The 57671-nt window shown below is 42.5% G+C and carries 54 protein-coding genes (2 of these 54 running past the window's edge); 11 read left to right on the top strand and 43 right to left on the bottom strand.

Features of this window, described 5'->3' with window-relative positions:
* On the top strand, positions 1-45 hold the 3' portion of the coding sequence (locus tag MHH89_RS07940) for an MDR family MFS transporter (RefSeq protein ID WP_076126732.1). Its footprint begins 1200 nt before the window's first position; the window shows 45 of its 1245 coding nt (coding positions 1201-1245); its start codon lies off the left edge, out of view; its stop codon occupies positions 43-45.
* A gap of 163 nt (positions 46-208) precedes the next feature.
* On the opposite strand, the gene MHH89_RS07945 is transcribed toward MHH89_RS07940, so the two are convergent.
* Positions 209-1165 carry a helix-turn-helix transcriptional regulator gene (locus tag MHH89_RS07945; RefSeq protein ID WP_341086782.1) on the bottom strand — a complete coding sequence of 319 codons (957 nt, stop codon included), beginning with the start codon at positions 1163-1165 and terminating at the stop codon, positions 209-211.
* Between the two features lie 110 nt (positions 1166-1275).
* Here MHH89_RS07945 and MHH89_RS07950 point away from each other — a divergent pair, with 110 nt between their 5' ends.
* Entirely contained in the window at positions 1276-2211 is a 936-nt protein-coding gene (locus MHH89_RS07950; RefSeq protein WP_341086783.1) for a Gfo/Idh/MocA family protein, read from the top strand.
* Positions 2212-2566: 355 nt separating this feature from the next.
* On the opposite strand, the gene MHH89_RS07955 is transcribed toward MHH89_RS07950, so the two are convergent.
* From MHH89_RS07955 to MHH89_RS07970, 4 genes are all read right to left on the bottom strand, one after another.
* A complete protein-coding gene (locus MHH89_RS07955; protein WP_254848769.1) occupies positions 2567-3037 on the bottom strand; it encodes a DUF3889 domain-containing protein in 471 nt (156 codons plus the stop codon).
* Positions 3038-3234: 197 nt separating this feature from the next.
* Positions 3235-3861, bottom strand: a complete 627-nt coding sequence (locus MHH89_RS07960) for a type 1 glutamine amidotransferase family protein (protein WP_076179951.1) — start codon at positions 3859-3861, stop codon at positions 3235-3237.
* 109 nt (positions 3862-3970) lie between these two features.
* Complete coding sequence (locus MHH89_RS07965; RefSeq protein ID WP_076279339.1) at positions 3971-4933, bottom strand: helix-turn-helix transcriptional regulator; 963 nt, start codon at positions 4931-4933, stop codon at positions 3971-3973.
* Positions 4934-5493: 560 nt separating this feature from the next.
* Positions 5494-6303 carry a hypothetical protein gene (locus tag MHH89_RS07970; protein WP_341086784.1) on the bottom strand — a complete coding sequence of 270 codons (810 nt, stop codon included), beginning with the start codon at positions 6301-6303 and terminating at the stop codon, positions 5494-5496.
* A 539-nt stretch (positions 6304-6842) separates the two neighbouring features.
* Here MHH89_RS07970 and MHH89_RS07975 point away from each other — a divergent pair.
* Both MHH89_RS07975 and map read left to right on the top strand, forming a co-directional pair.
* Positions 6843-7427, top strand: coding sequence for a TetR/AcrR family transcriptional regulator (locus MHH89_RS07975; RefSeq protein WP_076279337.1), 585 nt, complete (start codon positions 6843-6845; stop codon positions 7425-7427).
* A 7-nt stretch (positions 7428-7434) separates the two neighbouring features.
* Positions 7435-8181 carry a type I methionyl aminopeptidase gene (map, locus tag MHH89_RS07980; protein WP_076277026.1) on the top strand — a complete coding sequence of 249 codons (747 nt, stop codon included), beginning with the start codon at positions 7435-7437 and terminating at the stop codon, positions 8179-8181.
* Positions 8182-8452: 271 nt separating this feature from the next.
* On the opposite strand, the gene MHH89_RS07985 is transcribed toward map, so the two are convergent.
* The 11 genes from MHH89_RS07985 to MHH89_RS08035 form a co-directional block, all read right to left on the bottom strand.
* Complete coding sequence (locus MHH89_RS07985; protein ID WP_076220624.1) at positions 8453-9307, bottom strand: GNAT family N-acetyltransferase; 855 nt, start codon at positions 9305-9307, stop codon at positions 8453-8455.
* A gap of 288 nt (positions 9308-9595) precedes the next feature.
* Positions 9596-10336, bottom strand: coding sequence for a class I SAM-dependent DNA methyltransferase (locus MHH89_RS07990; RefSeq protein ID WP_341086786.1), 741 nt, complete (start codon positions 10334-10336; stop codon positions 9596-9598).
* A 178-nt stretch (positions 10337-10514) separates the two neighbouring features.
* Positions 10515-11489: a phosphotransferase enzyme family protein gene (locus MHH89_RS07995; RefSeq protein ID WP_076310596.1), complete on the bottom strand. Its 975-nt coding sequence runs from the start codon at positions 11487-11489 to the stop codon at positions 10515-10517.
* Positions 11490-11716: 227 nt separating this feature from the next.
* On the bottom strand, positions 11717-12589 hold the full coding sequence (locus MHH89_RS08000; protein ID WP_076220205.1) for an AraC family transcriptional regulator: 873 nt from the start codon (positions 12587-12589) through the stop codon (positions 11717-11719).
* A 241-nt stretch (positions 12590-12830) separates the two neighbouring features.
* A complete protein-coding gene (locus MHH89_RS08005; protein ID WP_076220204.1) occupies positions 12831-13310 on the bottom strand; it encodes a flavodoxin domain-containing protein in 480 nt (159 codons plus the stop codon).
* Positions 13311-13343: 33 nt separating this feature from the next.
* On the bottom strand, positions 13344-14195 hold the full coding sequence (locus MHH89_RS08010; RefSeq protein ID WP_341086787.1) for a hypothetical protein: 852 nt from the start codon (positions 14193-14195) through the stop codon (positions 13344-13346).
* Between the two features lie 60 nt (positions 14196-14255).
* Positions 14256-14879 carry a TetR/AcrR family transcriptional regulator gene (locus MHH89_RS08015; RefSeq protein ID WP_076281734.1) on the bottom strand — a complete coding sequence of 208 codons (624 nt, stop codon included), beginning with the start codon at positions 14877-14879 and terminating at the stop codon, positions 14256-14258.
* A gap of 186 nt (positions 14880-15065) precedes the next feature.
* Entirely contained in the window at positions 15066-15167 is a 102-nt protein-coding gene (locus MHH89_RS08020; RefSeq protein ID WP_197069683.1) for a sporulation protein YjcZ, read from the bottom strand.
* A 365-nt stretch (positions 15168-15532) separates the two neighbouring features.
* Positions 15533-16042, bottom strand: coding sequence for a GNAT family N-acetyltransferase (locus MHH89_RS08025; protein ID WP_341086788.1), 510 nt, complete (start codon positions 16040-16042; stop codon positions 15533-15535).
* Between the two features lie 120 nt (positions 16043-16162).
* On the bottom strand, positions 16163-17281 hold the full coding sequence (locus MHH89_RS08030; RefSeq protein WP_076310598.1) for a site-specific integrase: 1119 nt from the start codon (positions 17279-17281) through the stop codon (positions 16163-16165).
* Between the two features lie 770 nt (positions 17282-18051).
* Complete coding sequence (locus MHH89_RS08035) at positions 18052-18627, bottom strand: hypothetical protein (protein ID WP_076190209.1); 576 nt, start codon at positions 18625-18627, stop codon at positions 18052-18054.
* A 1032-nt stretch (positions 18628-19659) separates the two neighbouring features.
* On the opposite strand from MHH89_RS08035, the gene xerS reads away from it, so the two are divergent.
* Positions 19660-20742 carry a tyrosine recombinase XerS gene (gene xerS / locus MHH89_RS08040; RefSeq protein ID WP_076130054.1) on the top strand — a complete coding sequence of 361 codons (1083 nt, stop codon included), beginning with the start codon at positions 19660-19662 and terminating at the stop codon, positions 20740-20742.
* Positions 20743-21411: 669 nt separating this feature from the next.
* Here the strand turns inward: xerS and MHH89_RS08045 are convergent.
* From MHH89_RS08045 to MHH89_RS08080, 8 genes are all read right to left on the bottom strand, one after another.
* Positions 21412-22674 carry a molybdopterin molybdotransferase MoeA gene (locus MHH89_RS08045; protein WP_341086791.1) on the bottom strand — a complete coding sequence of 421 codons (1263 nt, stop codon included), beginning with the start codon at positions 22672-22674 and terminating at the stop codon, positions 21412-21414.
* Between the two features lie 168 nt (positions 22675-22842).
* A complete protein-coding gene (locus MHH89_RS08050) occupies positions 22843-23349 on the bottom strand; it encodes a DUF4178 domain-containing protein (RefSeq protein ID WP_076130052.1) in 507 nt (168 codons plus the stop codon).
* A 14-nt stretch (positions 23350-23363) separates the two neighbouring features.
* The gene (locus tag MHH89_RS08055) at positions 23364-23768 is read right to left on the bottom strand and encodes a DUF350 domain-containing protein (protein ID WP_036687618.1); all 405 of its coding nucleotides are present in this window, start codon (positions 23766-23768) and stop codon (positions 23364-23366) included.
* A 123-nt stretch (positions 23769-23891) separates the two neighbouring features.
* Complete coding sequence (locus tag MHH89_RS08060; protein ID WP_341086794.1) at positions 23892-24560, bottom strand: PspA/IM30 family protein; 669 nt, start codon at positions 24558-24560, stop codon at positions 23892-23894.
* Positions 24561-24630: 70 nt separating this feature from the next.
* Positions 24631-24969 (bottom strand): prenylated flavin chaperone LpdD, encoded by a 339-nt coding sequence (gene lpdD, locus MHH89_RS08065; protein ID WP_076218215.1) that lies wholly within the window; start codon positions 24967-24969, stop codon positions 24631-24633.
* Positions 24970-24993: 24 nt separating this feature from the next.
* Positions 24994-25926, bottom strand: coding sequence for a dihydroorotate dehydrogenase (locus MHH89_RS08070; protein ID WP_341086795.1), 933 nt, complete (start codon positions 25924-25926; stop codon positions 24994-24996).
* The gene (locus MHH89_RS08075; protein WP_312148802.1) at positions 25919-26623 is read right to left on the bottom strand and encodes a dihydroorotate dehydrogenase electron transfer subunit; all 705 of its coding nucleotides are present in this window, start codon (positions 26621-26623) and stop codon (positions 25919-25921) included. Before MHH89_RS08075 ends, MHH89_RS08070 begins: the two co-directional genes overlap by 8 nt.
* Positions 26624-26710: 87 nt before the next feature.
* Complete coding sequence (locus MHH89_RS08080) at positions 26711-27745, bottom strand: NADH:flavin oxidoreductase/NADH oxidase (RefSeq protein WP_341086796.1); 1035 nt, start codon at positions 27743-27745, stop codon at positions 26711-26713.
* Positions 27746-27932: 187 nt separating this feature from the next.
* Between MHH89_RS08080 and MHH89_RS08085 the strand changes: the two genes are divergently transcribed.
* A complete protein-coding gene (locus MHH89_RS08085; protein ID WP_076184412.1) occupies positions 27933-28814 on the top strand; it encodes a polysaccharide deacetylase family protein in 882 nt (293 codons plus the stop codon).
* Between the two features lie 100 nt (positions 28815-28914).
* Here the strand turns inward: MHH89_RS08085 and MHH89_RS08090 are convergent, their stop codons facing one another.
* Positions 28915-29571 (bottom strand): 3D domain-containing protein, encoded by a 657-nt coding sequence (locus MHH89_RS08090; protein ID WP_076130047.1) that lies wholly within the window; start codon positions 29569-29571, stop codon positions 28915-28917.
* 400 nt (positions 29572-29971) lie between these two features.
* Here MHH89_RS08090 and ppk1 point away from each other — a divergent pair, with 400 nt between their 5' ends.
* A complete protein-coding gene (gene ppk1 / locus MHH89_RS08095) occupies positions 29972-32086 on the top strand; it encodes a polyphosphate kinase 1 (protein WP_076130046.1) in 2115 nt (704 codons plus the stop codon).
* On the opposite strand, the gene MHH89_RS08100 is transcribed toward ppk1, so the two are convergent.
* From MHH89_RS08100 to glgB, 6 genes are all read right to left on the bottom strand, one after another.
* Positions 32034-33563, bottom strand: a complete 1530-nt coding sequence (locus tag MHH89_RS08100) for a Ppx/GppA phosphatase family protein (protein ID WP_076130045.1) — start codon at positions 33561-33563, stop codon at positions 32034-32036. The genes ppk1 and MHH89_RS08100 overlap by 53 nt on opposite strands.
* Positions 33564-33725: 162 nt before the next feature.
* A complete protein-coding gene (locus MHH89_RS08105) occupies positions 33726-34448 on the bottom strand; it encodes an amino acid ABC transporter ATP-binding protein (protein WP_076130044.1) in 723 nt (240 codons plus the stop codon).
* On the bottom strand, positions 34435-35100 hold the full coding sequence (locus MHH89_RS31295) for an amino acid ABC transporter permease (protein ID WP_232061382.1): 666 nt from the start codon (positions 35098-35100) through the stop codon (positions 34435-34437). The genes MHH89_RS08105 and MHH89_RS31295 overlap by 14 nt, the downstream gene beginning before the upstream one ends.
* A 105-nt stretch (positions 35101-35205) precedes the next feature.
* Positions 35206-36024: a transporter substrate-binding domain-containing protein gene (locus MHH89_RS31300; protein ID WP_036687634.1), complete on the bottom strand. Its 819-nt coding sequence runs from the start codon at positions 36022-36024 to the stop codon at positions 35206-35208.
* A gap of 326 nt (positions 36025-36350) precedes the next feature.
* The gene (gene glgA / locus MHH89_RS08115) at positions 36351-37775 is read right to left on the bottom strand and encodes a glycogen synthase GlgA (protein ID WP_076130043.1); all 1425 of its coding nucleotides are present in this window, start codon (positions 37773-37775) and stop codon (positions 36351-36353) included.
* Positions 37776-37822: 47 nt separating this feature from the next.
* The gene (glgB, locus tag MHH89_RS08120) at positions 37823-39760 is read right to left on the bottom strand and encodes a 1,4-alpha-glucan branching protein GlgB (protein WP_339187259.1); all 1938 of its coding nucleotides are present in this window, start codon (positions 39758-39760) and stop codon (positions 37823-37825) included.
* 216 nt (positions 39761-39976) lie between these two features.
* Here glgB and MHH89_RS08125 point away from each other — a divergent pair, with 216 nt between their 5' ends.
* Positions 39977-41200 carry a glucose-1-phosphate adenylyltransferase gene (locus tag MHH89_RS08125; RefSeq protein WP_076130041.1) on the top strand — a complete coding sequence of 408 codons (1224 nt, stop codon included), beginning with the start codon at positions 39977-39979 and terminating at the stop codon, positions 41198-41200.
* Positions 41201-41300: 100 nt separating this feature from the next.
* Here MHH89_RS08125 and MHH89_RS08130 read toward each other — a convergent pair whose 3' ends face one another.
* The 6 genes from MHH89_RS08130 to MHH89_RS08155 all read right to left on the bottom strand — a co-directional run bounded on the left by MHH89_RS08130 (position 41301) and on the right by MHH89_RS08155 (position 47805).
* Positions 41301-42359: a GNAT family N-acetyltransferase gene (locus tag MHH89_RS08130; RefSeq protein ID WP_081391829.1), complete on the bottom strand. Its 1059-nt coding sequence runs from the start codon at positions 42357-42359 to the stop codon at positions 41301-41303.
* Positions 42360-42365: 6 nt separating this feature from the next.
* A complete protein-coding gene (locus MHH89_RS08135; RefSeq protein ID WP_175618929.1) occupies positions 42366-43832 on the bottom strand; it encodes a HAMP domain-containing sensor histidine kinase in 1467 nt (488 codons plus the stop codon).
* Positions 43829-44527, bottom strand: coding sequence for a response regulator transcription factor (locus MHH89_RS08140; protein ID WP_036687642.1), 699 nt, complete (start codon positions 44525-44527; stop codon positions 43829-43831). The genes MHH89_RS08135 and MHH89_RS08140 overlap by 4 nt, the downstream gene beginning before the upstream one ends.
* The gene (locus MHH89_RS08145) at positions 44520-45800 is read right to left on the bottom strand and encodes a hypothetical protein (RefSeq protein WP_254847685.1); all 1281 of its coding nucleotides are present in this window, start codon (positions 45798-45800) and stop codon (positions 44520-44522) included. The genes MHH89_RS08140 and MHH89_RS08145 overlap by 8 nt, the downstream gene beginning before the upstream one ends.
* A 34-nt stretch (positions 45801-45834) precedes the next feature.
* Positions 45835-46560 (bottom strand): phosphonate ABC transporter ATP-binding protein, encoded by a 726-nt coding sequence (locus tag MHH89_RS08150; RefSeq protein WP_036687647.1) that lies wholly within the window; start codon positions 46558-46560, stop codon positions 45835-45837.
* Positions 46561-46650: 90 nt separating this feature from the next.
* Positions 46651-47805, bottom strand: coding sequence for an MFS transporter (locus MHH89_RS08155; RefSeq protein ID WP_341088799.1), 1155 nt, complete (start codon positions 47803-47805; stop codon positions 46651-46653).
* 159 nt (positions 47806-47964) lie between these two features.
* Between MHH89_RS08155 and MHH89_RS08160 the strand changes: the two genes are divergently transcribed.
* The 3 genes from MHH89_RS08160 (at position 47965) to MHH89_RS08170 (ending at position 50481) form a co-directional block, all read left to right on the top strand.
* On the top strand, positions 47965-48882 hold the full coding sequence (locus MHH89_RS08160; RefSeq protein ID WP_036687649.1) for an ArsR/SmtB family transcription factor: 918 nt from the start codon (positions 47965-47967) through the stop codon (positions 48880-48882).
* Positions 48883-48918: 36 nt separating this feature from the next.
* A complete protein-coding gene (locus MHH89_RS08165) occupies positions 48919-49665 on the top strand; it encodes an HAD family hydrolase (RefSeq protein WP_076098782.1) in 747 nt (248 codons plus the stop codon).
* 108 nt (positions 49666-49773) lie between these two features.
* On the top strand, positions 49774-50481 hold the full coding sequence (locus tag MHH89_RS08170) for a DsbA family protein (protein WP_036687653.1): 708 nt from the start codon (positions 49774-49776) through the stop codon (positions 50479-50481).
* Between the two features lie 142 nt (positions 50482-50623).
* On the opposite strand, the gene MHH89_RS08175 is transcribed toward MHH89_RS08170, so the two are convergent.
* The 6 genes from MHH89_RS08175 to MHH89_RS08200 form a co-directional block, all read right to left on the bottom strand.
* Complete coding sequence (locus MHH89_RS08175; protein WP_076130038.1) at positions 50624-51580, bottom strand: ABC transporter ATP-binding protein; 957 nt, start codon at positions 51578-51580, stop codon at positions 50624-50626.
* Positions 51570-52556, bottom strand: a complete 987-nt coding sequence (locus MHH89_RS08180; RefSeq protein WP_076130037.1) for an ABC transporter ATP-binding protein — start codon at positions 52554-52556, stop codon at positions 51570-51572. The genes MHH89_RS08175 and MHH89_RS08180 overlap by 11 nt, the downstream gene beginning before the upstream one ends.
* Before the next feature lies 1 nt (position 52557).
* Entirely contained in the window at positions 52558-53460 is a 903-nt protein-coding gene (locus MHH89_RS08185) for an ABC transporter permease (RefSeq protein WP_081383373.1), read from the bottom strand.
* 36 nt (positions 53461-53496) lie between these two features.
* Complete coding sequence (locus tag MHH89_RS08190; RefSeq protein WP_036687660.1) at positions 53497-54459, bottom strand: ABC transporter permease; 963 nt, start codon at positions 54457-54459, stop codon at positions 53497-53499.
* Positions 54460-54534: 75 nt separating this feature from the next.
* Positions 54535-56676 (bottom strand): peptide ABC transporter substrate-binding protein, encoded by a 2142-nt coding sequence (locus MHH89_RS08195; RefSeq protein ID WP_076130036.1) that lies wholly within the window; start codon positions 56674-56676, stop codon positions 54535-54537.
* Positions 56677-57225: 549 nt separating this feature from the next.
* Positions 57226-57671 carry the 3' portion of an SDR family oxidoreductase gene (locus MHH89_RS08200; protein WP_340033163.1) on the bottom strand. It continues 421 nt past the right edge of the window, so the window shows 446 of its 867 coding nt (coding positions 422-867); its start codon lies beyond the right edge, outside the window — the gene reads right to left on this strand; the stop codon is at positions 57226-57228.

Genomic DNA, 57671 nt, shown 5'->3' on the forward strand with positions numbered 1-57671 from the left:
GAGAAATTAACACTTGGTGTTGAAACTAGAGCAATAAAAGGATAACTTATCCAATTAAATACGTCATTTACTGGATCATACTCATATTAGTTTACATAATCATTATTATGTTAACTAACTATATGAATTAATTCATTTATCAGAAAATCGGGACCGTATCTTTGCAGAATATGCAATAGCTACGGTCTCTTTTACATAGAAAAAACGGTTAATCATATATTCCCTGCAGAAAACTCAACTGGCCTTTCACATATTGCCTTAGCTCTAAGGGCTCAATGATTTCGGAATGTCCTATTATGCTCCAGATATTAGCACATGCACTTTCATAACCAAACATATTCACCTTTAAAATGAATGCATCCCCTTCTTCTCTCATTTCCATGACCTCTAGCTGAGATAAAGAAGACCTTGTTCTCTTATCGGTTCTAATCACAACAGGATAGACCTCTTCCTCTTTACAAGCTTGCTTAAAAACCTGTCCCTGCTGCTTCCAGTGCTCTTCTAATGAAAAATCCATAGGTATAGAGTACTCTTCTTCCACAAGCTGCGTAGAGGCAATTCGCTCACATTTAAATGTGCGGATGTGCTTAGCTTCTTCACAGTAGGCTATAAGATACCATTCCTCTTTTTTCACCACAAGACCATAGGGCTGTAATTTCCTGCATGATATTTCTCCGCTAACCTTTTGGTACGCAATCTGTAGTTTCTGAGATCGCCAAACGGCTGTCCGAATAGATTCCAGACAGGGAATTTCTATTCGTTCTGTCCACCAAGGTGTGTCATCGAAAAAAAAGCGTTTTTGCGCTTTCTGAATGTCAGGTTGGTAGGATGCGGGCAATGTTTTTTGTAATTTCAACAGCGTCGTCTTCAGCTTAAGACCCGATTCAGAATGGCCCCCAGAATAGATGCCCATACCTGTTAAATATAGATTGATTACATCTTCACCATGTAACTGCTTCAGGTTAACTGTGTATCCCTCCATTAAGGAGATGCCACCATTGGGCCCCGACATAGACAACAAAGGAATTCCAGCTTCAGCTAGCACATCAATATCTCTATAGATTGAACGTACAGAGGTCTCCAAGGCTTGAGCTAGTTCATTAGCCTTCATTTTCCCTCTCGATTCCACTAATAATAAAATAGCAATCAAACGATGCAAGCGCATGAGAACCTCCGAGCTTTTCTTTTTTATCTAGTATACTTCAAATTCTTGCCATGATGTTGTCAACAATAACAGGTTATGATTAGTTCATTACATAAAGGGAGCTGAAACATATGAAAATTGCCGTATTAGGAACAGGGTTCGGAGCTTATCATGCAGAATTATTGACGAAAAATGAGCGTGTAGACAAAGTTATTGTTTATGGTAGAAATGAAGCTAAGCTGCAAAATTTAAAACAAACGTTAGGCGTTGAGATTACCACAAATATAGAGGATATCATGCTTGATAACACGATTGATGTGATCGATATCTGTCTGCCCGTGACTTTACATAGACAGTATGCCGTTGAGGCGCTTAAGCATGGAAAACATGTATTCTGTGAAACCCCCGTATGCTTTACCATTGAAGATGCCCTTGCGATGAAGGAAGCAGAACAATTGTATGGCAGACGAATTCTCGTGAACCAATTTATTAAATTTGATCCTGCGTACAAATATTTATACGAAACCACTTCTAATGAGAAATATGGAAAGCTTTTAGCCTTCACCTTAAAAAGAGAAACGTCTCCTCTCTGGGGGGATCTCGGACTTCATTCTATCTCCACAAATCTGATGATTCACGAACTTGATTTTGTAACGTGGCTGCTTGGATCGTTAGAAGAATACTTTGTGTGGGGAACCGATGGTGGACGAAGTGAACAAGCTTTAGTGCGTACCCATTTTCAGAAAACGAATGTCTCCGCAGAGATCGTTGTATCCTCACAAATGCCAACTGGTTATCCTTTTTCCGTAGGGTATGAGGCTTATTTTGAACAAGGAAAGCTAGTCTATCAAGAAAGTGACGACATGAACGGCACGGTTGAAGGATCATTAATTGAATATACCTCTGCAGGTAAACAGCAACTTTTGTTAGAACAAGCTAATCCTTTTGAAAAGAGTATTACGCATGCTCTCCAATGCTTAGAGGAGGGTTCTACATCAATAATCGAGTTAGACTATGCCTTACAAGCTATGGAATTAGCAATAAAAATAGAAAAAAAGCTTGTTTAAACATAAGGGTTGGTGTAGATATCCTTTTTCATGGTTTTTGTTTGTATGGGCGTAGAATTTGTAGAATTAGTGGATAGTAGCTAGGGAGAGGAATAGGTTTTGAGTTTTCTATTGTGAATTTTTCATATGTTGAAATTGTAGAATAAAGTAGTAAATTCAGTCCTTTTTGGTACGCTATGCTTAGTTTTTGTTCATAAAAAGCTGTTATTTCACAGCATTTTGGAGGGATTTCATCATTGGGATTAAGATAGTTCAATTAGAGGATAAGTTAGCTGAACAGGCTGCCTATGATCTCGGCAGCCTGTTGTCATTGTGCTATCGTGCCCCATTAGCGTAATCGCGAGATTTATTAAATCTAACGATTAGTTTCGGAAAACTGAATCGATTGGATTGTATCAGTTAGCGGGTCAAATTGGATCGATACAAAAACTCCAAACTCGTTACCTGCTTTGCTTCTAATCCATAGTTTGAATTTCTCTTCAGACTTTTTAGGTGTTAGTTCAGTACGACCAATGTGCTTATAATCAATTATGACTGCATTGTATCGTTTTTGTGTTTCCTCTACTGCAATTTTGCCCCATTTTGCGTATTCAGGCGCAGCCTCTACTGTAACAGTGGAAAAAATAAGTATCGCCAAAAATGATATCAGTATTTTTTTCATAATAACCGCCCATCTGGAGAAGTTTTCAGTAATATCTCCCACTTTATCCAAATGTATTCTTAGACAACTTAACGCCAGCGTGCAGTCTACAACTTTATTTTTAAATTTATCAAGATCTAGATTTAGGAAAGTCAGATATAATAAAGGGTTCCACATATTAGTCATGACTAATATGTGGAACCCTTTATGCTTAACTATCGTACTCCGTTAGGATTTCTGTGGAACGAATATTTCAAATCGCATTGTTACTCATACGGCATCTTGTCCTTACCCATATATAACACACTGTTATATATGGGGTAATAGATGTAAAGTCGTTGGGTGTTCCATTCTTGTATATTTACCTGACACTCCCATATCTTTTATTGTATTGAATTCATCAACTCATAGTAATATTTAGAATCACTAGTCTTATAAAGGCTATACCAAGCGTCTAATGTTTTTGGAGAAAACACATCCAAAGCTTTCAAGATGTGTGCAGAAAATTCCAACGGAGCTATTCCAGATGCGGTGATCAGTTTTCCATCAGTTACAGCAGACTCCATTTTATAATGCTTTTCTCCTGTATAAGTGGGACAGATCATTTTAAGGTATTCCAGATCATTGCTTGTATGCCCACGTGAATTCAGCAATCCTGTCTGGGCAAGTCCCATTGTAGCACCACAAATCGCTGCAACCCATATACCTTCCCTTAAACACCTTTCAGCGATTTTTAAGAGGGGGTGGTGAATGGTTTCTGTCCATGTATCTCCACCGGGTAAAATCAATAGATCGGATCTTTCAATACTGCAATCATCCAATTTGATGTCAGGCAATATTTTCAATCCGCCCATTGTAGTTACTGGAGTCTTATCAATTCCCACGGTAACTATTTTTGATGGGGCCAGCCCCTTTTTATAATATCTTCCCGAGTTCAGTTCGGCAGTTAAGTAACCTATTTCCCAGTCTGCCATTGTGTCAAACACATAAAGATATACCGTATTATTCATTTGCAAGTTCTCCCTATTTTACAATTCATCAAGTGATACCAACCATCGGTAATCAATGATTATCATCATTATAAAATGACTTCACTGACATCCGCTGTCAGTGAAGTTTTTAAAGTTGATAATATTCCATTAACTCCGACACAACACCAACAAGTTTTTCCTTCAATTTCTGTGGTTCGATTACTTGAATGGATTTCCCGTAGGATAAGAGAAAATTAGGAACATAGGTATGAATTGATTTTTCCTCAAGTAAAAAGATTGCTTGATTTGATGTACGCTCTTTCAGATGATGCCCCAAAAACCAATGCAGGCATAAGTCATCCAACGCCTCTGACCTACCTTCGATAATTAAAGCAATTAACCCGTCCTTGCCGACTAAATCAGGTAATAGATTTCGCAAAAAAAATTCCCGAGCCAAAAAATCTTCGGAACGTTTAAATATGTTTTGAGTCCGCTTGATTTGTAAAATCCGTTCTACCCGAAAGCTGCGGATCTCATTTCTCAGGTGGCAAAATGCAACAATATACCATTTATTGTTCCAGTACACCATTCCATAGGGATCTATCACCCTAGTCTTAGGTTGATCATCACGGCGTGTGTGATAATCAATTTCTACAGAGAATTCGTTTGCTACAGCTTGCTCCAATTCCGCCAATACTGGCTGAATAGAAGGGTCTCCCCTACGGTTTATAACTTCAAATCCGGCTAAATGACGGCTGAGAACACTTTCCTGTTCCTGATTCGAATACATTTTCAATTTGGATGTCGCATTACCTAAAGCCTCACTCAAAGGGTATCCGGCTTCTTCTGCAAAAAGAGCAGCATGAAGAAGTGCTTTTTTTTCTTCAATATCAAATAGCAGAGGTGCTCTGATAAAATTATTCAGTAAGCTATACCCGCCATTATGACCAGTGTCGGATATTATAGGCACTCCACTGGCACTTAGCGCATCAATATACCGATAGACTGTCCTTATATTTATTTCTAACTTTTCGGATATTTGTTTTGCGGTCATTTTAACACCCGAATTCAGCATCCATAGGATTGCCAGCATATTATCGTTTTTTGGCATCACATATACCTCATCTTTTATTAGGATCGCTCAAAATTATTTGCTTTGCGAATCGCCTGCATCCCTTTATTCATCAATCTTGCAGCCTTTCAATCCTAACGTAGCATTCAATGTGTGTCGACTCCCGTAACTTAACAACAATCTGCAATTTTTAACATTGCTGCTCTTAGCTCAACTCAACATTCTACTTTACCACAACTTGTGATACAGTTCACCGCGCTGTTTGTAACGGTAAATTTTTGGGCCATCCTTTGCAGAAGAATGCTCTTTCTTTGATCCGCTAGGTTCCAATTGCCCTAACCGCCGTTCAGGGGACTAAAGAATATACACAGCATATACATCACCTGGAAGAATGGATATTTCCAGTTTCAATAAACTTGAGTGATGCGATAGCCTTTACCAAGTAGACAGTTAATAACGCCTTTACACAAAAACAAACTTACCATGCGTCTGCTCATGAGCAGTAACGCACGGTAAGTTCCATCAATAATAACTCTTTATTTGGTAATATGTTGTATTTTTATGAAAATAACTTCCTTCTTCATTTATTTATGCCGTCATCAGTATTTAAGCTCACTATTCTTCCACATGGTATTCCCATCCTTGTCGAAGCCTGTCATCTCGGTAGCGCTCATCAATTCGCCTGTTTTGACATCAAAGAAAGCGCTCATTCTCAAACTGTCATTCTCACGATTAGGAGAATTCGGTGAGATACCCATAACTCTTAGCAGCAGACGTGTTTTGGAGGAGTTAGGATCAGTATTATACCCGCTGATAGTAAAATGATACCCCTTGATCCAGTCATCTGCTATAGCAGGATTTCCTGGTTTCATCCCCAGTCTCTCAACAGCTTGTTTAACTGCATCGGAAGAATCAATTTGAATATCAGATATCGCATACTGTCCTTTTACAAGTAAATTCTTATCGTGCTTTTTCACATCAGTCTTAATGGCCATTCCATTATCGATCTTGATATAAATAAAAACATTCCCTTTCTTGCTGCCAAATTCGAGATTCCAAGCATCTCTTGTTCCATCCGAACCATCGGTTCGTTCCTGGGAAACAGAAGTGTCATCCGTGCTTGTTATGTTAATAAGTAATGGCTCTTCTTCCGTCAGCTTCTTCGCCTCTGAGTACCCAAGGCGCAGTGCCTCCATCGCGGTTACGCTCTTCTTTTCATTGGTTCCCTTATTCGTTATTGTGGCAGCTGGTTTCTCTGTCTCGTTAATCATCTCACGGGTTGTTGTGGCGGCCTGTTCCTCTGATTTGTTAGAAGAGCCGTCGAAAAGAACATTTTTCATACTGTAGAATAGAACGACCATCATCACAATCAATGTAATTGCTATGCTAACATGTTTTCTCTTACGCAAGGCTGCTTCTCCTTAGTTAATGAGTATAAGAAACTTTGGTTACGCCATAATTAACTGCTGAAGTAGTTTCCGTACTGTCCACACAATGACGATTAAATTTTCCAATTTTTAACACACCAAAATCATACAATAATGTTTCCTTAAATGCAATTCTTGTCGCATATTTTAAAATAACGGCTATTATTTACATTAACTCGAAACGAAATTGAAACTAGCTCACTGGTTTCAAAGGTTAAACTTGCCCCTATTTATGATACGGTTCACCGAGTCTGATCTTAAACTAAGCTGCCCGTAAGTGAATAAGTTAACATTCATTCCCTCGAATCCTTTGATAGACATCCGCATAGGAAAACTTAAGTTGTTCTCGCAACTTTTTATTTTCTTTTTCGAGCTTCTTCATCTTTCGTTTTAACGACGCAATGATGGTGTCCTTGTTGTTTTCATCGAACGCCAACAAATAATTGCATTTCTCCGCCTCATGCGTTACACTCTTTACATTGACAAATTTGCAGGTCTATAAAAAGGAGGTTAACGCGCCCATGTGCCCCCGTACCAAAGAACAAAATGAGCTCATACGCATGCAGCGCAGGGAACAAATCCTGGACTTCGCCGCGCGCACCTACTTCCTTACGGGCGGAAGCTTTGATATTCGCGATGTCGCCCGCGAGGCTGGTCTCGGTTATGGCACGGTATACCATTATTACCCCAACCGGCATTTACTAATAGAAGATGTGCTGAGCTGCGGCTTCGAGCAATGTGAGCAAGCCCTGACTCAATGGGCGAACATCAGCCGGGACACCCCTGACGACAGGCAGTTGTTAACGTATTGCAAGACGTTACTCCGGTTGTGGCAGTCAGATGCCCGCGCATATCTCGTCTACAAAATGGCGGCGGAGCATTATACAGGCTTGCCAGAAAAAGATCGGCATCCTGCCAAAAGACGATTCACGGAAAGACTGTATGTTCCACTCCAATCGATCATCCAGCGCGAAGACGACAGCGTCGACCTTATGCTTGCCGTGTTGGTCGGCTGCTGCGGGCTGCACTACTATGCGAACACTTCCGAGTTGGACATCGATCGAATTGCCCAGCTCGCAATGCAAGCCATTACAAAGGAGTCCTAATACAAACATGGTTATCTTAAAAAGCAAGTATGAAATCGAAGCCATCCGCAAGGCATGCCAGGTTGTGGCCGAATGCCATCGCACAATTGCCCCGCTCATCAAACCGGGCATCACAACGAACGAGATTGAGCGCATATTCGAGGATATTATTTTGAAGCATGGCGCCAAACCATACACGAAGGGCTACAATGGCTATCAATATGCGACTTGTGCCTCCGTCAACGACGTAATTGCACATGGCTTCCCTACAAATAAGCCACTTGAGGAAGGCGATATCGTGACGATCGACACGGTAGCGGAGCTCGACGGCTGGCTCGGCGATTCAGCCTGGAGCTATGCGGTCGGGAAGATCTCACCGACGGCTGAGAAGCTGATGCGCGTCACGAAGGAGTGCCTTGACCTCGGCATCGCGCAGGCACAGCCCGGCAATCGGCTCGGAGACGTGACGAGCGCAATCCAGCGGCATGCCGAATCGAACAACTTCGGTGTCGTGCGCGACCTTCTCGCTCATGGCATCGGTCGTGACCTTCACGAGGAGCCGACCTATATGCATGTCGGCAAGCCCGGCAAAGGCCCCCGCATCAAGGAAGGCATGGTATTCACGATCGAGCCCATGATCACTGAAGGCACCTACAACATGACAATTGATCAGGACGGCTGGACCGCCCGGACGCTGGACCGCAAGCTCGCCGCCCAATACGAGCATACGATCGCCATCACCGCTGAAGGACCACAAATCCTGACCGCGCAATAGAACAATTAGAAGCCGACCAACGAGAGGGTCGACTTCTTTTTTATTTATTGAGCAGAACTTCTTTCTTCATCCGATACATGCGTTCATCCCGTTCTTTTATAGAGCTCAGCCGAAACAGGTTCGCCGACAGCGTATCGAGGTTACTCGCCTGGACGCGATCACATATTCATCTCCGTCAAACCATGACAAGATCGGAAAACTCCGACTAACTCCATTAATTCCTTATTTTACCATCATGTACCATTCGCTTAATTCAATCTCATTATGTTTCTCATTTGTCTTTTGAAGTGTTTGAATAATTGAACCTTTTCAAATAATCACTTATTATACTCTGATCCTGATGCCACCATAACATGGAAAAATCAATTTTTTTTGCAAATCCTAGCTTTTTCGCTAACTGTATCGATCGTTCATTGCCAGCGTCACAACTATAATTCGGCAATAGATTGTGGTTCAAACAATGTTCTATAAATGCCGTACCCGTAAGTGTTGCTAACCCTTTATTCTGGTATTCATCCACGGTTACAATATCGATATCCGCATACCCTCGACCTACAAAATAAGAATTACAAACACTTGCAAATTGATCATCCTTCACTAGGCAGTATCCAAACCCTCTATCTATAAAGTTTTGTGCCGAACTCCATAGCGAGTCATAAGAAGCGTCCATTTCATTTTTGTATTTATCGAACAGAATGTCATCCATACGTTTCATTACAAATTGTTCTGGCGATGAGTTAAGGGTTTTTAGATGTTGGAATTGGGATAGCTCGAACGTAAAAGAAGAACGGTACAATAGTACAGTCTTTCCCGCTAGCCTATCGCCAATTTGAAAAAGCAAATCCGGCGTTGAAACATAAAGATCGTAGTAAATTGAATGATTTTGATCATTTAGCAAAAATTCAACCACATCGTTCATGAAGCTTTCATTGTCGCCACTGCCAGTCAAAAGATACTGTCCATATAAATTGATAATTAGACCGCAAGTAGGATTTTCTCTGCGATCAACAAACACCTTTCCAGACTGATTACGCTCAATTACGGAATATGCAAACACAGGTTCATACGCTAGATTTTTCAGCAGTGGCAGAATGTGAGCGTACTCTCCTTTAGATAACTCTATCATTTCATCTCTCCCTTCTATTTAGTTCCTCTACTTTTCACAAAACCTGATGCCTTATTACAACACAAAATATAGGAATAAATAGGATAAATAAAATAACCACTCTAATTTCATTTTCACCTAAGATTATTGCTGGTTTATCCCACCCTTTAGTTAAGCAAAAAAAATGGCTGCAGAAGCAACCACTATCAATTCCCGTTAGTTAAATGTATTCATTGAATTATCCATCCTTTTCAATTAATACAATTGCGTCACCTTAGATTTTTTCTATCGCAATACATTACGTTTCTCCTAACATTTCCTACAAACACTAATGATAGATGAAGATGACGGAGAAAACGGCGTTTTATCCCAGTCAGCATATTGATGTTCGACGCAAAAGCCGTGACGAGTTAATAAAGAATGTAGCGTATTCGGATCCGTGAACCGATAAGCAATTCGGGAAGTCGTTCGCTTATACCCCCAATCACGCATCGTGACCCAATGCATGATATGCTGGCCAGCATCGTAACATTGGGTGCCTGATACCTTGACGTTATTTCCATCCTTATCAATAAATGCTCCCCATTCTGTCTCCTCTTGATCGGATAAATCCGTTCCCTCCGGATTTCGGGTCTCAAATGCAAAGATTCCATGGGCTTGTAAATGTTTGTGAACGGTCGTGAGCAAATCGCTTTGATCTTTATCACTTAAGAATGCCTGAAATGCATTACCAGTCAAATAAATCATCGAAAATCGCTTGTCCGATTCGAAGGTACGGGCATCACCTTCCATAAAAGTAACAGTCAGCCCTTTCGCCTTCAACCGCGCATACGCAATCATCGCTGAAGAGATATCTACACCGGTCATTGTTATACCAGCTTTCGAGAGGGGGATCGTTGTTAAGCCTGTACCACAAGCAAGTTCTAACACTTCCCCAGGACTCGATCTGGCAAGCTCAAGATAGAACTGATATTTGTCCATTTCACCGTCAAATTCAAGATCGTAATTTACCGGATCTTGAAATTCTTCAAGATTGCTATGTTCAATCAACACCATTCCCCCTTTCATTCCTTGTTAGAATATAATCGAAATAAATGCTAATCGACAGCCATCGCGCTTAACAGTATTATTTTACTATTTTTTTGATAACACGTTTGGTGATAAACGGTTATAATCAATTTTCATCAAACATACCAGTCCTCGTTAGTTCAACCCTGAACGTTCCATTTCATATTTTATAAAATATACTTTCACCATTGAGGAAGGGGCGACAATACTCAGCGCATAATTTGGGCATTCTTTCACGCATCCAGTCATGAACATGTACATTCTCTATCTGGAAGACGTAATACCCAATAATAGCGACCAACATTAAACCTTCCAACTGCTGTAGATCTTTCGCTGTATTTTCACACTCTCTGTAATACCCCTTTAGGAAAGTATCTCTTCGATCGGTTGGTAGCATCATAGCTCCCATGGCTACATCAAGTAAAGCATAACCTTTTCCGAAAAAGCCAAAATCGATGAAGCGCACCTTTCCTTCGGTTGTGATGATGATATTACCCATACACAAATCCCCATGAATAAGGTCCGGGCCAGCCTCCCCGCCATGGTCATCTAACCGGAAGTTGATCAATTGCAGCGTTTGTTCAATGACATTAGCCTCAGAAGGCGTAAATAAATTCTTTTTCACACCCGAATGAATCACACGGATCATCCGTTCATTATAAGCTTTGCCTTGACTCGGGCGAATCTCCATACCTGAATGTTCGTACTGCCGAAAAAAAGTATGCAGTTCTGCTATTTGAGATCCCAGTTCTTTTACCAGTTCAAAATTGTTAACATCATTCATATTCATGTCTCTTCCATCCAACCAGGTGAGGACGGAGCAGTTTAGCAGTTCACCTTCGTATTCAATGATCGTAATAAGTTCACCCTCATTGTTTCTTACGGGAGTCTGTATTTCGTTGGTGCTCCAGCTTCCCAGCTTCTCAAGCATTTGCAATTCTCCAAGAATGCCGCTGTATGTATGTTGCAGACCTTTCATGTCCTCTATAAAAGGTTCATGAATGCGGAGTAAATATGATTTTCCCGTTCTGTCATTAACACGATAGGTTCTGTTCTCGTTATGCCTTAAGAAAATAATCTCAGGCTGTTGGATATCGTACCTGCCTAGTAAGTCCAAAAGCTTCTCGTTCGTCATAAGGGACTCCTTTAAAATAGAAGGATTCATTAATTCAATCTTCGTCTGAGTCATAAAAATTGAAATCTACTACATTCTAAAAATCATTCAATTCACCAATTGTACTTCTACAACATTTTCGAAATATCCTGCCTATAGCTTGACGAAGCTACCGGAATGATTTTTCGCGGAAGCTTCGTTGTGAAAGGATATTCAGCGCTCAGTTTCAATAGTCCAACCAAACTCTTTTATTTCTTAGTGATAGGCACCCATATTTCACTTTTAAAATTTGGCGATGTGATATCTTTGTGCTCATTCCATAGAATTTCAGGCCCTTTAATTAGCTCATATCCCGATGACGGAGCCCATTCCGAATATATTCGCCCCCAGATCTCTTGTAGCGCACTCGGAAAAGAGCCGACGACTGTGAATACAGCCCACATAGAGGCCGCCACTTCCAGCTGATCCAAGCCATTCCATGCGTCTTTCGTAGTGGCAACGCCAATATAATGATCGAACTCTCCTTTTTCCTCCATACGTCCTTCAGAGAAATTTGTAGAGGCGCTTATAAATCCTGAGGGCTCAACATCAGAAAATCTCTTCATCTCATCAATCATTTCCGGCGTCAACCCTTCATACATCGATGCAATCTCCGGATTAACCCCTTGGAAAATGATTGGAACCCGTTTTTTTATACCCACGATGCGAAAAGACTCTTTGTTTTCAATCCGGTAATTCATTTCATTTCCTCCTTTGATAGTCAGCTGAAACGACATCCGAGGGAATGCCTTAAGGGAATGTCCATGGACCCGAGCTTCCGAAGGACTAACCCCATGCATGCTATGGAAAGCCCTAGAAAAGGAATCCGGCGAATTATAACCATACTTCAGAGCAGCATCGATAATTTTGATATTACTTTGTGAAAGCTCGAGTGCTGCCAAAGTTAGACGTCGACGCCGGATGTATTCCGACAGAGTAATGCCTGCTAGGAAGGAGAACATACGAGTAAAATGATATTCCGAACAGCAGGCTATTTTCACAACCTCCTGATAATCAATGGGATTTGTTAGGTTCTCCTCAATATAGCTTATTGCTTTGTTCAGTTGTACCAGCGTATCCATGACGTTGCCTCCCCTCGTTAATTATAAGGTTATCAGAGATGGTTTTTATCTTCCCGACTTTATCTGCACGATTCTGTAGGGTTTTTTCATGTTTCGATGAACAGAGACTCAATACGAGGAAGTTACTCTCTTCTCACAAGAAGGACTACTTTTTTTGATTGTCAAAATTATAGTTAACATAATAATAATTATGTTAACTATAATCCGAAGTGCGTTCAGAAGCTCGATCGTCCACTCACTTTCACAACCTTTTCATAGCAAGAGCAAAACGCTCGATCGTCTCTTTTGATAACCCATTTACGTTCTTATTTTTTCCTTTTACCATCCGCAGTACAAACCGATCTAGCAAAGTTAGCTTCTCTTCATAGATCTCATCTCCAAAAACTTCTTTCGTCACCGATTGGTCATATAACACTTCTGGAAACGCAGATTTCAATTCTTGTGAGGCCTGTTCACCTGTTGCTCCTGCACAAACAAACAATCCTACTCGTTTTTTCCCTAGTTCATTTTGATATTTTGTTGTAAAATCAGTCATTTGTTTTTGGATTTTTCCATAATAAATAGATCCTCCCAAGATGACCGTATCATATCGTTCTAGTGTCAGCTCTTTAACATGCATCAAATTAACTACTTCGGTTTCTTCGCCCAGTTGAGATTTTAATAAATAAGCCGCTTTTTCCGCACACCCATATTTCGAGGTATACATAATTATTGTCTTCATTCTAATCACTCCCTGCCGCTTGCTGGTCACTTATTATCTTAAGGGTTCACGTACATGCTTTAACAAAATAACCATACAAGCAGCAATAGCTACAGTCATCGTCGGAAAAATTACACACTCGGCTATAGACACAGCCACACCGCTATAGATCATTGCCACCAGCATTGCCGTAATTGCTAGCAGTAATGTAACTCCTTTAAAAACAACGACAGTTGCCAGTAGGTACCCAAAAGGTTGTCTACGAATGACCATAATCCCCGTTACAATTGCTAATGGGACTAAGATCGCAAGATCCAAAACTTGAATTACCAATGTACTATAGTGCTCTAGTCCTTGTGGCGGTGTTCCCCCCAGTAGTGAATTCAGTATTTTCCCTAACCAGAGCAATAAAATCATAAAAGCAATAACCATTAGGGAAAAGCCGATTCCTTTAGAAGGTAAACTGTTTTTAAAGTAAGTATGTATGGATTCTTTATCAAAGGAAAATAAGGCTAGGATGAATGCGAAAAAACTTAAGGAAAACAACAGCACATAAACTAAAAACAATGAATTGTACATCGTCAGAAAGCTGTAGGATGCGTAAGTATATAAAAAGTACCCCAGAGTGCCCGTAAGGAGCATCCTCCCCTTTATCGAGCCTTTAATTGTTATGATGAGCGAGTTGAGCAGTAAAGGTATGGCAAGAAATAATGTAACTCCATCCTGTGCTTTAGCTTGTGCCGCCGCAGAGACAGAATCATGGCTGTACACTCCTGACCCCTGAAGCTTTACATCCTCGCCCCATTTTGACGTGAAAGTATATTTTGTTCCATCACTTATCCCATCTGAAAACAATCCAACCGCTGTTGCAAACACTGCAATAACCGAAATCAACACCGACAGCACTACGACTTTCCTTATATGTTTTATAACAACCTCCCCCTCCTTCATGAAAATATTTAGATTTCACCTGGAGGCAATAGCAACCATTGAATCCAAATGACATGAAATCAGAGCTTCGACCTGATCATCAGGCAGATCCTTTTCGACAAGCAACCGCATAATTAAACCGAACGCTGCACTCCATATCACCTGAGCTGTGAGTTCTACGAAAGCTTCTTCACGGTTTTTTTGTGCTTCAAATCTGAGCAGGCCCTGGCAGAGCATCCCAATCGCTTTACGTTCCTGTGCAGCTCCTCTAAATAGAACAGCCGTGTAACTAAGAACAGCCGGTGCATCGTTTAGCATGACATTCCGGTATTCTACACCCATAGAAAGAGACATCCTGATGAACTTCTCCAATGATCGTTTTAAAAGTGTATCTGGAGGTAATTCCTGCTGTACCTCTTGTTGCACAGACTGAAGCTCAGAAAGCATATCCGTATATTTTTGTTGCAAATAGTTCTCGATAATCTCTTCTTTGCCTTTAAAATAATGATAAATAATTCCCGGTGAATATTCGATTTTCTCAGCGATTTTTCGGATAGACAGCTTCTCTATTCCCTCTTCGGCAATCAATAAAGCTGCATTTTGCAGGATCAGATTTCTCATTTCTTCACGCTCACGTACTTTTCGTTGTTCTTTAGTCATAAATTCGTCTCCTCATGGATTGAACACCGTTTAATCTTTGAACACTGTTTAATATATGTTTTGGATTAGTATTATGTCAATATTCTTAGTCACATGTATTCCCCTCCTCCAATCTACATATCTGGACATAAAAAATCCGCCAGTCTATATAGACTGACGGAACCTTTAATTTGTGAAGTTAAAGGACTACAGACAGAGGGTTTTAGTAATGATAACCAACAGGATAAACAGAACCAGAATAGCTCCTGTGGAAGTGAAACCACCGTATCCTCCTGCAAATTCGCCCATTGTTGACTCCTCCTTTGTAATTGAGTACATCATAAGATATGCAATATTGCCCTCATTGACTGGGTATTTTGAACACAAAAAATAAACCAACGACCTTTTGTATGGTGAATGGTTTAATAAGTTGACATAATAAATGTTATGTTAACTATAGTGGAGAGCATTAGATGCTCCCTTCTTTACAATTCGTATATGTGCTTAATCGCTAGTCAGTTATATAAAAAATCACAATTCCCTGACCTTCCGTCTTGACGCTCTCTTTGTCATTCTCCACTGTCGAGAGCTCACTTACTTAGCTCCACTTTTTCAATCCATTTGCTGTTAGTAGCAAGCTCCTTAGCTAAAAGAAACCAGCAATATAACGGTTTTTATTTCTTAACCCTATTAATAGTTAATGTGTTGAAGTATTGGCTGGGGTTGCCTTGCTGTGGATTAAAGCGCTCTTGAAACTCTCCATGGGTATAGTCCCCGATCACTTTATGCCAGAAATCACGAGCAGGTATATTCGCACGGACTTGTGAAACCTTCCATTCCCCAGAGTACATATCAAAGAGCTTATGCGCAGCCCATGTACCTACACCACTTCGGCGGTATTTTTGCATCACAAAAAACTCAGTCATATAAAACTGGCCTTCAGGATTACGCAATAACCTGTCCACCAAAGCAAAACCAGCAATATGCCCGTCCACCTTAAACAAATATGCGAATTTATTATTTCCGCTACTCCAATAAGCTTCTAGTCCCGGATAGGCCGGAAATACCCCGTCTTGATTGACATCAAATTCTAAATAACGGGTGAAATCATATAGGTAGAACTGCATTAATCTGCTTATAGTATGCTTACGTTCTTTGGGAACCAGCTCAATTTCAAGTTTCATTATGTGCACCTCTGACATTTATGTTTACTTCACATCATGTTTCAACCAAAAATCCCTTTAGTACCAAGGGTTTTCTCTTCTCCATCAGGTCAAAATCACAAATAGGTCACATTTTTTTTACTAAAGACTCATTACCCTGTCTAACGTGTCTGCAACTTCTTGCTGCATAGATGGGATCACATGACTGTAAGTATCCAACGTTATGCCGACTTTAGAATGTCCCATTCGTTCTGAAAGGATCTTCACATTAATGTTTTCCTTTATCAGAATCGTAGCATGGGTATGACGTAAGCTATGGAACGGGATGTGTGGCATATTGGCTTTTATCAAATCTTTTTTATATGCTGTAGTAAGAGCGTCTGGAAAGATATTCTTCCCATTTTTATAATTAAAAATAATCAAATCCATATCAATGAATCTTGATCCTAGCCGCAACTTAAATTCTAAATACTTTTTTCGCTGTTCCTTTAGGATCTCAATAAGTGCGTTTGGTATAGATACTCTACGGACACCAGACGATGTTTTTGCGCCTTGTTTAATGGTCTTTCCGAAGTTAACCAATGTCTGATTGACTGCAAGCTCTTTTTTCTCAAAGTCGATATCCTGCCATCTTAGTGCACATATTTCACCTTTTCTAAGTCCGCAATATAGAGCTAGTGCATAAGCACAATAAAATCTATAATCTTTTGCTACTTTTAAAAATTCCATAGTTTGTTCAAGAGTCCATATTTTCATTTCGAGTTTCACATACTTGGGAAGTGTTACTTTTCGCATTGGATTGTCTTTGATAATTTTATACATTATGGCTTTGTCTAGTGCCTTCTTTACAACTGTTACGACTCTATCAATTGAATTTCTTGCATAACCCTCTTCATGCATACCTGTAACGAATTTTTGACATTGCATTGGGGTAAGTTTCTGAAGTCTTATGTTACCGAGTTTAGGTTTAATATGATTTTTAAAAGCCAAATAATTATGATAATAAGTTGTCTTCTCATTAACCTGTAGAATTCTATCAGTCTTGAACCAATCCTCAAAGAAATTAGCAACAGTTAATGTGTTTGGAGAAGAGTATTGTCCAGCGTTGACCTCGTTTTTGAGTTCAAGCATTTTTTCATCAGCTTCACGCTTAGACTTAAACCCCTTTCTTCTTATTTGTTTTCTTTCACCAGTTTCATCCTGATAATCAAATATAAATCTCCAAGTCTTGGTTTTTTCATCGTATTTAGGAACTGCCATTTCAACACTCTCCCACTCTAATAGAATAGGAGTCAAAGCATGTGACTATCTTATATTATATCACATGATTTTGACTCCTATATAATGTTAACTATATGTATTATTAATCATATTAATCACTTTCCTTCTCTTAGCCACTTATCAAAAACTTCTTCATGCACTAAGTATCTTCGACCAATTACGAGTAGTATTGAAGTGATATTTGCACCAAATTGTGGAGTTTCTTTATATATAAGGTTTATCCATGATTTAGCCCCGTTTTCCTGATTTCCTACCCCATCCAATTATGAAAGTGTAAGCAATCCATAACGAGCCGTGAAGGTGAATTGCCGTAGGCAAGAGGATGGTGCGGCAGGTCTATTATTTTGACAGTACTGCTTGCCAGTGCTGGAAATATAATAGAGTTGGTATTAGCATCCTGATTTTAACTTGAACTATGAACAATAACTAAAGTGCAAGGTCAAGTACACCGTCATAAAACTTGCACAAGACGCAAGTAGTATTCCGTAGCCATCCAACTGCATTGGCTGTCCTCAAGTTGATTATGGTTATGTTGAGTTTAACTATTCCTCTCACATCAATTCTAAGCTACGATTTGTTTGATTACTCTCATATTTCAGACTTCTATGTGGGTAGTGATCACTTTAGTTGCATGAAGATATGTTAATTGTTACCATCTCCAATCATATTTTAAATTGCAACACAAAAATGCCCTACCAAAATGTTCGACTGGCAGGGCATTAAATATTTATGTTCTATAGATTAAATCTTTAGAATTGTCTTGCACTTACATCAACATTAAGCGCATGTCCAGTGGTACTGTAGATATATACTCCAAAAGTATCAGTTATTCCGCCACCTAACATATCCTTAAATGAGATTGTTTTCTGCTCACCAGCAGCAATCTTAACATCTGTAAACACGCTACCATTCAATTTTATTTGAAATTGAACTGGATTACTGCTCTTATTCTTCATCCAAATATTTAAGTTAACACCATCAGAAGCTGTACAAGTAAATGAATCATTAAAAGCTCCACCTGTATGAGAAACAGGGATTATCTTATACGCCTCTGAGAAAAGTGAAACTAATGGTGGTTCAATCCCATTTCCAACCTGTAACCTCGTACCTGGCCCTTCAATAATATTATTTTCAAAAGTATATTCACCAAAATGAATTACATCAGTATTTTCAGAGAATGGAGATACTGTAGAAACTTCAGACACTGGAGTTACTGTAGATACTGTAGAATTTTGCGTCGTCGTTGAATCTCCAAAACTTGTTGCAGAAGCAGCAGGAGTCAACAGAAGAGATGTTGCTAAGCCTAGTTCTAGTAGTTTAATCAAATAAATCGCCTCCCAGAGATATATTAATTTGGATTACATTGTTATTATACCATTATTACCCTTATTTGTTTATAGTATCTTATTACTATAATTACTAATCTGTTTATAAGTATCATATCTTCTACAATTTTTGTTTTCAATCGACAATTTTTAATATTTTTCCACACATCATTTACCTTATATTGTAATTTACGTGGATATTGTTTTACATTAAAATCCCCTAATTAATTATTTTATTAGTTATTTTGAATCATTTACACTTGTGTAATTGATAGAAAACAACTAGCTAACAGTAACATTATCCTTAATTATACAATTTTACTGTTATAAACATAAAAGAAACACCTGACCAACTTTTGTAGGGAGGATGAAATTTCGTCCCCCTTTGCTGTTACATAAGTTCAATACACCCCATCGTTCAGCAAAATTTTGCGTAATGTTAGTTATTTCGTATCACCATAGCGCTCCGTCAAATTTGACGGACAGGTTAGACAATGTATGTTCAACATCCCCCCTTTACTTGCTTTGGGGTTCCCAAAACGGTAGATGTCTGTCAATTATCGTGAATCCCGACAATCGGAAATTTTCCGGTGGCTACATCCCCTAACGGTTCAAGAGTTCATAAGTATTAATCCTATTTACAGAAAATCCGTGATTTGAACGGTGAATTATATATGAGTTTCTGTTTTCCCTTTTAGGGTAAACATTGTCACATGCTTTGACTCGGTTTAGAAATCACAAATAGGTCACAAAAAGCAGTCAAAACGACTTATTTTCAGTCATTTATCAGTACAAGTCAGTAAATACAATTTCGTCACTAACCCTTTAACAGTAAGCTTTCTCAGTGTTTTCAAGGCTTTTTCAGAAGGCTAAAAATAGCCCATATGATTTTTACTTCACATCATAAAGCTTAGCGGCATCAGGAGCAAGGCTCGGACCTAGTTTCCCCTTCATTCGAAGTCCAATCTGGTACAAAACATGTTAAGATAGAAGGAAGAGATTTTATGCAATCTATGGAAAAAGGTGAATCACATGAGCGTTCAAAAGAACGATGACCGTAAAAAACTTGATCAAAAGCTACCCCTCATGCCCTGGTTCGTTCAGCAGTTTATTGATTATAAACGCCCTGATCTCTCCCCTTCCACACTGCTGGAGTATATCCGGGATTATGAATCTTTTTTCGGCTGGTTGCGGGCAGAGGGCTTATCTCAAGCAGGCTCAAATACCGAGATCACACTTCTAGAATTGGAAACCCTACATATGGACAGTATTGTCGGATACCGGTTGCATCTAACTACCCGCGCCGAGGGAACGAACACTCGAGTTACTGTATCCCGTAAGTTATCTGCATTACGCTCCTTATTTCATTATTTAAGTCAAATCGCCGAGGATGAGAACTTTTATCCATTGCTTAAACGCAACATTATGGCTAAGGTTGAAGTCAAACGAACACATAAGCCAAAGGATACTGCCGCTAAGTTAAAGGGTAAGATTTTGGAAGATGAGGAATTACTGGAGTTTGTGGGGTACATTTATGAAGGTTATGGACGGGATGTGGAAGGTAACAAACAGGCATATTATTCGTTTCAATTAAATCATGAGCGCGACGCCTGTATTGCCAGCTTGATTCTGAACTCTGGCCTGCGTGTATCTGAGGTAGTTAATCTAAATGTAGACGATTTGGATGTTAACAACAAGCTGCTCTATGTCACCCGCAAAGGGAATAATGACGAAACGTTTAAGACACCTGTCTATTTTCGAGAGCAAGCTAAAGATGATCTAGCTCTTTATCTTAGTCTGCGCCAATCTCGCTACAAAACACCCAAGAGAGAAAAAGCCTTGTTTATCTCTCTCCCTAACGGGCGTCAAGAAGGCAAACGTATGACCAAACGTGCGATTCAAGAAATGATTATTAAGTACGCTAAACGCTTTGGTAAACCGTATCTTACGGTTCATAAGCTGCGTCATTCTTTTGCAACAGATTATTATCTGCAAAATGATATTTATAAAACGAAGGAACAGCTCGGGCACGCATCCACCGAAACAACTGAGATCTACGCTCATCTAACGGATAAAACGATGTCCGAGGCGATCGAGCGGCGTGCCGATAATTAATCATCACCAAGGGGAGCTTATACTTCGGATGAGTAGCCGCTCTTCGCTAGTGCAGAGTTGTTATCGGTCTCAGCGGACCTTAAATGCAGGATTATCTCACATTTGGGTGGCTAACGGACCCCAAGGTCGCTTTTGGCCTGAAATACGTAAATATGAGCTCCATTCTATGAAATAGCGACGCTGAGGTCCGAAACCCCGCTTAAAAGGTGATAAATTTGCAAATAAGATCATCTGAGTCCTTAAGCATCCGCGGGGGATTAATCTCGGCAGTGGTGCAGGCTAATAACTCCAACCAGCAGAGCAGCGACTCTTCCGATAGGAGAATTGCTATGATAGTGTCGCCTACCCGGGCATTTCATTCTCGCTTTTTTTCAAATTTGAGTACAACCGGCGGGCACCCCTAACCCTTTTATTGTTGCACTAAAAACCCACTTACGGTACGCAAGTGGGTTTTCTTATTCTAGTTTCTGGGGTAAAATCTCCCTTTAAACCGGTTGTAAGCGACTATTGGGTTAGCACGAAAACTGTTTTTTGTTTGTCTATTGTGAATTTTTCATATGTTGAAATGTTGGAAATAATAACGTTGGCTTAGCAATTATATGGCGATTTCTGTGCGTGCGTGGATATCAAATACCTTTTAATCATCGATGGCCAGAGTACCCTCCACATCTAGCCCCGAATCTCTCCTGGCAGCTTGATCACTGTTACCTTATCTCCGGCAGATAGCCCCTTTTCTTCTGGGGGTACAACTATCAAACAGTCGCTATCCTTGATCGTGACCGTTACGGAAGATTCATCAATGAGTGCCGGATAAGCAAACAGGCTGCCGTCTTTAATTTCTAACCGAGCTCGCACAAATCTAGTAAAATTATTCACTCTTTTATAATCTGTGCCGAGTGTAGCGCTCCATTCCGGTAAAAAAGGCTGAGAAGCACTTTGCATCAGTGAAATCACAGGCCGTGCAAACAGTTGAAACCCAACGAAACAAGCCCCCGGATTCCCGGATAAAGCTAACAGCAGCTTACCCCCTCTAACCGCAGCAGTAGTTACGCTTCCCGGACGCATCGTCACTTTGTTGAACAACATATTACCACTTTGTTCGCGAACCAAGTCGCCCATGATATCATAATCCCCCACAGAAACGCCACCCGTTGTAATCACAAAATCATAAGTTTCCAGCGCCATCTGTACTTTACTTCTAGCCAGCTCCAGATCATCCACAATAGCGCCTAACATTACTGGAACACCCCCTGTTTCTTTGACTAGAGCTTCTAGCATAGGGGAGTTACTATTGCGGATTTTGCCAGGCTCCAGCGGCTCATGCACTTCCAGCAGCTCTGTTCCTGTGGCAAAGATGGCTACCTTGGGACGACGATAGACTTTCACGGTATGTATTCCAAACGCTGCAAGAACAGCTATATCCCCCGCAGAGATTAACCTTCCTGTAGGCAATACAAGATCACCTTGGCTTAATTCGAAACCTTGAGGTGTGATATTGCTGTTTGCTTCTAGTTTTTTTCGAATTCCAACGTAAGTCTTTCCTTCCTCTTCACGTCTCTCCGTGACCTCCAGCATCACCACAGCATCTGCACCAACCGGTACTTGTGCACCCGTCATAATTCTTGCGGCTGTTCCCGGAGTTATATCTACCGCAGGCACTGCGCCACACGGAATATTATCCACAATTTCTAACCATACCACTTGTCCATTAACACAGTTACGGGTATCCCCCGCGATAATCGCATATCCATCCATACTCGAACGATTAAACGCAGGAAATGGGTGTGGAGCAATCACCTTTTCAGCCAAATAACGTCCACAACACTCATCCAGCGATACGTCTTCTGATTCTAGCGGATTGGCATATTTGATTATTTTGGCCTGAGCTTCTTTTACTTGCAGTGCTTCACGCTGAAATTTATTATCCTTCATAAAGACCTCCGCTCTGAAACGTCGATTTTTGCAGTAATAGGTATTATTTTAACATGAGACCTCTTGAAGTAAAATTATAAACACAAAAGGCCACCATCCATGTTTATGGGCAGCAGCCTTTTCTACAATATTTTTTCCGGTATAGTGATCCGTTACTTCTCTACTAGTCTAGGATGCTCTAATTACCTTTACATCCCCAGGGATTATTTTCTCCCCTTCATAAAGCATAAACCGTCCATGTTGCCACTCTACACGCAGTAGACGTGAATCATCTGATTGATATTGCCACACATGCTGCTCTCCACCGTTCATAAATGGCGTCTGACCTGCAACAGCAACAAAACCTTCATATTCTTCCTCCAGGAAAAATGTATAGCCGTCGAGCTCAAGCGTTGCTGGAACCTCAGCAGGATTATCTAACCGCCCATCGATTGGTCTGTACAATCCATATTGCAGCTGTTCCCGCTCTTCTATATGAAGATAAGCTATCTGGCTTCCATCTCTAAGGGTCAGAACAACAGCATTACGGCCCCGATTATGTGTCCGGCCAGTAACTTCATAGGTGACAAGCGATACTTCACAAATGTCTCCGGGAGACAAATTAAGCATACTTTTTTGAACTTCCTGAGGCGCTGGCTTAGAGAAAAGGTTACCTATACGTTTCCACATACTCAACTTGATCGTTCCTCCTACATAAAGGCAGTAATAATTAAAGCACCCGTAATTTGCAGTGAACCTGATAGCAGGCCATATCCGATTTTACCAAGCTGTGTACCATGATCCAGATCCAGCTTCCCCCAATTTGCTAGTAGAAGTCGAACCGTTCTTTCTAAAATTAACAAAAGCAAAAATGATACCAACGAAATCAGCAACGCATCTAACAAACTATTAGAAGCCGCTATCGATGAAGATAAAATGAAGGCCTGAGCTAAAAGCTTCATTACAAACCGTGTAGTCACCGCCATATTTCCAGCCTTTAACTCTTCTATATCGTTATAACGAGTAAAAAGTGAATCTATATACATCAGTACAAACAGCAACACAGCGCCGCTCACCGTCCACACGACCATGGACACCAGAATATGGAGATCCATTCTATAGCCCCCGCTTAATCATTTTGCATGCCTTTCATAAGCATAGATAAAGCGAAGAAGAAACGAATTTCTGTCTCCCCTTCGCCTGTGAACACCAGCCGTGAACCGGCTAAAGATCAAATGTTATTGCTTCTCGTATTGTTTCATCAGAGCCGCCAGTTCATCTTCAACCGCTTGATCTTTGTTCAGCTTCTCGAATTCATCATCCAGAGATTTATTGCCTGAACTCATCTCATTGCTGGCTTCAGCCTGAGCTTCTGCTTGCAGCATTTTATCTTCCATACGTTTGAGTCCTGCAGACGCTGAATCGGAACTAAATCCGCTCATTGCCTTGTTGATCTCGGTTTGAGCTTTGGCAGCATTATAACGTGCAACCAATGTCTCACGTTTGTTCTTCATTTGGGTAAGCTGTTTGCGCATCTCTTCAAGCTTGCCACGAAGGTTATCCGCAGAGGTTTTGTTCTGATCAAAGCTGGCTTTGTATTCTACCAGTTTAGCTTCAGCAGCATTTTTCTCTTCCAGAGCGCGGCGAGCAAGGTCAACATTACCCGCTTGAGCTGCTGCATGAGCCTGTTGGGTACGTTTGTTAACAAGCGCTTCTTGTTCTTCATACAGCTGTTTGAATTTCTTCTCAATGGCGATTTGCGCCGCTACAGCTTTTTCTGCATCTTCTAAATCTTCGGTCATATCACGAATGTATTGATCTGTCATTTTAATCGGGTCTTCTGCTTTGTCAATAATCGCGTTCACATTAGACATGGTTAAATCGCGCAATCTTTTAAATATAGACATGGTTTCATTCCTCCAAAAGATAATTTAATTCCTCACATGCTATCTTTTACGTAGAATTGCCACTACCGTTTCATATTTGTTGCGCTAAATATTGATTTACTTTTAAATTCACAATTTCCACGACTTCCATAATACCTTCTTTCGTGAGATTGTCGTAATGAATCCCCATCACTACTGTGACCGTCTTGTTCAGCGCTTCAGCTACTCTGATCGCAATGGGCTCGCTTATCGTGTGCTCTTTATGATGAGGAACCGCTGAAGTCAGTACTTTAACCTGCTCCCCCTCCAGATAAGCAGTACTCGTCGCACCAATATGCCGAACCCCTCCACTAATTAAGAGCAAGAGATCACGTCCGACAGCCGTCGCCTTCAGCTCAATATCCTCAGGATCAATCTGGTTAGTAGTCAATAGTATTCCCCTCACTACTTCACTTTATATAATGCCCCGTATTTCCTCTAGTGATTGAATATTTTCTTCAACCATAAATTGCTCAAGCTCTGCAACTAGCTGACTACCTGCACGCAAGTTCATGAAATTATAAGTTCCCACTTGGATAACTGCAGCACCTGCCATAATAAACTCGATGATATCCGTTGCTGAAGTGATGCCACCCATTCCGATCACGGGAATCGTTACGTTTTGTGCAACTTGATGCACCATACGCAGAGCGACAGGCTTAATCGCAGGTCCAGACAATCCAGCATATAAGTTATTGAATACACTGCTTCTACGGCGGACATCAATCTTCATTCCTGAGATAGTGTTGATGAGCGAGACAGCGTCTGCACCCTCCTCCTGACACATTTGTGCCATTTCAACGATATTTTCGGCTCCCGGCGACAGCTTTACAGCGAGGGGCAGTTTAGTTGCGCGTCTAACAGCCTGTACTACTTTTTGAGCTTCTGAAGTTTGGATCCCAAACGCAATGCCGCCCTCTTTAACATTTGGACAAGAAATATTCAATTCAATCATGTCTACTGCTGTCTTACCTGCACTCGCACGAGCATCTGCATCCCGCTGAATCATCTCAGCTCCAAGAACATAATCTTCAAGTGTGCCTCCACCCAGGTTGACCAAACGAGCGGTGTCGAGTGTTTCCCAATAAGGGCATTCTTTATCTAAAAATACAGCTACACCCGGATTCTCGAGTCCCACACTATTCAGCATACCAGAAGCTGTCTCGTATACACGAGTGCCGGGATTCCCCGCTTTCGGATTGAGGGTTAACCCCTTGCCAGAGATTCCGCCCAGCAGAGACACATCATACAGCTTGCCATATTCACGGCCAAAACCAAACGTTCCAGAGGCCATTATAATTGGATTTTTAAAATGAACGCCAGCAATTGTTGTGTTCAACTTAGTCATGGAAAAGCACCTCCTCAGAAAGAAACACAGGTCCGTCTGCACAGGCCTTCTTTTGACCATCACGGCAGGATACACTGCAGACCAGACAGGCTCCAATCCCACAAGCCATTCGGTTCTCTAGAGAAAGGTATACTTTCGTTCTACTGCCTGCTTCTTCAGCAGCAATGCCTTTACGTTGAGCAGCTTTAAGCATAGGGTGTGGGCCGCAGACAAAGACATGATCATATTGGCTGAAATCCACACTATCCAAAATTAAACCGCCAACATCGACTACAAGTTCACTTGCAAGTGGGCGAAACGCTTCTGTCCGGTAAGCTTCACGGCTAAAGCCCAAAAAAATATCACTCCCCGGAAGCTGCTTCGCACAATAATAAAGCGGTGCAATTCCGATCCCACCGCCGATGAGTGCAACCTTCCCTTCGACCTGTGGAAATCCATTTCCAAAAGGGCCCTCAAGCGCTACCGAATCACCTGAACCCAGTCGTGAGAATATCTCCGTACCTTCCCCAACTACGTGATACAGAAATTCAACACTATCCTCGTGTACTTCATGTATACTTAAGGGTCTGGATAGGATGGGGTAAGCTCCCCATGCCCGTAACATGTAGAATTGACCCATTGCTCCGCCACTATTCGTCTCTACCTTAAGGTGATACACACCATCTGTCAGCCGTTCGTTACTTAGAACCGTCCCCACGTTATCAAGCTCCTTCAAATTTTATCTTTATTAAGATTGCCTTAGAAGGAGCATAAAATCTGTGACAAACTTCACACCGAAAATGGTCTAGCCTCTTTTCCAAATCCCACGTTCATAAGGTTTAGGTACATCATGTACGCCACCAAGCGCTTCTTCAGCATGTAAAGCCCAATAAGGATCACTTAACATCCCACGGCCAATAGCTACAAGCTCCGCCCTTTTTTCTGCAATGATGGACTGTGCCTCAGAATAGGCTTCAAGCCGTCCTACCGCAATTACTGGCACTTGTAATCCACTGCGAATATATTCTGCCAGATCTGCTTGGTAGGCTGGGCCCGCATTAGGTCCACCATTAGAGCCAATGGGACCTTCACCACCTGAAGACACATGGAACATATCCACTCCAGCATCCTTATATCGGCGGCAAAACGCCAGGGCATAGTCAGCATCATATCCACCATCAACATATTCTTTCGCGGAAACCCTCATGATCAAGGGCATATCTACTGGCACTACTTCTCGGATTGCTGTAACTACTTGTACTCCAAAAAGTGCTGGATCTTGTCCATATTCATCCAATCTGATGTTGGTCAGAGGTGAATGAAACTGGTGAATTAAGTAGCCATGCGCACCATGAATCTCCACAGTATCAAATCCTGCCTCCACAGCTCTACGAGCGGCAGCACGAAAGGCTTCTATCATCTCAAGGATGCCTCCCTTAGAAAGCGCCTGTGGCTGCTTAGAACGAGCATCAAATGGAATTGCAGAAGGGGCAACCGGCGGTTCAGCATCGACTGCTTTACGTCCAGCATGACCTAGTTGAATGGCTATTTTTGCCCCATAGGCATGTACACTATCTGTGAGCTTACGATAAGCCTCTATATGTGTATCACTCCAAATCCCTGTATCCCGGTTCGTTATTCTACCGTCCGGATGGACTCCAGTCATCTCAACAATAATTAGACCAGTACCTCCAATAGCACGGCTTACATAATGAACAAAATGCCAATCATTGGGAATGCCATCCTCTTTATCCACCGAATACTGGCACATAGGCGGCATAACAATACGATTTTTCAGCGTTAAACCCTTCAATTCATAAGGTGCAAACAATTCTGACATCCTTGTCCCCATCCTTCCACCTGTCTATAATTGGCCCGGGAATATCCCGTTCTATTTAGTATACACGCATTAGGGTGTGCAAGAAATCTTTACCAGAGCCCTTGAAGAAACGGCATAAATTCATCCTTCAATGGAGATAACAATGAAGAATATGGTGATGATCAGGTAGTAAAGGAGGCATATGGGGATGTATGATCAACGGAGAGTCCAGAAACTGCTAGTAGTATTAGGATCAATCATTGTCCTGCTATTTCCAACCTCTTCAGCAGAGGTTGCTTCAGCCCCAGCTCAGAGTCAGAAATCCTCACAGGATCAAATTAAAAGCACGCAAACCACTGACGAAGACAAGGCGATATCTGCGGGAACTTCTACTACAAATAATTCAACGAGCAGCAACAATAAGAACACTAAGGGCTTGTCTCTGAGTCAGCTATTACACAAATATCCCGAGACCTTTAAGACCAGCGGTCCTCGGAATAAAGTCATCGCCTTAACTTTTGATGATGTGCCTGACCCAAGGTTTACACCCCAATTGCTAGATGTTCTTAAGAAATATCATGTCAAAGCAACCTTCTTCGTGGTGGGAAGCCGAGCTGAGAAACATCCCGCTCTAGTGAAGAGGATGATTAGAGAAGGACATGCTATTGGAAATCACTCTTATGATCATCCTCAGTTTGTAAAGCTAAAGATGCATGATTTCAGATCACAGATCATTGAGACCGAGAACATTATTCAAACCTTAGCTGGATATAAACCACGCTTGATTCGTCCACCCTATGGAGATATCTCTGAGCAACAGTTGAGATGGGCAAAAAATCATGGTTATAAGCTTGTAAATTGGAATGTGGATTCGTTGGACTGGAAGGGACTTTCCAAAACTCAAGTTAGAAATAACATCTTAGCTAATGCTGGAAAAGGAGCAATTATCCTTCAGCATGGTGGAGGTGGGCCGGGTAGTGATCTTCGCGGAACGATTCAGGCTTTACCTGAGGTAATCACGATTATGCGTAAACGTGGCTATTCTTTTGTTACCGTTCCTCAATTGCTGCAGGTCTCTAAAAATAAATAAACAAGAACCGGAGGCAGCCGCTAAGGACTCCCTCCGTTTCTTGTTTAACCTTTTTAACCCATTTCATATCTCTATAATAAATCTCTATATTTTTATCTAGCTATTTAACAATGTATAATTGTACATATTGATAACCAAAATCGGCTACAAAGCTTTGGCTGCCTGGGATAAAGATATCGATCCGGTTACCTTTAATGGCACTTCCCATATCGGTTGCAGTAGCCAGAAAAGCTTCTTTAGGCAATCCTGCGTGTGAATGTCCGGTAACCAATACTTTTGTTCCGAGAGGAATTACACTTGGATCAACTGCGATGGTTCCTAGCTTGAGTGGGTTCCCGAAATAATCAACGGCACCCCAGCCTCCATTCTCACTAGCCGCTGAGGAATAAGCAGAAGCCTTAACTTGTATCGATTTCTCGTAGTTAAAGGACTTGCCCCATGCTTCAACTGTTTTTGATTCTGGAGTAACATTCAGGCTTGGTGTAAGCACTGGAGTTTCTGTCGTAGCCACAGACTCTGCTTGCATTTTACTTGGGATCGTTATTTTAAGTCCATCGTAAATATTAAGAGCAGCAACGTTTGGATTAGCTTTCATTAAATCATTAACACCGACATTGTATTGCTGAGATAGAGTATAGAAAGTATTGCCTTCCTTTGCAATATGAACGCTGTCTGCAAAAGCAGGAGCGGTGTGCAGCAATGCACTAATTCCCATAACTGCAGCAAGGGTTTTAATGGTTCTGAACTTGTTCTTCATAAATGCCTCCTCTTTAGATGGGCGTAAGCGGTATGACTTCCGTATACGCTCGTGTACATTTCCTGTACTTATGTACATCTTGTGTGATGTCCTGATGTATTGTTGTCATTTGTAAAACTGACAGGACTTAATATATCACAATTTTGTAACCTATGCGTATGTAATTGTTACCATTCTGAAATAACATGTTTAATTATTGTCTTTTGTCCATTAAGAAGTTAACGTAATTTTGATTATGTTAACTAAATAGCGACAATCACATCCTATTATATAAGATAATTAAATAATATTCTTTGAGATTTTACATAGATTTAACATTTCGTGCCTCATCCAATAGTAAAATGATAGAATATGATAAATAGATTTGAGATATAGACATCGAAGCATATTTGGAGGTCCCATGAATACAGAAGAGATTAAAAACAATCAGAGCAGTCCAGCCACTGCTTACCTCAATAGGGATTTGAGCTGGATCGAATTTAACCGCCGCGTACTCAAGGAGGCGCAGGACCCTGATAACCCTTTAATGGAACGTGCCAGATTTCTGGCGATCGTCTCGAGCAATCTGGATGAATTCATAAGCGTTCGTGTGGCAGGAATTCAGGATCAGATCCGGGCGGGCTATACTAAAAAAGATTTCACAGGCTACACCCCTTCCGGGCTGTATAAACGCCTCATCAAACGCGTAACCAAAATCATTGCCGATCAATACCGGACGTTCCGTGATATTTCGCGGAGTTTGCATAAAGAAGGCATCGTATTTGTGGATTATGAGGATCTTACCCATGCCCAAGAGCAGTCCATAGAACAGTATTACCGGGATATCATCTATCCTGTACTTACGCCAATGGCTGTTGATCAGAGCCGGCCGTTTCCACTCGTGCACAGCCAGTTTATCTACCTAGCTGTTGTTCTTACTCGTAAGAATGGTCTTGAAGAGGAGCCTTATTTTGCTATCCTGCAAATTCCTTCGAATCTGCCAAGATGTATCCCTCTTCCCCACCGCTCTAATAGTAAGAAAAGACAATTTGTATTTATTGAAGATGTGATCCGCCATCACATTCAAACCTTATTCAGCGGTTACGAACCTGTTGCGGTTAGTGAGTTTCGTTTGACTCGTAACTCAGATCTTACGATCGATGAGGAAGGTGCAGAGGATCTGCTGGAAGAGATCGAAAAAGAGCTGCGCAAGCGTCGTCGCGGGGTGCCAGCCCGTCTGGAAGTACAAAAAGGTATCCATCCCTATGCTCTTGAGCAGCTGCAAGCGGAATTTGAGCTGGAGGACTTCGTATTTGAAATTGAAGGTCCGCTCGATCTAGGCTTTCTTCGTAATTTTGCCGGAAGCTTAAAAGGTTTTGGTTACATGAACTATCCACCTATTGAGCCGGTTTATCCTGCTGAATTTCAAGAAAATGAGGATTTCTTCGAGGTGCTGCGTGAACGGGATGTATTAGTCTACCACCCTTACGAGTCTTTTGATGCAATGACAGACTTTATCATTCAAGCTTCAGAGGATGAGCAAGTGATGGCGATTAAAATGACCTTATACCGTGTCAGTGGAAATTCTCCACTTATTACTGCACTAGCCAATGCTGCGGAGTCTGGTAAGCAAGTTACAGTGGTTGTAGAGTTAAAAGCTCGATTTGATGAGGAACGGAACATCGCTTGGGCACGCCAGCTTGAAAAATCAGGCTGTCATGTCGTTTATGGTCTGATCGGACTCAAAACGCATGCCAAAGTGACCTTGATTGTCCGCCAGGAAGGCCCTGAACTGCGCCGTTACGTGCATGTAGGCACAGGAAACTATAATGACAGTACAGCCAAGGCCTACACGGATCTCAGTCTATTCACCGCCCAAAGCGATATCGGACTGGACGCTTCTGAGCTGTTTAATCAAATGACTGGATATTCGGCTAATTTTGACTGGCATTCCTTCATTGTTGCACCGACGAATATGAGCTTATCCTTGCAAAAGCTAATGATGCGTGAAGCTGAACATGCACGGGCAGGCAGACCCGCTCGCATAATCGCCAAGATGAACTCGCTCTCTAATCAGCAAGTGATAGACGATTTATATAGCGCAGCCCAAGCCGGTGTCTCCATTGACTTAATCGTGCGAGGGGTTTGCTGCCTACGTCCGGGAATAGAGGGCTTAAGCGAAAACATTACCGTACGCAGTATTGTAGACCGTTTTCTGGAGCACTCCCGGATCTATTATTTCGAAAATGGCGGCAAACCTGAGGTGTATTTATCCAGTGCTGACTGGATGACTAGAAACCTAACCCGCCGGATTGAGCTGATGTGTCCTGTCAGAGACAGCGGCATCCGTAAACAGATCGTCAAAATTCTAGAGTTGTCTCTAAAAGATAATGTTAAAGCCAGCTTCTTGCAGGCTAATGGATATTACGAACAACCAGACGACAAAAAGGCCCCTTTCCGGAGCCAGTTTGCTGCGATGGATGTTACACGTTGGAAGGGAAGCCGAGTTTTACCTTCACCGCCCAAGCATTCTTAAATGCTTTTATCGCGTTCTCAATGTCCTCTAGGCCAATTAGCAGTGACGATGCGCCCTCTAAGTCCAGATGAAGCGTATTGCCGTGCAGATTGGCCTTCAGGCCGCTTACAATTCCAATCTCCGTGCTGTCCAACGCAATGCTAAGCTGGACAAGCGACCCGAGCTTATGAATCCACTCTTCGTCGGATGGCAGCAAAATGTCCTTATGTTGTTGGGACAATTTCTGCTTCCGGCTTTTTGTGCTGTATGAGGCAATCATAGCGCAAAGAATAAGCTGACGGTGGGTAAGTCCACGAATCGGTGAATTCATCAACCAATACAAAGTATGTCTTTTGGATTGGTAATAGTTAATATTCGTTCCCGTACGATGCAGCATGATGGACACGTAAATTAACATCTCGTGCTCTGCTCTATTCGATTCATCTTTAAATGCGTCAAACAGGCTGAGTGCCAGCTTGTTGATATGATCTAAATACCGTTTAGAAGTATGAATATCAAAGCGAATGATCGTGTTTAAGCTATATTCCAATGCACTATCACGCACTGGCTGCTCCGGCTCCAGCAGATCATGCAGCAAGCCTTCTCTGAGCCCTTCCCCGCTGATTACCGCCTCACTCGCCCCAATATACTGATACACCGTATGGAAAATAATCAACCCGGATACAATGATATCCGCCCGACTCTTAGATAATCCATCTAAATCCTTACGTTTTTCGTAAGGCATTGAAGGTAGGGTGTTCATAAAGTGCTCGATCGTCTCACTGGTCATCGTATAGCCATGGGAGTTAGGCAATGAGTATGCTCGTGTCTTCTGATCCAGCTTCCCTAAGGAACGAACCGTCCCTCCTAAACCGAATAAAGGAAGCCCAGCTTTGGCATTTAGCCAATCATGCTCAACCAGTCTGCCGAGAACAAAAGTCTGCAGCTTGTGAATCTGCTCATCGCTCCAATTCCCACCTTGGCCAAACATTAGGTTGGTATTTACTGCCCCGAACGGGAAAGAAATGCTGTGTTGATAACGCCGCTCACAAAAAAGAGTGATTTCAGTACTCCCGCCACCAATATCAATGACATAACCATCCTCTACATTAAAGGCATTAATAACACCCAAGAAGCCATAATATGCCTCCTGGTGGCCACTGATCACCTCAATCGGAATGGAAGAGGATTGTGACAAAAAGCTTATTATTTCACTTGAGTTAGCCGCATTACGAATGGCTGCCGTTGCACCCGCCCGAATGGTTTCCACTGCAAAAGCGTTGCAGATTTCCTTAAACTGCCGCAAGACCGGAACAATCGTTTCCATGTCCTTTTGTTCCAGTCTATTCTCCTTCGTAATCTTCTCACTAAGGCGAGCGGAGTACTTACACTCCTTGATGATCTTATAGCCTCCTTCGCGCGTTGTATCATAAATTACAAGACGAATGGAGTTCGAACCAATATCAATAATGCCTATCCGGCGTAGATCATCTCTCATTATGTATGTACTCCTTTTCCTGTTGATTGACTGACCATCTATTATACATGGTTTACATAAATAAATGAACTCAGCCCCCAGCGATATATTCCCACATTACCCTCAGGACCCTATAACAAAACGGCCACTGGATACTTGTCCAGGGCCGTTTTGACGAATTCTTTATAATACTTTACTTAAAAAATCCTTAGTCCGAGCATGTGTAGGATTACCAAATACTTGTTCAGGAGTACCCTGTTCAACGATGAACCCGCCATCCATAAACAGAATGCGGTCACCCACTTCACGGGCAAAGCCCATCTCATGTGTAACAATAACCATTGTCATTCCGTCTTCGGCAAGCTTTTTCATAACCTCAAGTACCTCTCCTACCATTTCCGGATCAAGCGCTGAGGTAGGCTCATCAAAAAGCATCACATGGGGCTGCATGGCTAATGCACGAGCAATCGCGATCCGCTGCTTTTGTCCACCGGACAATTGAGCTGGATAAACATCCTTTTTATCTTCAAGCCCTACAGTCTTGAGGAGCTCCATTGCGAATTTATCGGCCACAGCCTGCTGCTGTTTTCTTACTTTAATCGGTGCGAGCGTAATGTTTTGCAGAACGGTTTTGTGCGGAAAAAGGTTGAACTGCTGAAAAACCATTCCCATCTTCTCACGCGTTGCATTGATATCATGCTTCTTTGAGGTGATCGATTCCCCTTCAAAAGTGATCTCGCCACCTGTAGGCTGCTCCAATAAATTCAAGCAGCGCAGAAAGGTACTTTTTCCCGAACCACTGGGCCCGATTACAACGACAACCTCACCCTTTTTAATCTCCAAATCGATTCCTTTGAGAATCTCCAGCTTTCCGTAATGCTTCTGCAGGTTCTTAACGGCGATCATCGGTATTCAGCCTCCTTTCGAGTCTACCTAGGATCTTGGAAAGCGTAAATGTTAGAACAAAATACATAAATGCAGCAATCACGAGTGGTGTCATGCCATCATACGAAATCGTTGTAACTGTACGAGCTTGAAACATCAAATCCGTTACTCCGATAAATGAAATAATCGATGATTCCTTGATAATGGTAATGAACTCATTACCGATTGCCGGAAGAACACTTTTAAGTGCCTGAGGAAGTACAATATGACGCATGGTCATCCCTTGTTTCATTCCAAGTGAACGTGCGGCCTCCGTTTGTCCACGATCGACACCCTGAATCCCGGCACGAAAAATTTCTGCCAGATAAGCAGAACTGTTAATGGAGAGTGTAATCGCCCCGGACTGAATCGGAGTAAACTCAATCCCAAATGTCGCCAGCCCGTAATGGATGAGAAACAATTGCACAAGCATTGGAGTGCCCCGCAAAAATTCAACCCAAGCTGTGGCTAAGAAACGTAACACTCTCCATTTTGACATGCGTAGTAGAGAGACGATAATCCCAAGGATGAAGCCAAATAATACACCAAGAACAGCAAGTAGCAAGGTATATTGTAGTCCAGTCAAGAAAAGATCACGATAATCATAAGCCATTCTAAATAAAGTAATATCCAATATCTTATCCTCCTATCTCCAAAAAAATAGAAAATAGCAAAGTTCCGCTATTTTCTGTAATACACATACAATTTACTTCAGCAGACCTAAAACAATATACATTCCTTACTTCGTGCTTTCAGCAAGCTCGCTGGCAGCCGCTACATATTCATCAATCTTACCTTCTGATTCTAGACGTTTAAGTGTAGCATTTACTTTATCCAGAAGCTCTGTATTGCCTTTTTTAATCCCAATTGCGTATCCATCATCTTCTACTTCAGGCTTAGCATCGGTGATTACAAGACCCGCTAAATTCTTAACAAAAGATTTGGCTACAGGTCCTTCAATAATTGCTGTATCGATACGGTTAGATTGCAATTGCAGAACGATCTCGGAGATTTTACCAAGAGAGGTGATCTTTGCGCCTTCAATCTCTTTGGCGATTTCTTCTTGAATAGAGCCTGTCTGTACACCAATTTTGGTACCCTTCACCGCGTCCATAGTAGCGTATTTATCTTTATCTGCTTCGCGTACTACAATAGCTTGTTCTGCTTTGTAATAAATATCTGAAAGTTCAACCGCTTTTTTGCGTTCTTCAGTCGGGCTAAGACCGGAAATCACCATATCTACGCGTCCACTGGACAATTCGTTAAGCAGTGAATCAAAAGGCAGATCCTTAACTTCAAGCTCAGCGCCCATGTCGGCAGCAATTTCCTTAGCGATGTCGATATCAAAACCTACGATGGTATCTTTTCCGTCCACTACTTTATGGAATTCGTACGGAGGAAAATCTGCACTTGTTCCCATAATCAGCTTTTTAGTAACTGCACCGGAATTTGCATTACCACTAGCAGCGGTATCATTATCATTTTTATTTTGACCGCAGCCTGAAAGCAGACCTACCGCTAATACCATTCCTAAACTAAGTTTACCCCATTTGTTCATTTCTATATCTCCCCTATTCATATGAAAAAATCTAAGTTGACCCAATGACTGACTTATTATAAATCAGAACGCATGAATATGCAAAGGCATAATTGTGACAATAACTTCCTTTTAATGGATTTCTATGAGGGGAATTCTATAATACGCAGCTAAAAAATCACTTTTATTCACGTTGAAGCTAAATTTATACATTTTTACTATCCCCTATACTGGCTAAATCATTCGACTGTTTATTCCTAATTTCATAAAAAAAGGACTGCTCCCAGAGTATTTACCATACTCCCAGGTGCAATCCCTTATTAACCCATTACAGAATTCGTTAAACTTTATCTGGTTATATCATCGTAGATATCCATGTACTGCTGAGCGGATACATTCCAGCTATAATCTCCCGCGAAAGCATTTTTTGTGATCTTTTTCCAATGTTCAGGCTGCTTGTAAAAAGAAAGCGCCCGGCGTAGCGTAAACATCATATCGTGTGCATTATAATTGCTGAACGTAAAGCCATTGCCTTCACCGGTTTCTTCATTATAAGCGTGCACAGTATCATTTAGGCCACCTGTCTCACGGACAACGGGTATGCTACCATACCGTAAAGCGAGCAGCTGACTGATGCCACAGGGCTCAAACTTAGACGGCATAAGGAAGATATCGCTGGCAGCATATATTTTTCGTGAGAGTGCATCATTAAATAAGATCTGTGAAGACAGCTTGGTCGGATACCGCCATGCCGCTTCCTTGAACCAACGCTCGTAAGATTCATCACCTGTTCCAAGCAGCACAAATTGAATATCCTCGTGATATAGCAGCTCATCCAGCACTCGGGTAAGCAGATCTAAACCTTTGGAGTCCACGAGACGCGTGACCATGGCTACCATTGGGATATTAGCATCCACAGGTAATCCCAGCTCTTCCTGCAAGGCTACTTTGTTCTCCGTCTTCTTGGTCAAATTAGAACGATAACGGGTAACAAGGCTCGAATCTGTCGCTGGATTATAACTTTTAGTATCAATGCCATTCACAATCCCACTTAAAACATCTGACCGTGCGTTCAACAAACCATCCAAACCGTAACCATAATAAGGTGTGCGAATTTCTTCTGAATAAGTCGGACTGACGGTCGTGACCCGATCACTGAATACAATCCCGCCTTTTAAGAAATTCACATTACCATAGTACTCCACACTACCAAAATAGCTGCTATCCAGACCTAACAGCTCTCCAAGTACCTCATAAGGAAACACTCCCTGATACAACAGGTTATGTATTGTAAATACACTCCGCATTTCACTGTAAAATGGATTGTGGCGATAATGCCCCTGTAGCAGCATTGGAATTACGGCCGCGTGCCAATCATGGCAATGCAGTACATCAGGCTGGAAATCAATGGCTGGCAGACACTCCAGCACTGCACGATTATAGAACGCAAACCGTTCACCATCGTCCATATAACCATAAATTCCATCACGGCCAAAATAATACTCGTTGTCGATAAAATAAACGGGGATACCCTCATAGATAATGCGTTCAATTCCACAGTATTGTTTTCGCCAGCCAATTGGAACATACACTTCCGTTAAATGCTCCATTTGAGCGGTGAACTTGTCAGGAATCCCACGATATTTAGGCAAAATCACTCGTACATCTACCCCGGCAGCCTTCAGCGCTTTAGGTAATGCTCCAATGACATCGGCCAAACCACCCGTTTTGACAAAAGGATGGGCTTCAGCTGCGGCAAATAAAACTTTCATGATTATTTCCCCCTTAAACTGTACGGATTCTCTATTCGTACTTAGATCTATAACTCTTTTGCCTCTTTATTCTTACCCATTCGTGACGTTTTTTTAAACACCAGGAAGCTAAGGGGCGGAAGAGTCAGCTCTATGCTGTTCACCTGATTGTGCCATTCCAGCTTAACGCTCTTTTGAGGGACATTGTGCAATCCGGAGCCACCATACTCTACATTTTCTGAGCTAAAGAGCTCTTCATAAGTCCCGGCCCGTGGCACGCCTATACGATAATTGTGCCGTTCTACCGGTTGAAAATTGATGACTATAAGCAGCGTATCTCCTGGTTTCTTCCCTCGGCGTATATACGAAATCACACTTTGATCATTGTCATCCGCATCAATCCACTGATAACCCTCTTGAGAATGATCCAGCTCCCACAACGCTTTTTCGGAGCGATACAGTTTATTAAGTGCAGCCGTGTAGGCAAGCATACGACGATGGCTCTCATAATCCAACAGCAGCCAGTCCAGCTGCTCCTGATCCTTCCACTCGATAAACTGACCGAATTCCCCACCCATAAACAGAAGCTTTTTACCGGGATGAGAGATCTGATATCCCAGCAGCTGCCTGAGGCCTGCGAACTTTTGTTCATAAGCACCCGGCATTTTGTCTAACAAAGACTTCTTGCCGTGAACAACCTCATCATGCGATAGCGGCAATGCGTAATTTTCGGCATAAGCATAACATATTGGGAACGTAAGTAAATTATGATGATAAGGGCGCCCACCAAAATCATGTTCTATGTAGCCTAGCGTATCATTCATCCAACCCATATTCCATTTGTAATTGAAGCCAAGGCCCCCTTCATGCACTGGTGCAGTAACCCCCGGCCAAGCACTGGACTCCTCCGCCATCATCAATGCTTTTGGGAAATAATGAAAGATAGCCTTGTTCAGATTCTGGATAAATTTGATGGCCTCCAGATTCTCCAATCCACCATTAACATTCCGCCGATATTGATGATCCCGCTTTTCGAAATCTAATCGAAGCATACTGGTAACCGCATCTACACGCATTCCGTCGATATGATAATACTCGAACCAAAACAGCGCATTAGAAATAAGAAATGAAGAAATCTCCGGCTTACTGAAATCAAACGAAAGTGTCCCCCAGCCTGGTTTTTCAGCTAACATTGGATCGGCATATTCATAAAGTGGCGCTCCATCAAACATACGTAATCCGTGTGCGTCTTTGGCAAAGTGAGCTGGAACCCAATCTAAAATCACACCGATACCTGCCTGATGCAGCTGATCGATCAAATACATTAACTCATGGGGTTCGCCATAACGGCTGGTTGCCGCAAAATACCCCGTCCCTTGATAACCCCAGGATAGATCATATGGATGTTCTGCCAGCGGCATAAATTCCACGTGTGTATAGTTCATCTCCACCAAATAAGGAATCAACAGCTCGCTCATTTCCCGGTAGGTGTAGAACTCTCCATCCTCTTTTTGACGCCAGGTACCGAAGTGCATTTCATAAATGTTCATTGGTTGTTGATATGGAGCTTTGCTTTTCCGACGCCATGCTGCATCTCCCCAGCGGTAGCCATCCAGTTCTGCTACTACCGAAGCCGTTGCCGGTCGAACCTCAGCTTTAAAAGCAAAAGGATCCGCTTTAAGGAAACTTGATCCATCTGAGGCAAGAATCCTGTATTTGTAAAAAGTTCCCGGCTGTATTCCCGGAAAAAAACGACTCCAAAATCCTGAATCGGGTATCTTATATAACGAGTCCACGCCCTGTGTTCCGTCCCAATCATTATGATCACCAGCTAGTCCTACATATGTCGCATGAGGAGCCCACACGGTAAAGCGCACACCGGTAACGCCTTCTTCAGCGGCAGTGTGTGCACCCAGCATAGAATAGCTACGATAATTGGTGCCCTCATGGAACAGATAGATATCAGCAGCTGACGGAAGGGTCTCGATTTTTGCTTTTTCAGCCAATTCTACACCACCTTTTTCAATGTGCTTGTACCTATTACCTTACCCGAATATTACCATTTTGAAAATGTTTTGATGTTAAAAGAAAAGATTTTCTGATAAAGAAATATTAATTGTAATTTTTCTGTTTACAAAGCAATATATTTCACCTATGTCGTTTCAAGCGCTTGTCGTAAGTTTATATTACAAGCATTGACAAAATAATGGGAGGGATAACAAATGAACAACAAAAAAGATTGTATCGCCATGTTATTGGCAGGAGGGGAAGGCCGCAGATTGGCTCCCTTGACTTCCAGTATGGCTAAGCCTGCAGTCCCTTTCGGTGGACAGTATAAAATTATTGATTTCCCGCTAAGTAACTGTGTAAATTCGAACATTGATACAGTAGGTGTTCTGACACAATACGAAGCTGACTCTTTGCATAATCATATCGGTGAAGGTGAGCCTTGGGGCTTAGTTAGTCAAAAGGATAAAGGTGTCACACTGCTTCCTTCAGGTGTTGAAGGCAGAGACAGTTATACAGGGACTGCTGATGCGATTTATAAAAACATTGACTTTATTGATAGCCGCAACCCAGAACATGTGCTCATTCTATCCGGTGACCATATTTACCATATGAATTACCGTAAGATGCTGAATTATCATATTGAAAAAGGAGCAAAAGCAACCATCTCCGTAATGGAGGTTCCTTGGGATGAGGCTAGTCGTTTTGGAGTAATGAACGTAAACGATGATCTGAAAATTTCCGAATTCGCGGAAAAACCTAAAGTACCAAAAAGTAATCTTGCTTCAATGGGTATCTACCTGTTCGAGTGGGCTTATCTGAAGGAGCACTTGTTGCGGGATGCAGCTAATCCTAATTCCAGTCATGACTTTGGTAAAGACGTAATTCCTACCATGCTGGATCAGAACGATGATTTATTCGCTTACCGTTTCAAGGGTTACTGGAGAGATGTAGGTACAGTCGGCAGTCTCTGGGAAGCACATATGGACCTTCTGCAAAAAGACAATGGCATGAAGTTAGACAAGACTCATTGGCCTATGTATAGTCGGGTTCGCCGGACTAAGCTTGCAGTTCATAAACCACGTGTACAGAACCCAGCAACGGACTCTCTCGTGAATGAATCCTGCTCCCAAGAAGGTAGTCTACAACGTTCTGTAGTCTTTAATGGGGTAGAAATCGGTAAGATGAGCCAGATCAAACAAAGTGTTATTATGCCTGGAGTTCGCATTGGCCGTGGAGTGCTGATTGAGAATGCCATTATTGGTGAAGGGGCAATCATTAAGGATGGAGCAGTCATCAAGGGAAGCATAAATAATATCGTTGTCGTTGGACCACATGAGACTGTGGCTGCCAAGCCGGCGGTCCGAAACCAACCTTCCCGTCTGTTTCAGGATGTGTATGAGAAGACAGGACGTTTGCGTGAAGTTCTTCCTTCATAACAACCATTATATAGAAAAATACTTTATATAAAAAGGGGCTGTTGTCCTGGTCGATCATGACCAGAGCAACAGCCCCTTCGGTTGTAAAGAATTAGTGATTTTATGAATTACGGCTAGCCGTCCATTCTCTGTCTAATATGCTCATTTCCACACAATCTACATATTGCTCACCGAATAAAGCAGACTCACGTTGAACACCATCCCGCTTAAAGCCAACAGCTTCATAAGCTTTCAGGGCAGCCGTATTGAAATCGAAAGCACCCAGAGACAGACGATGCAGGTCCAGACCTTCAAATCCGATTCGAAGCATCTCTTGCATCATCCGTTTACCAATGCCTTTACCTTGAAACTCAGGATCTACTACTACCCTGCCGATACGTGCAGAACGATTAACCCGGTCAATGGCTGAAAAGCTAATATGGCCCACTACCTGCTGCGTAGCTTCTTGAATTGCACAGAAGATAAGACGATCGGATAAGCCTGGATGATTAGCATCCTTTAAGTATTTAACAAGCTGCTCATCCTCTAAAGGATAAGTTAGCGAAGGTCCTGCCCACTGCTTCAGATACTCTGGAGAAACACTCCAGCGCTTTAAGTGTTCAAAATCAGATTCTGATATAAATCTGAGAATCAGACGGTCTGACTCAGCACCTTCCTCAAAATGTTCATATAAGTTCACTAAACGACCATTTCCCATATCGTTAGTGCCCATGTAGTGAAAACCCATGCTCTGATAATAACGATTGAGCTTAATGTTATGTGCCACAGTGTCAAACCTAAGGCTCTTACAGCCTAGATCTTTGGCTAGAACTACTGCATATTTAAGCATTTGCTGTCCAAGTCCTCGGCCGCGGTGGGAGTCTTTCACAGCCAATCGGTGCAAATAAGCGTAGGACTCATCATTTTTACTGCCCCAGTACTGTGGATCACTGAATTGCAACGTGAACATGCCAACTACAGCCCCATCGTCAAGGGCTAAATAAACATGTCTGTCAGCAAAATATCCTGCTATATCGGTCTCGGTAAATTGTCCGGGTGTCCATTGCTTAATTCCATTAAGCTCCATCCACCCCGCCGCTTCTTGCAGTAGCCTCAAGATGTCGCTAACCCGATCTGGCTCTCCACGAACTATACGGATCGAATTCTTCGTTACCCCCATCTCACGTTAGGCCTCCCAATCATCTAATTCAGGAAAGGTAGCTGTCACTTGAGTTACCTCTTCTGTGATAACTTCCGGCTGTGGTTCTGTAAGAGGCAAGATGACGGTAACTTCCGTTCCTTTTCCAAGCTCACTTACCATATCAAGTGTCCCATTATGAAGTTCTACAAGTTGCTGTGAAATCGCTAACCCCAAGCCTGTTCCTCCATTAAGTGCATCCACTTGAAAGAAACGGTCCTTCACTCTGGATATATGTGCTTCACTAATCCCTATCCCGCTGTCTCGTACCATAATCGCTGTTTCTGTAGCAGACAGTCTCTTTGCTGACAGTTCAATACTGGAATCTTCATGTGAGAACTTCACTGCATTGTCTACCAAGTTTAAGAATACCTGTTTTAGCCGATTGGCATCCCCTTTAACAAAGATCGCATCTTCACATTCCAGCAACAGATGTATTCGTTTCTTTTCCGCTTTAGCCCAAACATTCAGTATCGTCTCTTGCAGCAGTACCTTTACATCTACAACCCCAATCGACAGCTTCATCTGGTTCTGCTGCAGCTTAGAAAAGTCGAGAATTTCTTCCACCAGCCCAATCAGACGTTCACTTTCTTTGGAAATGATGCTGACTCCAAGTTTTGTCTCCTCCGGATCATACCCGCCGGATACCAAGGTTTCACTCCAGCCCTTGATACTTGTAAGAGGTGTCCGCAGCTCGTGAGAAATGGATGAGATAAAATCATCCTTAATCTGATTACTGCGTACAATTTCCTGAGCCATATAATTCAGCGTTGAAGCCAAATCACCAATCTCAAATTTATAGTCTCCCTTAATCCGTACGTTGAATCTCCCCTTCGCCATCTGAGCTGAAACTGCCGTTATATTATTCAGCGGCTTCACAATCGAGTTGGCCAGTCCGAAGCTAAACCCAACAACTACAGCCATAACAGCTGCAGCAATAGCAGTGGACAATAAAGTTAGATTAAGCAAATCATTATTGATTTCTTCTAGTGAAGTAATATACCTTAGGACATACTTATCCTGTCCATGAATCTGCAGCATTTTGGAAACCGCCATTACGCTCTCATTCGTGCCTGCCTGACGCCCTACCCAGCGTCCAACGCTGCCGCCAACGGCTTCTGGTACATCACTGGTCGTAATGGTCCGATCCGGCTGAAAGCCAGTGGAACTAGTGATGATATCCCCATTTAGCGATAAGATTTCCAGCTCCGTCTTGCTCAATGAGAACCTCTCCAGTACTTCTTGTAGCAGATAGATGCTATTATCGCTGGGTATCATGTTCTTTTGAAAAAACGACTCTGAAACAGAAATGTGATTTTTAATCTTGCTGTATACACTGTCATAATAATATGTTCTGATGGCCAGCAGGAAGATAACTTCTACGAGGAGAAGCGCCAAAAAAACTACAAGAATGTAGTGCAGAACAATCTGTCTGCGCATCCCCTTCTTAATCATTGTCCTTGGCCTTTCCATCTATATCCGTGCCCCCATACAGTCTGCAAAAATTCCGGCTCCGAAGGATTGTTCTCAATCTTCTGGCGTAAGCGCCGGATATTTACATCTACAATTTTGGGATCACCCATATACTCCTTGCCCCACACATGATCCAACAGAAGATCGCGGCTAAGTGGAGTGTTTTCTTTTTCAAGAAAGAATTGAATCAGAGAGAACTCCGTGGGCGTCAGTTCAATGGCTACATTATCACGTTTGAATTGTTTGGTAATAAGATCCAAGCTGAAAGGCCCCGAATGAAAAGAAACCTTGGCCGACTGTTCACGATGCACATTTACACGGCGCAGCAAAGATTGAATACGCGCAATTAGCTCCGTTGGGCTAAATGGCTTACTAACATGATCATCTGCACCTACGGACAAAGCGTAAACTTTATCCTGCTCCTGAACCTTGGCGGTAAGAAAAATAATTCCCAAGCGTTCATTAGTCTCCCTAATCCGTCTACAAACTTCAAATCCATCAATGCCGGGAACCATAACATCCAATAACGCAATATCAATATCAGGTATAGTGGTTAATTTATGCAATGCTTCATTCCCGTCAGCAGCCTCCAGCACTTCGAAACCATTACGCTTCAAATTAATGACTATGAAACTGCGAATGGACTCTTCATCTTCCAATATCAGAACTTTACTCATCTATTCCCTTCCTTTCAATAGGGGAGGCAATCTTATTGCTTCCTTCTTTAGTTGTACTTTGTTCTAGCTCACCACGGTAGCCGATGACTTTATCTAAATCCCGTCCAAGCAGCTCCCAGCCTTCATTCTTAGCCTTATCCCATTCCGAAGGAGAAAAGAAGGAAACCTCAGCAAAAGTCTCTCCGGTATCAGTCATGATGAACTTAAGGTTTTTATCCAGAACAGATTTCGTATCAATACTTACCTTTCCATGCAGCTCTGGATCAAAATTAATAGTAAAGCGATCCGATGGATCACGATATAGCTGGACTGCAAAGGTTAGGCCATCTTTTCCATCCCATTTATAATAGGAGGTGAAATAAGGAATATCTGCGGGGTCGAAATACTCCCATCCTTTTGGCGCTTCAAGCAATCCAACTTCAATAATGCCATCATGATCGATATCTTCGCTTGCAATCAGACGATCTTTGTAAGTCCTCGTATCACCTGGCAAAACCACACGCAGCTTGTTATGCTCCATAAGAACCATTAAGCTGTAGGCGGATTGGAAATCCACCGAAGCGTCTAATACGATTCCTTCTTTATCCTTAGCAATCTTTCCTGCGACAATATTGTAATAATTAGAAAAATACGGATCGATATCCTCGATCTTATCGAGCACCTTAAAGCCATCATTGTACTGATAGATCGAAATGGTTGCAAATTCATTTCTTTTAAAATAAACAACGGTGATGTCTTCAATTCCATCCTTGTTAAGATCATCAAGCATATATTTGGTGTAAGGAAGTGAAAGCACTTCTTCCAATGATCCGCTGGAATAGCTATACACGACGAGGCCTTTTTCTTCCCCGCGTGAATAACCTGTAATGATATTCAGCTTCCCGTCACCTGTCATATCTTTCAGATCGACGGACTCCAGCATAGTTCCATCCCCATCAAAAACAAGCTTTTTGACCCAGGCATCTCCTTGCTTCTCTAAGATCATCCCGTGAATCTCTACAGCTTCGCTTGGCGTTCTATAGAACACCAACGACTCCATAATTCCATCGTTATTGAGATCCTCTGTGAAAATTGAGCTCTCATCATTAACCGGGCGGATCAACTCCGTACCCGCTGGAATATGTGAATTTATAGCAGCCATAAGTGTTGCTTTGTCAGCAGACAGCTGCGGAGCTTTCATCTTCGAAACGGGATCACTGATGAAAGTACAACCCGAAAGTACGGATAACGACAGTGTTGCAGCTGCCAGGCACCTAAGACTTTTTATACTCAACCTCATCACTCTTTTCCTTATCCGTGTCCGAACTTTACAAATTTGCGCGTTCCTGAGACGTTAATCTACGTCCCTTTATATCATGCTTAATTCGTCCATCTTCTAGTACCCATATGCGTGAAGCGAAACGTTCAGCCAGTTCAATAGGCAGCACCGTCACTACGGTAAGACCCGTCTCTTTACACAGTCTGCGCAAAGTTTCCAATACACTTTCTGCCGATTTGGGGTCCAGACCCGTAACCGGTTCATCCGCTAGAATTACTTTGGCACCATGAGTTAATGCTCTAGCAATCGCTACACGCTGACGTTCTCCACCGCTTAGCTGGCTAGTCTTCATCTTCGCTTTGTCTAGAAGTCCAAGGGCATCTAATTCATCCATCGCACCCATATAATCATCTGAACGAACCATCCCTGTAACCATACGCCACATTGGCGTCTGTGCGGACTGGCCGATCAGCACGTTTTTCAGCGCTGTGCGGTTAGGATTGAGCTCTGCATTCTGCTCCAGGTAAGCCCACTCCCGTCGAATTTTTCTTTTTCCGGAAAAGGCACTCGCCATAATATCCGTACCGTCCACTCTAAAATTCCCTCTGTCCCACTTCTCTCGCAGCGCTAAACAGCGTAATAAAGTGGTCTTACCGCTCCCACTCGCTCCAAGTATGGCTACGAGCTCACCCGGCTCTAATTGAAATCCTATATCCTGCAGGACCGGATTTTTGTCTTCCCCAACTGCCTTGGCTAAGTGTTCAACTGTGATCATAGTTCAGCCTCTCCCTGTCTTCATCTATAATCTATAGTGTACTCTGAATGTGAGTTCAATTTCCATGCGAGCACTCGTTCTTATCTTACCTCAATTTCTAGGTTGTGGCGAGAATAATAACCCAAGCAAGCCGAACACGATATATAAACCACCCATCAGGGCAAAAATACCGCCGCTTAAGCCCACTTGCAGCATCAAACCACCAATGCCGGGGCCGATAATACTGCCAATACTAAAATGGAAAGAAGCAACCACATTAGCAGCAGGCAGTAGATGTCGTGGCAAAATATCCGCGGCCAGACTTAGCCCTAATGAGAAAAAGGAGCCCACTAATCCTCCTGCGATCATCAGAAGCACCATTGTCAATGTAAAATGATCACCTGCCAGCGGCAACATCATAAAGGCGATCCCGCCTCCGATCCCGGCAATAATCAGTACCCGCTTGCGGCCAAACCGGTCGCTCCACAGACCTAATGGAAACTGCAGAAGCAGTCCTCCAATCCCCGCAAAAGGCAATAACGCTGCAATTTGATCTGTGCTGTAACCGATACGCAGACCATATACCGGAAAGCTGCTATTTAAGCTGGCTTCCATAAAGCCATATAAAAGGGCTGGAATTAAAGCGAACCAGGCTAAGCTGTAACAACGACCGAAACGGCGAACCTGACTTTCACCACTCTCCGCTTTATCTGGCCGGGAATCCGGCAGAATTGTAGTCACAAGGATTAAGACTAACAAAAATAGAAATGCGAGAACAATAAAAGGCACGGCCTGTCCATAACGCAGCAGACTAATCCCAAGTGGTCCCAAGCTAAAACCCAGACCATAGGACATGCCATATAGTGAAAGATTACGCCCGCGATGCTCGGCAGGTGTCATAAGCAGAACCCAAAGCTGGGCCCCGTAATTAATCGCAGCATCGCCTACACCCACAAGCAGACGCAATACAAACCATACCTTGATCCCTGTAAAAAAGGGAAACATGAGCAAGCTTACTAAGACTAAACTAATCCCACCAGCTATCAATTTTTTAAATCCAACCGCTCCAAGAACACGTTCAGCAATCAAGGTCATCCCAAATGATCCTATGTATAGTGCAGCAGCATTCAATCCGTTCAGTGACGAGGAGACTCCTTTTTGCTCCAAAAGAATGGATAGAATAGGCAGCAACAGCCCTTGGCTAAGCCCTGCGGCTATAGTAGCGGTAATAAGAATCATGAAAGTCATTTTGCTATTACTTCGTATAGATACTTTAAGCCGGTCTGACACGGATGATATCCCCCTATAATAAAAACAATGATGTGATCTAACGCCAATTGGCAAACACCGAACATTATAGTGGACAACCCTCTTCAAAACAAGAGATAATATGAGAAGTTACGGATTTCTGGGGGTGCATGTTACATGGATTACGAATTAAAAATCGACGTATCGCCGGTTTATGAACTGTTGGACAGTTTTATGATATATGTAACCAGAAAATGGATCTCCAATTTAGACCTCGGTCCCCACTGGGTTAGTGATGTGGAAGATCGCATTACTCCTCATAAAGTAACAGCTCTCATGCAAGCTGCCGAGTGGCCATTTACAGATTATGATGTGTTATATGCTTGGGTTTACAGCCGAGGGCCCGCAACATCAGTGCTGCATTTCCTGGATGATCTGGATTCAGCTTCTATAGAAGAGTGTTATCAGCAGATCGCACCGTTAATTCATGATTTCACCATAGATGAAGCTTCCCGGATCAAGAGCAGCTATAGTCCGCTTCTTAGACTCTGGTATGAGCAATATTTTCGTCATGTAGAACACAAGATTTTACCGTTATTAATTGAAGATGCCTCTGAGAAAAAAATGCTGGAAAGCAAAATGGACCCTATTTCTTTAATTGAATATGCATCCGGTGGTGTAGTTTTCGAGGATATACGGGATCTTAAGACTATAGTATTATTGCCTACCGTTCATAATCGACCAATTAACACCTACTGCTTCTACAAAACTATGGTGATTGTACAGTATCCTGTAGATGTGCCATTGGAAGATGAAAATGAACCACCGATGGTGCTATTGCGCATGACCAAGGCACTGTCAGATCCAACCAGACTCCGATTGCTTCGGTATGTCGCCCATGAACCCAAATCTCTATGGGAGATGCAGTCCGATCTAAATCAATCCAGAGAAATGCTTATGCATCACCTAATGATCCTACGCGTAGCCGGTTTACTCCGTATCCATCTTCGCGGGGAACAAGACGAGCGCTTCAGTATCCGTCCAGACGGCGCTTCTGAGCTTCAAATGTTTCTAGAATCTTATATTCACCTATAGAACACTATACAGATACAGATCCAAGGAGTGAGAGATATGAAATACACAACTCAACAAGTAATTTTCGATCTAGATGATACGCTGGTTCATTGCAACAAATATTTCGATTTAATTTTAGGGCAATATTTCGAGCTCATGACTGATTGGTTTAATGAATTTGGTCCAAGCACCAGTGAATTACGCAGCAAGCAAATAGAAATTGATGTTGATACCGTCAACACAAGTGGCCTGGCCAGCGACAACTTTCCCAAATCCTTAATCGCCACCTACCGTTATTTCTGCGCCAAATATAACCGTCCGACAGATCGCTTTCAAGAGCAGCAATTACACAAGCTCGGCCTAAGCGTCTATGACCAAGAAATTGAAGCTTACCCTGGCATGGTTGAAACACTCGATACGCTGAAGCAAGAGGGTCACCATTTATTCTTGTATACTGGCGGGGACGACACCATTCAGCAACGTAAAATTGAACAAATGAAGCTGGATGCTTATTTTGACGATCGTATCTATATTCGGAAGCATAAAAATGTTGAGGCGCTTGAAAATATTTTGGCTACCCAAAGCTTTGACCGCAAACGTACCTGGATGATTGGCAACTCGTTACGTACAGATGTACTTCCCGCAGTTACCGCAGGCATCAACAGTATTTACCTGAAGCAGCAAAATGAATGGAGCTATAACCTTATCGAGCTGGAGCAAGAGATGCAGCAAGCCGTGATGACTATTTCGTCCATCCACGAGGTGCCCCCTGTCATTCGCTCAGCCGCTAAATTCAAAAACTAATAACTAGCTACAACGTTACGTAGCATTGTTACAAATGACATATCTTCACTACCTACTGGATGATTATACTATTTTTATAGTATTCCTATATTGTCTAGGAGGTGAGATATGAATAAGAAAGTGTCAGCTAAACAATCTCAGACCAAAAGACCTTTGCTTCCCATGATATTAGGTGTCGTTGTTGTAATCCTTCTCGCTGTAATTGTTTTCATCTTAAGCAATAAGACTGATGATACAGCAGATCTACCCAACTACACCGACGTAAAGGGAAGCATTGTTGTTGATGGGCTGAAATATGAGAAGCAACCTCATCTTGGAAGTCCTGATGCCAAAGTTAAAGTTATCGAATTCGCAGATTTCAAATGTCCCGCCTGCAAAATGTGGACTGAAAAGTATCTGGATACTTTTATTAAAGACTACGTAGATACCGGAAAAGTGGAACTTTTCTTCATGAACTTTGCATTTTTGGACCGGGACTCTTATCTTGCCGCTAGCGCCGGCGAAGCCATCTACAAGCAAAGCAACGAGAAGTTCTGGGAATACCTTCATAAGCTGTACGCTAATCAAGGCGATGAGAGCGAAATTTGGGCCACTCAGAAATTCATTTTAAAATTCGTTAAGAATAACATCGAGGGCATTGATTACGCCCAATTTGAAACAGATCTCAAGAATCATACCTATATGTTCGATGTAAAAGAAGACTTTAAGATCGCTGGTTCCTACGGAGTCAACGGTACTCCTAAATTTATGGTGAACGGAGTGCTGCTTCAGGATTCTTCGTATGAAGGGTTAGCAGCAGCGATTGACAAGCAGTAATCAGTCTTTAAACTGCGCCCTATAAGCTGTTCACTTTGAAAAAAGTGACCTTCTTACAGGGCTTTTTTGTGTGTATGAATTAAAAAAGATGACTTCTGTGATATACAGAAGTCATCTGCTGATTACTTAATTAAGCCACTGCTTATTCTACCAAATGACACACGGCACTATGGCCTTCTGACACGATTTTCCGTTCAGGCTTGACAGCCATACATACATCCGAGGCAAAAGAACACCGCGGATGAAAAGTGCAGCCACTTGGTGGATTAAGCGGTGATGGCACCTCGCCTTGAATCGATACCATCTGCTGCTTCTGCTCCACACTATCCGGAATCTTCAAAATCGAATTTAGCAGGACCTGCGTGTAAGGATGCGTAGGTTTCTTGAACAATTCATCCGCCGGAGCTTGCTCAACCACCTCTCCTAAATAAAGAACCGCGATATCATCACTCAAATACTCCACTACTGCCAAATTATGCGAAATAAAGATATAAGTCAGGTTAAACTCCTTCTGCAAATCCTTTAGTAATTGAATGACTTGAACCTGAATAGATACATCCAATGCGGACACCGGTTCATCACAAATGAGCAATTTGGGATTCAGTGACAACGCTCTGGCAATCCCAACCCGCTGCAATTGTCCACCTGACAGTTCATGCGGATAAGCGTATTGGACTTCAGAAGGCAAACCGACCCGCTCAAGTAATTCGATCACACGCTCATGCCGGCTTACTTTAGTTCCAATTTTGTGGATAGCCATTGCATCTTCAATAGCGTCTCCTACCGTCATTCTCGGACTGAGACTCGCCTTGGGATCCTGGAAAATAATTTGCATATCCCGGCGCATCGCCCGCAGCTTCTCTTTATTTGCCTTTGAGAGCTCCACGTCCTCAAAAAATATTTTTCCTTTGTCAGATTCGAGTAGACGCAGAACCATTCGCCCTAAGGTTGATTTTCCTGAGCCACTTTCCCCAACAAGCCCCAGTGTTTTCCCCGCTTCCAGGGTAAAAGAAACATTCTCGATGGCATGCAGCTTTTTTCCTTGTACCCGAAAAGTTTTCGAGACATTTTCTACGCGCAAGAGCGGATTATTGGGCATAGGAAGCGACCTCCTCAGCATGATGGCAGGCGATCTGATGATCGGTGCTAAAATCACGAAGCTTGGGAACTTCATTCTGACACCGTTCAGTTGTATAGAAGCAACGATCGGCAAATGGGCAGCCGGTCAATGTCTGTGTAAGTGTCTTTGCCGTCTTTGGAATAGGCATTATTTCTTTTCCCTTGTGGCCCACTTCGATAATGGAGCGTTTCAATCCAAGTGAATAGGGATGCGCCGCCTCACTTATGAACTTGTCCGTAGTGGCTTTCTCCATGATTTGGCCCCCGTACATCACGATGATTTTGTCACAAAAGTTGGTCGCAAGGCCAAAATCATGCGTTACCATCACTACGCTCATCCCATGTTTTCTGCGCAATTCCTGCAATAGTGCAAGAATCTGCATCTGCACAGTGACATCAAGCGCGGTTGTTGGCTCATCGGCAATCAATAATTGCGGTTCACATGCCAAAGCAATAGCAATCATGATACGTTGGCGCATACCCCCGGAAAATTCGTGAGGATAACTTTTAAACCGTGATTTAGGATCCGGAATCCCCATTTCATGCAAGAGCTGAATGGTTCGGTCAAAAGCTTCCTTCCGGTTTGCATATTGATGTGTCAGCATGGCTTCCATTATTTGATCCCCGATACGCATGATCGGGTTCAAGCTGGTCATCGGATCTTGAAAAACAACGCCGATGTCACGTCCACGAATATCTTCTAATTGTCTGGGACGCATTTTAAGTAAGTCCTTACCATTAAACTGAGCTGTCCCCGATGTTATTTTTCCATTTTCACGGATGAGCCCAATTGATGACATCAATGTAACTGACTTACCGGAGCCACTTTCACCAACAATCCCCAAGGATTCATTTTCATTGATCGAAAAACTGACGCCGTTTACGGCATAAACTTCATCTTCACTGCGGGAGAACTTCACATGAAGGTCATCAATAGAAAGTAGCGGTTCACCCATATTAATTGCCTCCTTTCGGACTGAATGCTTCCTGGAGACCGTCTGCTACAAACAGAAACGAAAGCAAGGTTATTGCAAAGATACCTGCCGGAAAATACAGCAGCCATGGAAAGCCGAGAATATTCTCACTGGCTTGAGCAATCATACTCCCAAATGAAGGGATTGGCGGCCGAAGCCCCATGCCAAAAATACTTAAGCCTGCAATCTGGATGAGATCACCGGGAATCCCGAAGGCGAGAGAGACACCCATACTGCCGATAACATTCGGCAACATATACCGTCTGGCAATATGCGCCTGAGATGCGCCTAACGCTCTTGCCGCTTCCACCATCTCCCCGTCCCGCATACTTAGGACCAGACTTCGGATCAAGCGTGCATACCCCGCCCAACCCGGAATTCCAATTGCTAGAATCAAAGATAAATACCCACGTCCCAGCATAATGACTAATATCAAGGCGAACAAAAATCCCGGCAAGGTCATCATAAAATCCACAGCACGCATAATAATCATATCGGCGATTCCGCCGCGCAATCCGGCCCACAAGCCCAATATGATCCCGATAATGAAGCTGACCAAAGTCGCGCCAAAAGCAATAATCAGAGCGCTTCGAACACTGAACAGAATCTGGCTGAACATGTCATGCCCCACATTATCCGTACCAAAAATATGCTGCCAGGTCGGCCCTTGATTGATAGCCAAAAAATCTCCCGTGCGATAGTCATATGGGGCCACCCAAGGTCCAATGATCCCCGCGATCAAAAAAAGGATAACCCAGACCAAACCAATAACGGCAAGACGATGTCTTTTAAATCGCTTCCAACCTTGATAAAACTGGGATCTCTGAAGATTCTTTTTTCTCTTCAAAGCTACATCCGATTGAGTTGCTGCAACTGTGCCAGCCAATTGCTCCCCCTCCTAGGTTCGTATAGTCTGTGCCGCTTATAATCTGACACGCGGATCAATAAAGGCATAAATAATGTCAACGAGTAAATTCATAATCATAATCATGGATCCCAGCAGAAATACAGATGTGATGGCGAGCGGATAGTCGAAACTGGTAAATGCCGTCTGCATCACCTGACCAAGCGCTGGAATGGCGAAAATTTGCTCCACCCAGATCGTGCCCATCACTGTAAAAGCAAATTGAGGTCCGATGACGGTTATCATCGCAGTCAGCGAGTTTTTGACACCATGCTTAAAAATCATCGGCCAATATTTGACACCCTTAGCTTTTGCGGTTCGCATAAAATCCGACCTCATGGTTTCGATCAGACTGCCCCGCATATATCTGGCAACAACACCGACATTCGCCGCAGATAAACAAATAATCGGCAAAATTGCTTGCCTCCAGTGACCCCATCCCGTTACAGGCAGAATTCCTTGAAACACAACACCAAATAACAAAACCATAATCACCGCGAGAACAAATGCCGGAATGGCCTGACCCGTCAATGAGATGGTGCTTACCACATAATCAATCCAAGTGTTACGTTTGAGTGCTGCAATAATGCCAAGCGGAACCCCGATAATTACCGAAAGAACAACAGATCCAAAGGCCAAAAGTGTACTGATCGGCAAAGCCTGCTTCAGTTGAGTCGCAATTTGCAAAGACGGATTCTGCATCGAATTACCGAAATCGAAGGTTAATTGATGCCATATATACTTCATGATTTGTTGCCACAGCGGTAAATTCAAACCATACCGGCTTTGAAACTGGTCCATGACTTGTTGATAGAGAACAGGGTTTTGCCCTTGCAGCGGAGCCAGTGCCGTAGCCATGGTATTCGTATTCATGAAACCGCCAGGTGAATAATACATCATGGTATAGCTAACTGAAATGACCAAGATTAAAGTGATAATAATTTGTAAAATGCGCTTTGAAATAAATTTCAATATGGTCAAATCCGACCCTCCTTTACCGATTCACGGGCACCATAATTGGCGCCCGCGATTGGTAATTATTCAACCCATTTAGGATTATTCTACAGATAAAAGATGTAGCCCATAGAAGTTGCCCCATGCCCAAGGATTTGATTGCACTCCTGTAATGCCGGGTTTTACCAAGAAGTATTGCTGTTGATAATACAACGGAACAGCATAAGCTTCTTCGAGCAGGTTATTAACTACCTTAGCCGCGATAGGAGCAGCGTCTTCGACGGTCAGCGCATTTACGAATTGCGCTTGCCACATTCTCAAATCTCTTAAGGTATCAGATTGATAACTGTTGTAATATACCTGTACATCAAGTGCATTTTGATTCAACTTGCCACCTGGCGCGTTTGGTGCTACGAAGGTCCAAGCGGTTACAAAGGCGGCATGTTTTTCATCGTTATTTTTAGCATTTTTCCAAAGGTCTACAATCTGTTGCCATTGTTCAGCGGCCGTTGGAAGCCCCGGTTGTTTCAAATAAGGCTGCCAATCTGCAGGCTGCTCTGCTGTCCATTTATCCAAAAAGGCGATATCCTCTTTAGCAGCTTTTTCTAATGCTGCCCAGTCGCTCCATTCCACACCGGCGTTCTTATTATCCGGATCCCCATATTTTTCAATGGCCGGTTTATAATAAGTTTCCTTGGTCCAATCCACGAATTGTTTCGTAGCTTCTAGCGGGGCATCCAGTGTTCCTATGGAATATAGTTGCTGCGTTGCACCCATGTCCAAACTTCCTGGTTCACTCCAGTTGGTTGCGCCCGACGCCAGAATAAAGCCTGGTTTTGCATCGCCCTGAGGTCCGCTGTACTGATAAGCGTTAAACTGCGCCTCATTGAGCTGAACTAGCTCTGTTTTGATACCAAGATTTTGTTGCAGTAATTGACCTAACGCCAAAGCGATTTGTTCACCCTGAGCATCTACTTGCTTGACCCCAACATACAACGATAGGGTTGGCAGACCTTTACCGCCTTCATACCCAGCATCCTTCAATAATTGTTTGGCTGCCTCGAGATCTTCCGGAAGTCCTTGCTCCAGTTTTTCCGTTGGCCAACCTGGTGAAGCAAAGATATTGGTCGCCCCGCCCATGCCGTTCAGCACCGATTCTACGATCGGTTTACGCTGGATCGCTTTGGCGATAGCCTGGCGCACCTCTTTTTTGTCATATGGAGATTCCGTTGTCGGGTTGCTCCAGAGCAAATATTTGATCGCATAAGTCGCTGCAGTATACAGCTGGGACTTTAGCTCCTCCGTTTTCTTCACGTATTGTAAATCAGACGCGCTTTGGATTAGAACGACATCTGCATGGCCGGACATATAATCCTCCACCGGCACGGTTGTCGCCGGAAGAACATGGATGGTCTCTACATTGCCGTGATTAAGCTGGCCGGCTGCACCTACATAATTCGGATTGCTCACCATGACGAGTTCACCGTTAGGTGTAAAAGATTTAACCATGTAAGGGCCATTGCTCACAAAATTCCCCGGTTCAAACCACTTACCAGGGTTCGCTTCGACCGCTTTAGGATTCATAGGCATCGACCCGGAAAGAACCATATCCCCCAGAATAGCGTGAGGCAGCGTGGTCGTAATTTCCAGCGTGTAATCATCAACTACTTTTAGACCAACTTCTTCTTTACTTACAGATCCGGCATGGTATGCATATCCGTTCTTCACAAAATTAAGTACGCTTAGCCAAAGTTGTGCGGTTGTGTTAGCTGGATCCAATTGATACATATAAGAAAAATAAAAATCATGGGCGGTTACAGGATCGCCATTTGACCATTTGGCATCTTTACGGAGGGTAAACGTCCAAGTTTTTTTGTCATCTGAAACGGTATAACCTGTCGCAATTTTCGGAACGATTTCATTATCCTGATTGTAGCCATAAAGCCCTTCGAGCAAAGTTCCTTGCCCTACCAGAATTTGTCCTTGCCATTGTGTAGGATCGAGCGTCGGGATCTTTGGATTGAAAACGGTTACCGAACTTCCCGCTTTAATTTCAAGATCAGAAGCGCCCTCATTCTTAACTGCCGTTTGACCCACATCACTGGTTGCTTTTACCGAAGTATTGCTATTACCTGCAGCATTTTTACCGTTCTCATTGGCACTATTAGAGGAATTACTGCAAGCAGTCACAGATAACAAAGAAAATGACAGAAGTAGAGCTAAGAACGCGTTCTTTTTTTTCATCCTCAAGTGAACCCCCTCATACATAGTCATGAAACAAAAAAACTAACATTTTATTATCTTGTTATCTATGATGTTATCCTTCACCTTTTCATGCTTTGCCCCCCTAAATTTAAACTCCGATGTTTGTTTGTGAACTTACGAATGTCTTCTTTTGAATATCACTTAGGAAACTAAGAGTAATCGCTTACATTCTAAAATTTTCCACAAAGATTGTCAAGAAAAAAAGTTACGTTAGTTAGCATAACTAGTTATTATTAATATAACTTAATCTTATAATATGAATTTTTCGTTAATTTTTTATTAGCTTTTTTAGTGTTATTTCGTAAATAATACTAACTTATTGACGAATTTTAGCTTATTTCTTGTAATGCTGATATAAATGCTATAGAAGAACTAGTTCTATGAGTTGAGTTCCTTAGGACATAATAAAAAGAGTGCATCCCGGCAGTCATTTTATGACCTTTGGGATACACTCTGAACCATTTAGATATGGGAATCGGAATAAAATACTGTTATCGATACAAATATCAGAATAGGTGGACTCCGCCTCTACCGGAAATTATCTAAACACTCATGTAGAAAGGCGTCTAGTGTGCGTGGATCTCTGCCGAGTAAACGCTTCACAGTGTCATTTGGACTTTCTGGCACCATCCTAGACATGGTTTGAATTTCCACAACGTGGTTCGCGAGCCAAGGAGGCAGATTCCCATGCTCAATAAGATTACGGAGTAGTACTTGAGGGTCCATGTTGATGTAACTTATCGGCCGATTAAGCAGGGCAGATAGTCGACTCGCGATCTGGGGATAACTGAAAATCTCCGAACCAGTAAGCGTATATATATGGCCTGATACCTTGTCGTTGGTCAGAACTTCTACGGCAACGTCTGCAATATCGCGACAGTCAATAAAGTTACACGGTGAAACGCCCATAGAGCCGAAGAAAACATTTTGGGTTGTGATCGTTGGTGCAAAGCGCATTAAATTTTGCATGAACG

Origin of the sequence: Paenibacillus sp. FSL H7-0323, assembly GCF_038002725.1 — a bacterium.
GTDB lineage: Bacteria > Bacillota > Bacilli > Paenibacillales > Paenibacillaceae > Paenibacillus_AQ > Paenibacillus_AQ odorifer.

Excerpts from the sequence above, each read along its gene's own strand:
- MHH89_RS07945 (WP_341086782.1), bottom strand. The coding sequence starts at position 1,165 with ATGCGCTTGCATCGTTTGATTGCTATTTTATTATTAGTGGAATCGAGA.
- MHH89_RS07950 (WP_341086783.1), top strand. The coding sequence starts at position 1,276 with ATGAAAATTGCCGTATTAGGAACAGGGTTCGGAGCTTATCATGCAGAA.
- MHH89_RS07955 (WP_254848769.1), bottom strand. The coding sequence starts at position 3,037 with ATGACTAATATGTGGAACCCTTTATTATATCTGACTTTCCTAAATCTA.
- MHH89_RS07960 (WP_076179951.1), bottom strand. The coding sequence starts at position 3,861 with ATGAATAATACGGTATATCTTTATGTGTTTGACACAATGGCAGACTGG.
- MHH89_RS07965 (WP_076279339.1), bottom strand. The coding sequence starts at position 4,933 with ATGCCAAAAAACGATAATATGCTGGCAATCCTATGGATGCTGAATTCG.
- MHH89_RS07975 (WP_076279337.1), top strand. The coding sequence starts at position 6,843 with ATGTGCCCCCGTACCAAAGAACAAAATGAGCTCATACGCATGCAGCGC.
- map (WP_076277026.1), top strand. The coding sequence starts at position 7,435 with ATGGTTATCTTAAAAAGCAAGTATGAAATCGAAGCCATCCGCAAGGCA.
- MHH89_RS07985 (WP_076220624.1), bottom strand. The coding sequence starts at position 9,307 with ATGATAGAGTTATCTAAAGGAGAGTACGCTCACATTCTGCCACTGCTG.
- MHH89_RS07995 (WP_076310596.1), bottom strand. The coding sequence starts at position 11,489 with ATGACGAACGAGAAGCTTTTGGACTTACTAGGCAGGTACGATATCCAA.
- MHH89_RS08000 (WP_076220205.1), bottom strand. The coding sequence starts at position 12,589 with ATGGATACGCTGGTACAACTGAACAAAGCAATAAGCTATATTGAGGAG.
- MHH89_RS08005 (WP_076220204.1), bottom strand. The coding sequence starts at position 13,310 with ATGAAGACAATAATTATGTATACCTCGAAATATGGGTGTGCGGAAAAA.
- MHH89_RS08015 (WP_076281734.1), bottom strand. The coding sequence starts at position 14,879 with ATGACTAAAGAACAACGAAAAGTACGTGAGCGTGAAGAAATGAGAAAT.
- MHH89_RS08020 (WP_197069683.1), bottom strand. The coding sequence starts at position 15,167 with ATGGGCGAATTTGCAGGAGGATACGGTGGTTTCACTTCCACAGGAGCT.
- MHH89_RS08025 (WP_341086788.1), bottom strand. The coding sequence starts at position 16,042 with ATGAAACTTGAAATTGAGCTGGTTCCCAAAGAACGTAAGCATACTATA.
- MHH89_RS08030 (WP_076310598.1), bottom strand. The coding sequence starts at position 17,281 with ATGGCAGTTCCTAAATACGATGAAAAAACCAAGACTTGGAGATTTATA.
- xerS (WP_076130054.1), top strand. The coding sequence starts at position 19,660 with ATGAGCGTTCAAAAGAACGATGACCGTAAAAAACTTGATCAAAAGCTA.
- MHH89_RS08045 (WP_341086791.1), bottom strand. The coding sequence starts at position 22,674 with ATGAAGGATAATAAATTTCAGCGTGAAGCACTGCAAGTAAAAGAAGCT.
- MHH89_RS08055 (WP_036687618.1), bottom strand. The coding sequence starts at position 23,768 with ATGGATCTCCATATTCTGGTGTCCATGGTCGTGTGGACGGTGAGCGGC.
- MHH89_RS08060 (WP_341086794.1), bottom strand. The coding sequence starts at position 24,560 with ATGTCTATATTTAAAAGATTGCGCGATTTAACCATGTCTAATGTGAAC.
- MHH89_RS08070 (WP_341086795.1), bottom strand. The coding sequence starts at position 25,926 with ATGACTAAGTTGAACACAACAATTGCTGGCGTTCATTTTAAAAATCCA.
- MHH89_RS08080 (WP_341086796.1), bottom strand. The coding sequence starts at position 27,745 with ATGTCAGAATTGTTTGCACCTTATGAATTGAAGGGTTTAACGCTGAAA.
- MHH89_RS08085 (WP_076184412.1), top strand. The coding sequence starts at position 27,933 with ATGTATGATCAACGGAGAGTCCAGAAACTGCTAGTAGTATTAGGATCA.
- MHH89_RS08090 (WP_076130047.1), bottom strand. The coding sequence starts at position 29,571 with ATGAAGAACAAGTTCAGAACCATTAAAACCCTTGCTGCAGTTATGGGA.
- ppk1 (WP_076130046.1), top strand. The coding sequence starts at position 29,972 with ATGAATACAGAAGAGATTAAAAACAATCAGAGCAGTCCAGCCACTGCT.
- MHH89_RS08100 (WP_076130045.1), bottom strand. The coding sequence starts at position 33,563 with ATGAGAGATGATCTACGCCGGATAGGCATTATTGATATTGGTTCGAAC.
- MHH89_RS08105 (WP_076130044.1), bottom strand. The coding sequence starts at position 34,448 with ATGATCGCCGTTAAGAACCTGCAGAAGCATTACGGAAAGCTGGAGATT.
- MHH89_RS31300 (WP_036687634.1), bottom strand. The coding sequence starts at position 36,024 with ATGAACAAATGGGGTAAACTTAGTTTAGGAATGGTATTAGCGGTAGGT.
- glgA (WP_076130043.1), bottom strand. The coding sequence starts at position 37,775 with ATGAAAGTTTTATTTGCCGCAGCTGAAGCCCATCCTTTTGTCAAAACG.
- MHH89_RS08125 (WP_076130041.1), top strand. The coding sequence starts at position 39,977 with ATGAACAACAAAAAAGATTGTATCGCCATGTTATTGGCAGGAGGGGAA.
- MHH89_RS08130 (WP_081391829.1), bottom strand. The coding sequence starts at position 42,359 with ATGGGGGTAACGAAGAATTCGATCCGTATAGTTCGTGGAGAGCCAGAT.
- MHH89_RS08135 (WP_175618929.1), bottom strand. The coding sequence starts at position 43,832 with ATGATTAAGAAGGGGATGCGCAGACAGATTGTTCTGCACTACATTCTT.
- MHH89_RS08140 (WP_036687642.1), bottom strand. The coding sequence starts at position 44,527 with ATGAGTAAAGTTCTGATATTGGAAGATGAAGAGTCCATTCGCAGTTTC.
- MHH89_RS08150 (WP_036687647.1), bottom strand. The coding sequence starts at position 46,560 with ATGATCACAGTTGAACACTTAGCCAAGGCAGTTGGGGAAGACAAAAAT.
- MHH89_RS08160 (WP_036687649.1), top strand. The coding sequence starts at position 47,965 with ATGGATTACGAATTAAAAATCGACGTATCGCCGGTTTATGAACTGTTG.
- MHH89_RS08165 (WP_076098782.1), top strand. The coding sequence starts at position 48,919 with ATGAAATACACAACTCAACAAGTAATTTTCGATCTAGATGATACGCTG.
- MHH89_RS08170 (WP_036687653.1), top strand. The coding sequence starts at position 49,774 with ATGAATAAGAAAGTGTCAGCTAAACAATCTCAGACCAAAAGACCTTTG.
- MHH89_RS08175 (WP_076130038.1), bottom strand. The coding sequence starts at position 51,580 with ATGCCCAATAATCCGCTCTTGCGCGTAGAAAATGTCTCGAAAACTTTT.
- MHH89_RS08180 (WP_076130037.1), bottom strand. The coding sequence starts at position 52,556 with ATGGGTGAACCGCTACTTTCTATTGATGACCTTCATGTGAAGTTCTCC.
- MHH89_RS08195 (WP_076130036.1), bottom strand. The coding sequence starts at position 56,676 with ATGAAAAAAAAGAACGCGTTCTTAGCTCTACTTCTGTCATTTTCTTTG.